We start from the raw sequence: 53,414 nt of genomic DNA, 5'->3' as shown, positions 1-53,414 counted from the left end.
GGAGATAGAAACTGGCGTCAACACTTATTTGAAAGAATTATTCAGCTTTCAGCGTGATGCGCGCGAAAGCCTTCTTCCCTGCCTGGAACACACGGGTTTCACCCAGCGCCAGCATGAAGGTGCGGTCGACGACCTGCCCATCCACCTTGACGCTGCCGGCACCCAAGAGATCGCGAGCCGCAGCCGCATTCTTCACCAACCCCGCCTTATTAAGGACAGAGGCAACAGGCATATCCTCGGGGGACGACAACTCGATCTCCGGCAGGTCTTCCGGCAGCTCGCCCTCCTTCAGACGATTGCCGGCTGACTTGTGTGCGCTCGCCGCCGCCTCCTCGCCATGGAAGCGGGCGACGATCTCTTCGGCCAGCTTGATCTTGATGTCGCGCGGGTTGGCGCCCGCCTCGACATCCTTGCGGAAGCTATCGATCTCATCCAGGGAACGGAAGCTGAGCAGTTCGAAGTAACGCCACATCAGCGTGTCAGGAATGGAGACCAGCTTGCTGTACATGACACCCGGCGCTTCCTGGATACCAATATAGTTGCCCAGCGACTTGGACATCTTCTTCACGCCATCCAGCCCTTCCAGCAACGGCATGGTCAGGATCACCTGGGCCTCCTGACCATAGGCACGCTGCAGCTCGCGCCCCATCAGCAGGTTGAACTTTTGGTCGGTGCCACCCAACTCGACGTCCGCCTTCAGCGCGACGGAGTCATAGCCCTGGACCAGCGGATAGAGGAACTCATGGATAGCGATGGGCTGATTGCTGGCATAGCGCTTGCTAAAGTCATCGCGCTCCAGCATCCGCGCAACGGTGTATTGAGAGGCAAGACGAATGAAGTCAGCCGGGGTCAACTGGTCCATCCAGGTGGAATTGAAGGCCACTTCGGTCTTGGCCGGGTCGAGGATCTTGAAGACCTGGGACTTGTACGTCTCCGCATTCTCCAGAACCTGCTCGCGCGTCAGGGGAGGACGGGTAACACTTTTCCCACTGGGGTCACCGATCATCCCAGTGAAGTCACCGATGAGGAAGATCACCTGATGCCCCAGGTCCTGGAACTGGCGCAGCTTATTAATAAGCACGGTATGGCCAAGATGCAGATCGGGAGCGGTCGGATCGAAGCCGGCCTTGATCCGCAAGGGCTGGCCACGCTTCAGCTTGGCCACCAGTTCCGCCTCTACCAGGATCTCGTCTGCACCGCGCTGGATCAGCGCCAGCTGCTCTTCAACCGACTTCATTTACAGGTTCTGCCCAATTGCCAAAATCGAAAGGGAACCAACCATACAAGATCGCAGACTAAAAACAAATTTTGCCGACCGTCAGGGGGACGGAGCCAGGCCAGACGCGACTTTTGGCTTGATTCAAGGAGATTTTGGTTATATTTTAGGCAGTTATTTATTCACAATCCAAAAACACCAATCACGCCATGACGCAATCCGATCAGAAAGCGCCGCCGTATTACCCGAAAAGCCACTTGTTGGCCGCCAGCGGTGTTGCAGCGCTCCTCAGTTTGGCACTACTGGTGTTCCCCTCGAGCGAAGTCGAGGCCAAGAGGACCACGCTCAATCTGGAGCTTGAAAGCAACACCGATCGCCTCCTTCAGGAGAAAGACGACCTCCTGCCGCAATCGGTCACCAATTCCAGCGACGAAGGCACGCCTTTCGCTCAGGTAGAAGGCGCCTCCGACGACAACACCGCCGAGCAAGACTCGGACAAACCGGGCACATCTGTAGCCGATGCCGACACCAAGCCCGTCGATCCCGAGTGGAAGACCATCACCGTCGCCAGTGGCGATACGCTGTCGACCGTATTCACCAAGGCAGGCCTTTCCACCTCGGCCATGCACGACATGCTGACCAGCAGCAAGGATGCCAAGCGCTTCACCCATCTGAAGGTCGGCCAGGAGGTCAAGCTCAAGCTCGACCCCAAAGGAGAGCTGCAGGCGCTGCGAGTCAAGCAGAGCGAACTCGAGACCATCGGCCTGGACAAGACCGACAAGGGCTACTCCTTCAAACGCGAGAAGGCCCAGATCGACCTGCATACCGCCTATGCCCATGGCCGCATCACCAGCTCGCTGTTCGTTGCCGGTCGTAACGCCGGCCTGCCCTATAACCTGGTCACGTCGCTGTCGAACATCTTCGGCTACGACATCGACTTCGCCCTCGATCTGCGTGAAGGCGACGAGTTCGACGTGATCTACGAACAGCACAAGGTCAACGGCAAGCAAGTGGCGACCGGCAATATCCTCGCCGCCCGCTTCGTCAACCGTGGCAAGACCTACACCGCCGTGCGCTATACCAACAAGCAGGGCAATACCAGCTACTACCGCGCCGACGGCTCCAGCATGCGCAAGGCATTCATCCGTACGCCGGTGGATTTCGCCCGCATCAGCTCGCGCTTCTCCCTGGGCCGCCGCCACCCGATCCTGAACAAGATCCGCGCGCACAAGGGCGTCGACTACGCTGCCCCCATCGGCACACCGATCAAGGCCACCGGAGACGGCAAGATCCTCGAAGCCGGACGCAAGGGGGGCTACGGCAACGCCGTGGTGATCCAGCACGGCCAGCGCTATCGGACCATCTACGGACACATGAGCCGCTTCGCCAAGGGTATCCGCGCCGGTACCAGCGTGAAGCAGGGCCAGATCATCGGTTACGTAGGCATGACGGGCCTGGCCACCGGCCCGCACCTGCACTACGAGTTCCAGATCAATGGCCGTCACGTCGATCCGCTGAGCGCCAAGCTGCCCATGGCGGACCCGCTCGGTGGCGCAGATCGCAAGCGCTTCATGGCGCAGACCCAGCCGATGATCGCGCGCATGGATCAGGAGAAGAAAACCCTCCTGGCCCTGAACAAGCAGCGCTGATCGTGCCGCGCTACCTGGGGTTGATGTCCGGAACCAGCCTGGACGGCATGGACATCGTCCTGATCGAGCAAGGTGATCGCACCACCTTGCTCGCTTCCCATTACCTACCCATGCCGGCCGGGCTGCGCGAAGACATCCTCGCCCTGTGCGTCCCCGGTCCCGATGAAATCGCCCGCGCCGCCGAAGTCGAGCAACGCTGGGTCGCCCTTGCAGCACAGGGCGTGCGCGAACTGCTGCTCCAGCAGCAGATGAGCCCCGACGAAGTCCGTGCCATCGGCAGTCATGGTCAAACCATCCGGCATGAACCCGCTCGCCACTTCACGGTGCAGATCGGCAACCCCGCCCTGCTGGCGGAGCTGACCGGCATCGATGTCGTCGCCGACTTCCGCCGCCGCGACGTCGCAGCCGGCGGCCAGGGCGCCCCGCTGGTACCGGCCTTCCATCAGGCGCTGTTTGGCGATGATGACGCCTCCAGGGCGGTCCTGAACATCGGTGGCTTCAGCAACGTTTCGCTGCTCAGTCCCGGAAAGCCGGTACGCGGCTTCGACTGCGGCCCGGGCAACGTGCTGATGGACGCCTGGATTCATCACCAGCGCGGTGAACATTTCGACCGGGACGGTGCGTGGGCCGCCAGCGGCCAGATGAACCACGCACTGCTGGCAAGCCTGCTGGCGGATGAATTCTTCGCCGCGCGTGGCCCCAAGAGTACCGGGCGCGAGCGCTTCAACCTGCCCTGGCTGCAGGAGCACCTGGCTCGTCAACCTGCCTTACCGGCAGCGGATATCCAGGCAACCCTGCTGGAGCTGAGCGCGCGCAGCATCAGCGAATCGCTGCTGGACGCCCAGCCGGACTGCGAAGAGGTGCTGGTATGCGGCGGCGGCGCCTTCAATACGGCGCTGATGAAGCGCCTGGCCATGCTGATGCCCGAAGCTCGGGTCGCCAGTACCGACGAATACGGCATTCCCCCTGCCTGGATGGAGGGCATGGCATTCGCCTGGCTAGCCCATCGGTTTCTCGAGCGCCTGCCCGGCAACTGCCCTGATGTGACCGGTGCGCTCGGTCCCAGAACTCTGGGCGCGCTGTATCCCGCCTGAAACGAAAACGCCGCGCATATAAGCGCGGCGTTTTCGTAGCGGCCCCATCGACGTCAGATCGAGAACGACTGTCCGCAACCGCAAGTCGTGGCGGCGTTCGGGTTCTTGATGACGAACCTCGAACCTTCCAGGCCTTCCTGGTAGTCGACTTCCGAGCCCGCCAGGTACTGGAAGCTCATCGGGTCCACCACCAGGCCCACGCCATCGCGCTCGATCACGGTATCGTCATCGGCGATATCTTCGTCGAAGGTGAAGCCATACTGGAAGCCCGAGCAACCGCCGCCGGTGACGAATACACGCAGTTTCAGGCGAGGATTGCCCTCTTCGTCAATCAACGTCTTCACCTTGTTGGCTGCGCCTGGGGTAAAGAGCAGGGGCGTAGGGGTGAAGGTCTCGATGCTCATGTTTCCGAATCTCCCGGCTTGAGGCCGTGCGTTACAACATTACGCCCATTATCCTCTTGTCCCAGAAAAATGGTCAACTAATCCACAGTTTCCACGCTGGCAGGCAGTTCCAGCGGGCGCGGACTGGCCTCGGTCATCGGGCACAGGCGGCCCTCGATCTGGGCCCCCATGGCGGTTTCGATCAGCCCATAGTGAAGATTGCCCTTCACCCGGGCCTGGGCCCCCAGCTCCAGGCGTTCGATGGCATGGATGTCGCCATCCACCTGACCGTCGATGATCACATGGGGGGCCCGGATTTCGCCATCGACTCGACCGCCGGCGCTGACCCGCACCAGCCCTTCGTGCGCCTGCAACGCTCCGCGGACGGTGCCGTCGATCTGCACCGCGCCCTTGAGGTTCATGTCACCGACCAGTTCGGCGCCGCTGGCGATCAGGCTAGTCTGCCCGGTGAAACGCTGGACGTCAGCCCGGCCTTTGTTCTTGCTCCACATAATGCTCACTCACTGCTTCGGCCAATCGAAACGGCGCTGTAGCGGTTTGGACTGGCCATTCAGCTCCGCACGTACGTCGATCAGCTTCGGGATGAAGTTCTTCGGCAGCTCCAGCTCGGCGAAACGCCCCCCTTCTGGGATCGACTGGAAATGCCGGAGGGAAATCGACAGCCCTGTCTTGCCCAGTTCCGGCGAGAGCTGTTCGAGGTCGTAGGTAGCGTCCTTGCGCGCCAGCTTGCCGCTGATGCGGACTTTCAGCCGCCCATCCAGCTTGCGGTCGTCCCTGCCCAGGCGGCTGAGCATCACCTTATAGCGGAAGCGCTGCGGGTCGTCCGTGCCCTGCACCTCAAAGGCACGGATTTCCAGCGCATCCGCCTTGCTGGCCGGCGCGACTACCCCCTTGTAGAACGCGATGTCCTGTTGCTGCTTGAACACCTGGTCCTCAAGCAGCTTGATGGTCTGCCGGCTCTGTTCGGTGGCCTGCTGGCTGAGGCGTTCTCCGCTGCGCAACACCTCGATTTCGGTACGCAGGCGCTCCAGCTCGGCCTTCTGCTCGCCGATCAGGGTTTCCTGGCGTTGCGCATCGGCCTCGCTGCGAGCGGCGTCCGCCCCGGTCGACCAGCGACCGCCGAGAAACGCCAGCGGAACCGCCAGCAGCAGCGCACCCACCCCGAGGCGGACCAGCCAGGCCCGCCGTGGATCACGGAACTGGAGTTCCCAGCCGGACATCAGGGGAGCAGGGCCGCATGCGAGAGGCCCAGGCGCTCATCCAGCCCGAACAGGATGTTCATGTTCTGGAGCGCCTGACCCGAGGCGCCCTTGACCAGGTTGTCGATCACCGACAGCACCACCACCAGGTCGCCGCCCTGGGGGCGATGCACGGCGATTCGGCAGACATTGGCGCCACGCACGCTGCGGGTCTCCGGATGGCTGCCGGCCGGCATCACGTCGACGAAGGGTTCGTCGGCGTAGCGCTTCTCGAACAACGCCTGGAGGTCGACCGAGCGATCCGCGACATGGGCATAAAGGGTTGCATGGATACCGCGGATCATTGGCGTCAGGTGCGGTACGAACGTCAGCCCGACCTCGCCGCCGGAGGCCCGACGCAGGCCCTGGCTGATTTCCGGGAGATGCCGATGCCCTTTGACCGCGTAGGCCATCATGCTTTCGCCCGCCTCGCAGAACAGCGAGCCAACCTTGGCACCCCGACCGGCGCCGCTGACCCCGGACTTGCAATCGGCGATCAGCCGCGAGGCGTCGGCCAGGCCGGCCTCCAGCAGCGGGATCAGGCCCAGTTGGGTCGCGGTCGGGTAGCAACCCGGCACGGCGATCAGGCGGGCCTGGCGGATCTTCTCGCGGTTCACTTCCGGCAGGCCGTAGACAGCCTCGTCGAGCAGCGCCGGAGCGCCATGTGGCTGTCCGTACCAGCGCGCCCACTCCTCGGCGTCCGCCAGGCGGAAGTCAGCGGACAGATCGATGACCCGGGTCCCAGCGTCCAGCAGTTCGCCAGCCAGCGCGTGCGCCACGCCGTGCGGCGTGGCGAAGAACACCACGTCGCAGGCGCCGAGGCGCTGCGCGTCCGGCACGCTGAACTGCAGGTCGTCATAATGACCTCGCAGGTTCGGGTACATGTCGGCGACCTTCACCCCCGCCTCGGAACGCGAAGTGATCACTTCCACCCGGGCCTGAGGATGCTGCGCCAGCAGGCGCAGCAGTTCCACGCCCGTATAACCCGTACCGCCAACGATGCCGACCTTGATCATCTGTCCATCACTCCGCGCGCTGAGGCAAGCTAGCCAAAAGAGGTCAATGATAAGAGCCGAGCGCCGGCATGAACAGCGCTGGGCGTCCGGCTTTGCGACCGGTTCGGCCCTTCGGCCGGCAGTCTAGCCCCCGGGGTCGTCGGGCAGAAATTGCTGCGAGGCCCTATCCGAATGTTCCTACCTGTTATGCGGCCATATCTGCCGGCAAATCAGACAGCGGCAAGCCGCCAGGGTGACGCGTTCCAGCCATCCCTCTACTATCGGGGCACCGTGATCAAGAGGATGTCCTGATGTACCTGTGGCTCAAAGCCTTCCATATCATCGCCGTGGTCTGCTGGTTCGCCGGCCTGTTCTACCTGCCGCGCCTGTTCGTCTACCACGCCATGAGCGAGGACCAGACCAGCCGGGAACGCTTCTGCGTCATGGAGCGCAAGCTCTACCGGGGGATCATGATGCCCTCGATGCTCGCCACCCTGGTCCTTGGCCTCTGGATGCTCTATCTCACCCCCGGCTGGCTGAGCCAAGGCTGGCTGCACGCCAAGCTGACCCTGGTGGTCCTGCTGATCGGCTACCACCACGCCTGCGGCGCCATGCTCAAGCGCTTCGCCCGCGGCGAGCCGGGGCGCAGCCATGTGTTCTACCGCTGGTTCAACGAAGTGCCTGTACTGTTCCTGCTGCTGATCGTCCTACTGGTGGTGCTCAAACCTTTCTGACCCAGGAGTCCTGTCCATGTCCTTGCCCGCCCTGCTCGACCAACGCCTGCGACTGCCGATGGTAGCCGCGCCGATGTTCCTGGTATCCAACCCGCAGTTGGTGCTGGCCTGCTGCCGCAGCGGCATCGTCGGCAGCTTCCCGGCGCTCAACCAGCGCGAGAGCAGCGGCTTCGAGGGTTGGCTGGAGGAAATCGGGGCCGGCCTGCAGGCGCTGGACAATCCCGCGCCCTATGCGGTGAACCTGATCGTCCACAACACCAATCCGCGGTTGCAGGCCGACCTGCGGATCTGCGTCGAGCACCGCGTACCGATCGTCATCACCAGCCTCGGCGCAGTGCGCGAAGTGGTAGACGCTGTGCATAGCTACGGCGGCCTGGTGTTCCACGACGTCACCACCCGCCGCCACGCCGAAAAAGCCGCCGAGGCCGGGGTTGACGGCCTGATCGCGGTGGCGGCCGGCGCGGGCGGGCACGCCGGGACCTGGAGCCCTTTCGCGCTGGTCGCGGAAATCCGCCAGTTCTTCGACAAGACCCTGCTGTTGGCCGGCTGCATCAACCACGGCCACGAGATTCTCGCCGCACAGATGCTCGGCGCCGACCTGGCCTATCTCGGCACTCGCTTCATCGCCACCCGCGAGAGCAATGCCTCCGACGCCTACAAGCAGATGATCCTGGAGGCACGCGCCGCCGACATCGTGCACACCCCGGCGGTGTCCGGCGTACCGGCCAGCTTCATGCGGCAAAGCCTGGAGGCCGCCGGCTACGATCTGAAGCGCCTGACCGACAAGGCAGACATGAACTACGGCGAGAAACTCAAGCCGGTGAACGACGAGGCCAAGGCCTGGAAGACCGTGTGGTCCGCCGGCCAGGGCGCGGGCAACATAGACGACTTGCCCGGCGTCGACGAGTTGGTCGCCCGCCTCGACCGGGAATATCGCGCCGCCCTGCGGAACATGGATCGCCTGGCCAACCGCTGGCCGCGCTGAAACCGGCGGCTCACGGCGCCCCGGCTTGTGCGGGAGTTCTCATCTCGCGCTTGTGGGCGCCAAGGCCGCCGATTAGGCTGTCGGCTGCATTTCTCTCACCCCAGCTGACAAGGATGCCTGCATGACCGACCAACGCTTCAAGATCGTCTTCTCCGGCGAGCTGATGCCCGACGCATCGCTCGAAACCGTGAAGGACAATCTCGCCCGCCTGTTCAAGAGCGAACCGGGCAAGATCGACGCCCTCTTCGGCGGTCGCCCGGTGGTGCTGAAACGCGAACTTCCAGAGGCCGAGGCGGAGCGTTACCTGACCGCCCTGCGCCAGGCCGGCGCCAATGCCTACAAGGAAGTCGACCTGGCGGCCAGCCTGAGCCTGGTGGAAACGCCCGATCACAACCCCCAGGTCGCGGAGGAAATCCCAGCGCAAGACCTGCCTCCCATGACCTGCCCGAAATGCGGCCATGAACAGCCCAGCGGAGCGGAATGTTCGGCTTGCGGCATCATCATCGAGAAGTACCTGGCACGCCAGGCGCAGCTCGGCGAAAACGCCGCGCCTGCGGCCTCCGCGGCCGCGGGCGCGTCTCCCTACACACCACCCAGCGCCCAGGTCGGCGAAGCCCTCCCCGAGTTCGGCGAGCTGAACGTGTTCACCACCAACGGCCGGATCGGACGCCTGCGCTATCTCGGCTGGTCGATGGCGATGACGCTGTGCTTCCTGGTCATCATGGGCCTGGGCTTCCTGCTCGGCGAAACCGTCGGCGTGGCCGTCACCGCCCTGGCCTCGATCGCCTTCATCGTCATTGCCGTGATGATCGGCGTGCAGCGCCTGCATGACCTCGGCTGGTCGGGCTGGCTCTGGCTGCTCAACTTCGTCCCCTTCGTCGGCAGCGTGTTCGGCATCCTGATGCTGGTCCTGCCCGGCAGCACCGGCGCCAACCGCTACGGTCCGCCGCCGCCGGCGAACAGCACCGGGGTGAAAGTCCTGGCCAGTCTGATCATCCTGCTGCCGATAGTCGGTATCATCGCAGCCATCGCCCTGCCGTCCTACCAGGGTTACCTGGAGCGCGCGAACTATGACGGCGGCGCCAGCGCTCCAGCCGACCCGTACACCACGGACGAGCAGGCCGCCGCAGCGGCGGCCGAAGCCGATGAAGCGGCCACGGCGGCGGCAGAGGCCATGGAAGACGACGACCAACAGTAGCCACGCAACCCCTCGCGACGGGCGGGGTCCAATTCCCCGTCCGTTTCGGAGAAGTCTCGAATGCCCCGTTATGCCCTGATCACCGGCGCTTCCAGCGGTATCGGCCTGGCCCTAGCCGAAGCCCTGGCCCGGCGCGGTCGCGCCCTGATCCTGGTGGCGCGCCAGCGCGACGCGCTGGAGAGCATCGCCTATGAGCTGGCGCAGCGTTTCGGCGTGGAAGTGCTGTTCCGCACCTGCGATCTTTCCGAGCCGCTGCAACTGTCAGGGTTGTTGCACGAACTGGAACAGGGCGAACGACAGATCGACCTGCTGGTTAACAATGCCGGGATCGGTACCTCCGGCCCCTTCATCGACCAGGAATGGGCGCGGGAACAGGAGCTGATCGAACTCAACATCCTGGCCCTGGCCCGCCTTTGCCACTCCCTCGGCGCCCGCATGGCGGCGCAGGGCGGTGGCCAGATACTCAATATCGCCTCGGTGGCCGCCTTCCAGCCCGGCGCCTGGATGAGCAACTACTACGCCAGCAAGGCCTACGTCCTGCACTTCTCGGAAGGCTTGCGGGAAGAACTGAAAGGGCGCGGCGTCAAGGTCTCGGTGCTGTGCCCTGGGCCAACCCGTACGGCATTCTTCCGGGAAGCCGGGATGCGGCTCGGCAGGCTCGACCGGAGCAAGCTGATGATGACCCCGGAGGAAGTCGCGCTGCTGGCCCTGCGCGGGCTGGACAAGAACCACGCCCTGATCGTCCCCGGTTGGCGCAATCGCCTGCTGGCGCTGAGCCCACGCCTGGCGCCACGCTGGCTGGTGCGCCGACTCGCCGCGCGGATCAACGCCTCGGCGGTACCCTCCGTCCCACGGGGTTGATCGGCCTATCCTCGCAGGGCAACGAGTTTCGCCGTCGGCTCAGTCTGCCGGCACCGCCCGCCCCTTGGCCCAGGTCCGCAGCGCGGCGAGCTTTTCCGCCATCAGCACCGACAGCGGCGAGGTTCGCGACAGCTCCCTGAGCAACAGCTCCTGATCCACCGCCTGCTGTCGCGCCTGCCCGGCGTACAGTGCCGCCACCACCGCCTGCTCGATCTCCGCCCCGCTGAAACCCTCGCTGGCAGCCGCCAGCAGAAGGAGGTCGAACTGTGCCGGCTCCAGCTCGCGGCGTTGCAGGTGGATGCGGAAGATCTCGGCGCGAACCTCCGGCGTCGGCAGGTCGACGAAGAACAATTCGTCGAAGCGTCCCTTGCGGATCAGTTCGGGCGGCAGGCGGTCGATAGCGTTCGCGGTGGCGACCATGAAGACCGGCGCCTCGCGCTCGGCCATCCAGGTCAGCAGGGTACCCAGCACGCGCTGACTGACGCCGTTGTCCTGGTCGCCGCCAGAAATGCCCTTCTCCACTTCATCCATCCACAGCACGCAGGGCGCCATCTGTTCGGCCAGGCGCAGCGCCTCGCGCAGGTTGCGCTCGGTTTCGCCGAAGTACTTGTTGTAGAGACAGGCGAAGTCCAGACGCAGCAACGGCAAGCCCCAGAGGCCGGCCACCGCCTTGGCCGCCAGGCTCTTGCCGGCGCCCTGTACGCCGACCAGCATCATGCCCTTCGGCTGGTCGCCAGGCTTGCCGGCGAGGAACGCCGACTGACGCTCGCCGAGCCAGCGCTTGAGCGCGGCAAGCCCGCCGACCTCGGCGAAGCGCGCGGTGTCGTACTCGAAGCTCAGCACGCCCTCCAGGTCGAGTAGCTGGAACTTGGTGCGGTTCAGCTCGGGCAGGTCCTCCTGGGTGATCGCCCCATCGTTGCAGATCACGTTGCGCGCCAGCAGCCGCGCCTCGGCATGGCTGAGCCCGCGCAGGTTCTTCACCACCTGCTGCAGGGTGCGGTTGTCGGTGCGCACGCGGGCACCACGGTTGCGCTCGCTCCAGCGCGTCGCTTCCTCGCGGACGATGCCGAGCAGTTCGTCTTCGCTGGGCAGGGACAGCGAGAACCGCGCGGCGAAGCGCTGCACCTCGGCCGGCAGCTTCAGCGCATGGGACACCAGCACCACGGTCGGTCGATGATTGCCTTCGGCCATGGCGATTTCCTTGAGCAGGCGCACCAGGGTCGGGCTGTCGCCAAGGAAAGGATGCAGGTCGCAGAGCACGTAGAGATTCGCCTGCTGATCGTGCTTGATCAAGCGCAACGCCGCGACCGGGTCGCGGCTCTCCTCCCCGCCCAGCGGCTCGCCGCCGAAGCCCAGGCGCTGCACGCCCTCGGTCACCGACCAGGCATACAGGCCAAGGCCGCGCCTGACCGCCAGGCCGGTGAGGGTTTCCATCACCTTCGGCTCGTCCCAGGACTCGATCAGGATCAGCTTGACCCGGGAATCCAGGACCAGGCCGAGGTCGTGTATGTCGTTCTTCACTGCGGCTCCTTCACGCTTGGGCGGTCGCGACGGGCACCGCTACACTCGGGAAAGCACCCGAGGCCGGAGGAATCGCCCATGGACTGTCTGTTCTGCAAGATCGTGGCGGGGGAAGTTCCCGCGCGCAAGTTCTACGAAGACGAGGAAGTTGTCGCGTTTCACGATATCGGCCCGCAGGCGCCGGTGCACTTCCTGGTCATCCCGAAAAGGCACATTCCCACCCTCGAGCACCTGACCGAGGCAGACCGGCCGCTGGCAGGCCATATCCTCTTCACCGCCCAGCGCCTGGCCCGGGAGCAGGGCTGCGAGGAAGGCTTCCGTGTGGTGATGAACTGCAACGACCTTGGCGGGCAGACCGTGCACCACATCCACATGCACGTGCTGGGTCAACGCCAGATGCACTGGCCGCCGGGCTGAATCCCTGCTGGCGCTGCGACATCGCAGCCCGTCCGCAACATCCTGCTATCAGCGCACTTCCGGTAAACTGGTGCGATCTTTCGTTTCCGGAGGTGCGCCATGTCCGCCGACCGCCACTATTCGCCCATCGACCGTTTCCTGCTGCAGGCCGACTCCGCCCTGCGCACCCTGCTGCCGTTCAGCGGCCAGCCGGCGCGACCGTCGCCGGCCATCGTGGAACCCGATGGCGAACTGAGCGAGGAAGACACCCGCCATATCGCCGGCCTGATGCGCATCAACCACACCGGCGAGGTCTGCGCCCAGGCGCTGTACCAGGGCCAGTCGCTGACCGCCAAGCTGCCCGAGGTCCGCGAGGCGATGGAGGAAGCCGCCGAGGAGGAGATCGACCACCTGGCCTGGTGCGAGCAACGCATCCGCCAGTTGGGCAGCCGTCCCAGCGTGCTCAATCCGATCTTCTACGGCCTGTCCTTCGGCGTCGGTGCCGCCGCCGGACTGGTCAGCGACCGGGTCAGCCTGGGCTTCGTCGCCGCCACCGAGGACCAGGTGTGCAAGCATCTGGACGAACACCTGGCGCAGATTCCCCAGGAGGATCGGAAATCCCGTGCCATCCTCGAGCAGATGCGTATCGACGAGGAACAGCATTCGAGCAACGCCCTGGCCGCCGGCGGCCTGCGCTTCCCGGCACCGGTGAAGCTGGGCATGAGCCTGCTGGCGAAGGTGATGACCAAGAGCACCTACCGCATCTGAATCGCACGCATGAAAAAGCCCGCTCGAAGCGGGCTTTTTCTTTCTCGTGTGCGATCAGCGCGGCATGTTGCGCGCGTAGAAGATCTCCAGCATTTCGTGTTTGAGCCGTTCCGTGACCTGCTCGCGCTGTTCCGCCGAGAGCGTCCGGGTAGCGTCGCCGAACAGGTAGTTCTCCAGTTCGAAGTCCTTGAGCAGCATCTTGGTGTGGAACAGGTTCTCCTGGTACACGTTCACGTCGGTCATCTGGTAGGCCTCGCGCGTGTCGTCGGAGAGATAGTTCTGGATCGAGTTGATCTCGTGGTCGATGAAATGCTTGCGCCCCTCGATGTCGCGGGTGAAGCCGCGGACCCGATAGTCGACCGTGACGATGTCCGAGTCGAACTGGTGGATCAGGTAGTTCAGGGCCTTCAGCGGGGAGATCACTCCGCAGGTGGAAACATCGATGTCCACGCGGAAGGTCGCGATGCCGTCCACCGGATGGATTTCCGGGTAGGTATGCACGGTGATGTGGCTCTTGTCCAGGTGCGCCAGGATGGTGTCCGGCAGCGGGCCCGGGGACTCTTCGATCTGGCTGTCGGTCGGAGTGACCGGCTGCTCGGAGATCAGGATGGTCACGCTGGCGCCCTGGGGGTCGTAGTCCTGACGCGCGATGTTCAGGATATTGGCGCCGATGATGTCGACAACATCGGTAAGAATCTGCGTCAGACGCTCCGCGTCATACTCTTCGTCGATGTACTGCACGTAGGCCTGGAGGTCTTCGGGCGTCTCGGCGTAGCAGATGTCGTAGATGTTGAAGCTCAAGGTCTTCGTCAGGTTGTTGAACCCGTGGAGCTTGAGTTTGCTTTTCACCGTGGGGAACTCTCTCGGTTGCTTGCGGCTCTGCCGCAGGGTTGGGGCATGCCCGTCAGATGCGAACGACGCACCTGCGTAGGACGGTTAACACCTCTTCGCGATGGCGATTGTGGTTTGTTGAGTTGCACGGGCGCCGGCTGGCGCCATTGGTCACCCGACCGGGATGGCTCGGGAAACGTCTATCAGAGCGGAAGAATCTTCCGAACTGAACGGCCGCCCGACGGAATCGCGCGGCACGAAAAAAGGGGCGCATTATGCAGAGCCAATCAAGCCTCCGCCAGAGTTTGCGCCCCTTTTATGATGACCGGATGTCGTCTCAGCCGAGTTCGACGATCTCGTAGTCGTGGGTGATCTCCACCCCGCCGCGACCGAGCATGATCGACGCCGAGCAGTATTTCTCCGCCGACAGCTCCACCGCGCGCTTGACCTGGGCCTCCTTGAGACCGCGGCCCTTGACCACGAAATGCACGTGGATCTTCGTGAACACCTTGGGCTCCTCGTCGGCCCTTTCGGCCTCGAGGAAGGCTTCGCAGCTCTCCACCGGCTGGCGCGCCTTCTTCAGGATGCTGACCACATCGAAGTTGGTGCAGCCGCCGAGGCCGATCAGGACCATCTCCATAGGGCGCACCCCGAGGTTGCGTCCGCCATGGTCCGGCGGACCGTCCATGACCACCACGTGGCCGCTACCGGACTCGCCGAGGAACATCGCCTCGCCCGCCCACTGGATACGCGCTTTCATCGTTCAGACTCCCGCCGGCAAAGGGCGCCAGCTTAGCACAGGGCCCAAGGACAGTACGGGATCACAGTCCTGATAGCTGCGTCGCAAAATCACATCGACCTTCATGGTCCGTCTGTTAAGCTGGACGCGGTTTACTGGCACACTTCCTGATCTGCCCGGTTGGGGGGAGTTCTCCGCTGAGCTCCCGGGCCCTGGCAGGTCTCTCCATAAGAACTCAAAAAAACATCGCCTTGTACGTCAGGCATATTCTTTATTCTTTCGGGACTCGGGCATGGTAGCTATTACCCACACACCCAAACTCAAACACCTAGACAAGCTGCTCGCACACTGTCACCGCCGCCGCTACACCGCAAAGAGCACCATCATCTATGCCGGCGATCGCTGCGAAACGCTGTTCTTCATCATCAAGGGTTCGGTCACCATCCTCATCGAGGACGACGACGGCCGCGAAATGATCATCGGCTACCTCAACAGCGGTGATTTCTTCGGCGAGCTGGGATTGTTCGAAAAGGAAGGCAGCGAACAGGAACGCAGCGCCTGGGTTCGTGCCAAGGTGGAATGCGAAGTCGCCGAGATCAGCTATGCGAAGTTCCGCGAACTGTCGCAGCAGGACTCGGAGATCCTCTACACCCTCGGCAGCCAGATGGCCGACCGCCTGCGCAAGACCACCCGCAAGGTGGGCGACCTGGCCTTCCTCGACGTCACCGGACGCGTGGCCCGCACCTTGCTGGACCTGTGCCAGCAACCGGACGCCATGACCCACCCGGACGGCATGCAGATCAAGATCACCCGCCAGGAGATCGGCCGGATCGTCGGCTGCTCGCGGGAAATGGTCGGACGCGTGCTGAAGAGCCTGGAGGAGCAGGGCCTGGTGCATGTGAAAGGGAAGACCATGGTGGTCTTCGGCACCCGCTGAACAGCACCCATGAAAAAGGCCGGTCGCAACCGGCCTTTTTCATGGGGTTCGACAGCGCGGATCAGTCAGGATCGGCGCCCAGCACCACGCCGCCACGCTCCTGGAAGAACAGGCGCTTCAGCTCGAGGCCAGGATCGTCGGCCCGCATGAACGCCTCGCCAACCAGGAAGGCGTAGACCTCGCTGACTTCCATCAGCTCCACGTCGGCCCGGTTGAGAATACCGCTCTCGGTGACCACCAGGCGGTCGCGGGGAATTTCCGGCAACAGGTCGAGGGTGGTTTCCAGGCTCACCTCGAAGGTGTGCAGGTTGCGGTTGTTGATGCCCACCAACGGCGTGTCCAGGGTCTTCAGCGCACGTTCCAGCTCGGTGCCGTCATGCACTTCGACCAGTACGTCGAGACCGACCGACTTGGCAGTCGCCGCCAGTTCGGCCATCAGCACGTCGTCCAGCGCCGAGACGATCAGCAGGATGCAGTCGGCACCGATCGCCCGCGCCTCGACGATCTGGTACGGATCGATCATGAAGTCCTTGCGGATCACCGGCAGCGCACAGGCGGCCCGCGCTTCCTTCAGATAGGCATCGGCGCCCTGGAAGAAGTCCACGTCGGTGAGCACCGACAGGCACGCCGCGCCACCCGCCTCGTAGCTGCGGGCGATCTCCGCCGGGACGAAGTGTTCGCGCAGCACGCCCTTGCTCGGCGATGCCTTCTTGATCTCGGCGATCACTGCCGGCTCCTTGCGCTTGGCCCGCTCCAGCAGGGCACTGGCGAAGCCGCGCGGCGCATCGGCGCTACGCGCCAGCCGCTCGACCTCGGCCAGGTTGACGCGCGCACGGCGCTCGGCGACCTCCTCGGCCTTGCGGGCGAGGATCTTCTGCAGAACCGTCGGCACACTCACTGTGCGTTCTCCTCTCTGTAAACGGCGGTGAAGGCCACCAGTTCGTCCATCTTCTCCCGTGCCAGCCCGGTGTGCAGGGCATCGTGGGCCAGTTGAATGCCCTCGTGCAGGCTGGTCGCCAGATCGGCAGCGTACAGTGCCGGGCCGGCATTCATCACGATCAGCTCGGCGGCCTTCTGCCCAGCCTCGGTCTTGCGCCGCCCCAAAGCGTCGCGGATCAGTTCCAGCGAGGCCTGCGGACTGTCGACCTCCAGCCCCATCAGGGTCTGGCTCTTGATCCCGAAGTCCTCGGGACGCACTTCGTACTCGCGTACCTCGCCGTCCTTCAACTCGGCAATGTGGGTCGCCGCGGCCAGACTGAACTCGTCCAGCCCGTCGCGCGAATGCACCACCAGCACATGCTCGCTGCCGAGACGCTTGAGCACTTCAGCCAGCGGCTTGCACAGTTCCTGGGTGAACACCCCGACCACCTGGTGCCTGACTCCCGCCGGGTTGGTCAGTGGGCCAAGCATGTTGAACAGAGTCCGCAAGCCCAGCTCGCGGCGCGGACCGGCGGCGTACTTCATCGCCTTGTGGTGGACCTGGGCGAACATGAACCCGACGCCGACGGTGTCGATGCAACGCGCCACCTGTTCGGAGGTCAGCTCCAGGTAGATGCCGGCGGCTTCCAGCAAGTCGGCGCTGCCGCTCTTGCCGGAGACCGCGCGGTTACCGTGTTTGGCGACCTTGCCGCCAGCGGCGGCGACCACGAAGGACGCCGCCGAGGATACGTTGAAGATGTTCGCGCCATCGCCGCCGGTGCCGACCACGTCGACCACATGCTTCAGCGTAGGCAACTGCACACCGTCGGCCAGTTCGCGCATCACCGCCACCGCGCCGACGATCTCGTCGATGGTTTCGCTCTTCATCCGCATGCCCATCAGGAAGGCGCCGATCTGCGCGTCGGTGCATTGCCCGGTCATGATCTGGCGCATGACCGCCTGCATTTCCTCGGTGGTCAGGTCGAGCTGGTTGACGATGCGATTGAGGGCTCCCTTGATATCCATCTCAGTTGCCCTCCCCACGCACGCCGCCCTGCTGGCGGAGGAAGTTGGCCAGCAACTCGTGGCCCTGCTCGGTGAGGATGGACTCGGGATGGAACTGCACGCCCTCGACATTCAGGGTCTTGTGGCGTACGCCCATGATCTCGTCGAGCGATCCGTCGGCATGTTGGGTCCAGGCGGTGACCTCCAGGCACTCCGGCAGGCTCTCTCGCTTCACCACCAGCGAGTGGTAGCGCGTCACCGTCAGGGGATTGGCCAGGCCGGCGAACACGCCGAGGTCCTTGTGGTGGATCGGGCTGGTCTTGCCGTGCATCACCTGACGCGCCCGCACCACTTCGCCGCCGAAGGCCTGGCCGATGCTCTGGTGGCCAAGGCAGACACCGAGCAATGGCAGCTTGCCGGCGAAGCGCTCGATCACGGCCAGCGAGACGCCGGCCTCGTTGGGGGTGCAGGGACCGGGGGAAAGGACGATGCGCTCGGGCGCCAGGGCCTCGATCTGTTCCACGCTCAGTTCGTCGTTGCGCACCACCTTGACCTCGGCCTTGAGCTCGCCGAAGTACTGCACCAGGTTGTAGGTGAAGGAGTCGTAGTTATCGATCATCAGCAGCATGCTGGCTGTAACCTCTTGATTTCATTCTTATGCGAATCGCATCACCCGGCTTTCGCCACACCCGTTTCCCGGCGCGCTCGCGGAGGAAGGGAGAGTGGAACGTCGGCATTATGCCTGTGGAAAACGGGGGACGCAGGGAGACGTGACCGGCCAGGCCGGCGAAGAAGAAGTCAGGCGCGCCAGCGCCAACGGGCGAATGCCTTGATGAGGGAGGTGATGATGCTGCTGAGGTGGATCACGATAGCGGTCTCACGGAGCCATGTTGGGGAACATAGCCCAGTGGGGAGGATGGGTACAACAGCGGGATGTCGGGAAGAGCGCCGGCCGGAGCGGCCGGCGCAGGGGATGCTACTGTCAAGACAGGCTTCGGGGTGGCGCTGAAGCCTGCTTACATGACGGGCGGGTTCGAGGAAGTGGGGTATCGCCCCTTGATCTCTTCTACCTTGGCGATCCAGTCAGAGTAGTCCGGCTCGGTGCCGGCCTTGATCGCATCGAATTCAGCCTCGGTCTTGAGCGGGTCACTCTCCAGGCGGTAGGCATTTGCCCGCGCCGCGGCTGCGGCATCGTACTCAGCCTGCAAGCGTTCGGCGGCCTGCTGCTCGGGGGTTCTCAGTTGGCTCCAGTCAATGTTCATTTCGGTAGCTCCACAGGTCCGTCAACTTCCATCAAAATTGGTTCAATCTCGGCGCGATAAGCAGTCAGAATGTCTGCTGTCACTTGGTGGATGTAGCGTACGAGAAGAAAGTCGCTTCGAACCTCCACCTCTTGCAGGGGGGTTATGTTGATGTATGCCTCCGGAGGCAAGTACCCACCCACTGCAAGTGGAGAAAAATCGAACTCTACGCCGTCGATAGTCAACCGCAATCCGTTTACAGAAACCGAGCTTACCCGTTCTTGGCCAGGCAATCCGACTTGCAGGTCGGGTTTTAGCAAGAACTTCATTAGCGCCATCTCCCTACCGCGTTGACAGAACAGTCGATGAAGTTCCCAGAAGCCCAGCCACTCGATACGTAAGTAGGGCGCATGACTCGTACGTTGCACGCGCTAACAGTAGTAGCAGCGACCAATACCGGACCGAGTTGCTGGAACTGCAATGGATTGATATCCGACTGCTGACCTTGAATTAAAGTAGCGGTGACATTCGGGGGTTCGAAAAAGCTCATGGGGAACGTGTACTGGCGGGTCAAGATGTCTACCGCGCTGAATTCCAGACGGAGCTTCGCGTAGATAATCTGAGTGCCGTCGGCGAAACGCAGACTGGTGCCCACGTTGATAGCCGTGGTCCCGTTCTGCTGCATGACCGCACCGTTCGGAACATTCGACCCGTCAACAGATACCGTACCTACAAGCTGCTTATCCGAGAGTAGCCGCACCCATGCGCTCCAGTTGCCGGAGAGCTTCCGGCGGAAGTACATGAGGTCAGAGGTTCGCGGAATGAGCATCTGCACGGCGGTGCTCACATCGTACGGATGGTGGTAGAGCATGGATCCGATAGGGTTGATACCGTCGACCCCCGGCGGCAAGTTCGCCCAAGGCGACGCTCCGATACCGTAGAACCCACATTCGTTCGGGACATTATTGGCGTCGCTGACAGCCCGCAGATTGGACATCGACTTCGGCATGCCACCAATAAAGCTCAGGGCATTCTCAGCAGTCGCTGCGGCGTTGAGTCCCCGCCCCACCGCCGTCATTCCCATGTCCGCCTGCGCTTGCGTGCCGGTATTGGACAGGGCCCACGGCTTTATGCCCGCAAGGGTCGCCCCCCAGTCCATCGCGATCTGGTTGAAACGATCTGATAGGTCCTTGTCGTAGCCCAGGATCGGCGCCACTGCATAGGGCTGGCCGCTGGCCGTGCTGCCCTGGTAGTTGGGTTTGATCGAGATGACCGTCGAACTGGCGACGTTTGTGACCTCGTACCAACGCCCATCGGGTCCGCGAAATGCATCGCCGACCCGGGCGTTGGCGGAAAATGCGGTCCCAGTGCCGGTGACTGTCGGCGAATTCAGCGTGACAGCAACCGTGCCTGTGGAATACCAAGCCATATAGTCCTCCAGATATATTTACGCCACTACAATAAGCGGCCAATTGAACTGATGGTTAGTTTCAAACTCTACAACTGATGAAACAAATATCAAGCTCATTGAGTTCTCAAGAAAACCTATGCGCGGCGCTTCTAACGTTATGAATGCTTTGACATTGAAATGGCTGACTTGGAAGTAGGCCTCAACTCCATATGTGAACGGCAGATACCACGTTTGTAGTGCCATCCCGCCTGGCCAGCTCGGGTTGTACGAATACTTATTCCAAACCTGTGCGCCACCGACATAGCGAACGATGTCCCGGTTACTGTCGAACATCACACGCGACTGGGAGTCGAAAACCTGCATTCCCCACCCACCGGTTTTCGGCAACATGACCGCGCCAGCTTTCCACTTTCCGCCGTAGATTGGAGGGTCCACGTCCCGATAGATCGTCTGCCAGAATGCAAATCCAGTCCAGTTCCCCGGGGCGCCGATATGCCTGAACAAATAGATTTGATGCGGACCATTTGGGCGCACGAAGACATACGGCTCATACGGGGACTGTATTGGAAAGGCATATTGAATAACAGTTTCTCTGCCGGTCGTATGTCCATAAGTTCCCGACGCAGCGAAATGAATGCACGGATTACTATCGTCGATTATTGTTTGCCCAGCATCCCCGCGAATTAATACTCCGTAGCTCATGAGAACATCACCGCATGCAGTACATAAGTTGTTCCGGATGAACCGTTCCAGTGGAACGTCACCACGCTTCCGGAAATTGTGTATCGGGGCACTTCACCGAATTCGTTTCCGCTCGCGATGATGAACACAACACCGCGCGCAGGATCAAAACCCGGCACCGTCACCGTCATCCCGTTGGTGATGGCGCCGAGCGACTGCCGGTAGACCGTGCGCGCCGATTGGCCGGTGAGCTCCATCAGGATGGAGCCGGCCGCATTTCTCAGGCGGATTCCGTAGCTCATACGTCTAGATTCCCGATCTGTACCCGCAGCACAAGATTCGCGTCGTAGACCTTGGTGGCCTCCGCTGTCTGCCTCATGAAGCCGCCAGACGTGGCGCTGTTCATTGTGAACGCGCCGCCCTTATCCAACTTCCACAGCGGCTCGCCGTTGGCACCGAGGGCGGTCGACTGGATCACGTTGCCGATCTTCGCATTGGTGATTGACCCATCCTGGATCATCGCGTTGTTGATAAACATCTGGCCGCCGACAATCGAAACCGGCGCCACTGTCTGCCCGCTGGAACTGTTGAACCAGAGGAACCGATCAGCCTGGAACGCCATGGTCGTCACGCTCGTACCGCTGTCGAAGCCCAGTTGCCAGCCAGCGGCGTACTTCTGCCCGTTGGCATGCGCCTGGAGCTTCACGCTGTAGAGCGCCTTGACGTTGCCATCCAGCGAGGTAACCGCTTGAGATGTGGTCTGGATGTTCGCCTCGTTGGTATCGGTGCGTGCGCTGACGGTATCCACCCGCTGTCCCAGGGCGCTGTCCGCGTTGGCGCGGACGGTCTGTTCGGTGCTGATGGCCGAGGCATTGCTCGCAACCTGTCCGGATAGCTGATCCAGGCGTTGGACGGTTACGGCATTGTTCGACGCAACGACCGACTCGACGGTGGCGATCCTGCCCTCCGCCGTCCCGGTCCACGCCTCAAGCAAGCTCGTCCGCTTCGCCTGCACTTCGTCCTCGTTCGCCCGCACGGTGACTTCGGTGGCAGCTCGAGCAATGGTGTCCCAGCCCTTCAGCGCATCCGCCTTCTCTCCGGTCGCCGGTTCCCCGCGGGCGGCAGCTTGCAGCACATCCAGATTCGATGCCGCTGCTTCGATCCTGCCGTCGAGTTCGCTGATTTCAGCGGTATGGCTCGCCACCTGCTGCGCCAGCCCGTTGGCGGTCTCCAGCGACTGGCCGATATCGGACCAGTAGGCCGCGTTCGGCGGCGCCGTCTTCGCCGGCACAGCCTTCAGTGCCTGGTACAACCGCTGCCCCTGTCGCACCATGTCGTTCTTCGCGTAGACCTTGGCCGGGTCGTACAGCAGAACGTCGGCGAGGTCGCCGACCTGCTTCTGCAAGCCCCCGATATCCACCTGCATCCGCTCGATATCGGAGAAGAACTGCTGGCCCAGCGCCGACTCGACGTACTCCTGGGTGATCAACTGGTTGTATTCGCTGGCGTCGCTGGAGCTGGTGCCGGTGACCCAGTTCGACCAGGCGCCGACGTTGCCGCTACGGTCGATCAAGCGACCGCGGAACGCCAGCCGTTCGCCGGCCGGTATCGGCGATACCAGGTGGGTATTGCCTGGGTAGGCGAACAGGCCCAGCGCCCGTGCGGTCTCCTCGCTGCCGCCGGGCGTGGCGGACTGCTGGATCTCGGTGTAAGCGGTGTCCGCCGCGCCGCTGGCCGGAAACCCCCACTCCAGGCCGATGCGCCAGGGGCCGGCCACGCAGCGTAGGTAGGCCAGCGCCGGCGGCGGTGTGGTCTTGCCCTCGAGAGCGGTTTCCACACTGCTGGCGTAGACCGAACCGACCTCCATCACGTTCAAGGCGCGTACCCGCACCAGGTAGCGACCGGCATAGATGCCCGGCACGTCGAAACCGAGCGCCGAGGTTCGCGGCACCCGCACCCAGTTGCCCGAGTCCTTGCGCCATTCGGCCTCGTAGGCCACCGCGTTCGGCGCGGCATCCCAGGAGGCCGACAGGCTGGTCACCGCCAACCCCTGGTCGACCTTGGTGAAAGCCTTGATCCGCACGTTCTGCGGCGGCGCCTGCACGCCCGGCGGAATGCTGGTGACCGGCGGCAGCTCGATGCGCGCACCGTTGTCGATGGCGTCGAACTTGCTCGCGTTGTGTTGCAGCGCGGTGATCTCGAAAAGATTGTCCTCCGGCCGGGTGATGCTCATGATGCGGAAGCGCTGGGTGGTCAGGCTGTTGCTCTGCAGCGCCCACTGCCCCTGGGGCCGAGGCGTCTCCGAATAGGCGGCGGTCACGCTCAGCACGCGGCCTACCACCGACTGGACGCTGCGCGCCTCGGCCTTGCCGTTCGGCAGGTTGACCAGCAGGCGATCGCCGGGTCGGGCCTCGACGTCGCGGTCGAGGGTCAGCGCGCGGCCATCCACCGCGCTCAGGCGTCCGCCGATCTGCTTGCCGGACTTGACCGGGTCGGCTACGGCGATGATCTTCCCCGGCGCCAGCCCACGGCCATCCATGCCGGTGCGGAAGGTCACCGCGTCCTGCTCCAGCTCCTCGGTCAGCAGCGCCCACTGGCCACGCCGCTGCGCCTCGCCCTCGGAGGTGCAGCCGATCGCGGTGATCTCCAACTGGCTGATGCCGTAGCGGCGCTGCGCGCGGTCATTGTTCACCGCTACCGGTTGGCTCTGGTAACCGTTGCCCGGATTGTCGTAGTTGACCAGGGCCAGGGTGTGGCGATCGCGCTGGCGGCTGCTGCTGTAGTTGAAGTGGCTGCCGTCGTCGCCACGCACGGTGTTCGACGGCGAGAAGGTATAGGCCTCGTCCTCCGGCATATCGGACACCGCCACCATTTCCGCGCCGGACCAGTAGGACATGCCGCGGAAGATCGCTGCCAGATCGCGCAGCACTGTCCAGGCTTCGGCGCGACTCTGCAGGTACAGATTGCAGCTGAAGCGCGGCTCCTGGCCGCCCTTGCCGTCGGGCACCGACTGGTCGCAGTACTGGGCGATGCGGTACAGCGACCACTTGTCGACCATGCTCGCGTCGATCCGCCGACCGAGGCCGAAGCGCTTGTGCAACACGATGTCGTACCAGTGCCAGGCCGGGTTGCTGGTCCAGGCCGACTTGAACGAGCCGTCCCAGGTGCCGCTGTAGCTACGGGTCTGCGGATCGTAGTTGCTCGGCACCCGCACCCGCCGGCCGCGCGCTTCCACCGATATCTGCGGAATGCTCTGGAACTGGCTGGCATCGAACTCGACGAACAGCAGCGCGGTGTTCGGATAGCGCAGCTTGGCGTCGATCACCTCGGTGATCGCCTCGACCCGCATGGTGTCGGCGACGCGGTTGTTGTTCTGGTTCGGCGTCAGGCGGCGCACGCGCACCTGCCAGCCGCTCCGCGCCTCCGGCAGGTCGACACGGTGGGAGCGCTCGTAGCGGCTGGTGGACTTGTCGTCCAGCGAAGCCTTCAGCGCTTCCTGCCAGGCACCGCCGTCGACGGCGATGTCGATCGCGTAGTCGATGCGGTAGCCGACCACGTCACCGTTTTCCTGCTGGCGCTGGATGGCCGGCCAGGACAGGCGCAGGCGCACCGCCGAGAGCTGGGTGTTGCTCACCGCGCGGACCCAGGGCGCGTCACTCTTGAGCTCGACGCCGACCGCCAGTTCGTTTTCCACGGCGGGCACACCGGCAATGTGCTCCTGGTCCACCGAGCCCGGACGGAACTCCCAGGTCACTCCGGGGAAGTTCACCGAGCCGTCCGCCGCCAGCAGCGGCGTATCGTCCAGGTAGATCGAACGGCCGTCGACGCCACCGTCGAACTCGCCTTCGCCCAGTGCCAGGAGAATCTTCGCCCGCGCGATCGAGCGCACCGAGTCCGGCATCTCCACCGGCTGGCGCGGCTTCTTGCTGCCACCCTTGTGGCCCGTGATGGTCTTGTTCATGACGTTCCTTCAGGCAAAAAAACGCCCGCGCATGGCGGGCCTGTTACGGCGTTGCCGGCTACAGCCGGTCCTCGGCATAGATGCCGGCGCTGATCACCGCGCCGCCGATGCGGCGCTTGCCGTAGAGCACGCCGACCGGATGGCCCTGGGCGATGGTGTTGACCGGGCCGCCGAAGGCATAGCTGGGGGCGTTCTCGGGGGCCTCGCGGCCCTTCAGGCCCTTGGGTTGGGGACTGAGCATCTGCATGACGCCGCCGAGCATCATGCTGGCGCCGGCAGAGATCAGAAACGTGCTTGTCCCGAGCGTAAGACTCGTTGCGAAGACACCTACGGCAATGAGTGCAGCTCCTAGTACCGTCTGAAACAATCCGGACTGCTTGCTCCCGATCACCAACGGCACGATGCGGATATCCTCGCGTCCGCGCATGTCCAGTTGCTCGCCGGACAGGTTGGTACGCCCACGGAACACGGCGAAGGTCAGCCCTTTCGATTCCGCCTCGCGCATGAACGTCTCGAATCCCTCCATGGTGTGCTTCAGGGCACTCATCGCCTCGCGTACCGTGCCGCTTTCCAACAACCGGCCGTGCATGCGGCCGAAGCGCTTGCCCAGAACCCCGTACAGACGGATGGTGGTGAGGCCCTGACTCAGGGTGTCACTCATGGACCTGTTCCTCTCGTGAAGAGCCGATTCCGACGGCTCGCTTGAATATGTCGTTCACTGCGGCATCCGCGTGTGCCGCAAGACCAGGCGCGTGCGTTCGATCCAGGGTCCGCCGAACACGTCGCGGGTCGACAGCCGTCCGTACAGGTGGTGCAGCAGGAACGGTCCGTCGCCGCCGAGCGCCTGGGCCGGCTCGCTGTCCAGACGCCAGTCATTGCCCAGGTAGATGCCCGCGTGGTTCGGGTGCAGCGCCCTCCCGACCTGCATCACCAGCATGTCGCCGCGGCGGATTCCGGCCAGCGGCACCGGCCGGAATCCAGCCGCCGCATAGTGCTGCTCGTAGAGGCTCTCGCCGGTTTCCCACCAACCGTCGCGGCGCGGATAGTCCGGAAGCTCCAGACCTGCCTCGCGGCGGTACCAGTCGCGACAGAGGCTCCAGCAGTCGAGCACGCCGTGGGCGAACTCGCGGCCGAGCAGCGGCGCCCGATAGCCCTCCGGCGCTAGATGCGCGACATCGCCTTCCGGCCAGGACAGGATCACCCAAGGCAGACCATGCAGTTCGCAACTGACCCGATCGGCCATGCTCGGCGTGGCCGGAACGTCCGGGTGGCTGTGGACGATGGCCAGGACCTCGCCCTGGTCCTCGGCGGCGCACCAGTCCTGGTGATCGATCACGAAGTGCTCGCTGGGCGATCCGGCTGCGTTGCGACAGGCCACGTAGCGGCGTTGACGCGCACCGCGAACGATCAGCCCGCAGCATTCGCGCGGATGCTCGCGGGCGGCGTGTGCGGCGATGGCCCGCTGCAAGCTGCGGCTCAGTTCCATGCTCACATCCTGACCAGGCCGGCGCCGGCGAAGCCGCCGTGGGACAGCGGGTTGTCCGCGCCGAAGCGCAGCTTGCAATCGCTGACCCGGCCGCCGCAGCGGTCCAGCGCCGGATCGTCCACCGGATTGCCGTCGGCATCGAACATCGCCGTGCCGGTGTAGTTGCAGTCCTGCCCGCGGTACTCGTTGGTGATGCACCAGTGGCACAGCGAGGTGATCTGGCGCGCCGGGATCTGCTGGCCCTGGAAGTCCGGCGGAGCGGACAGCTCCCAGGTCACCTGGACGCTGTTCTCGGCGGTCTTCTGCTCGAGGAACCAGATGTTCAGGCGCTCCTGGGAGGGGTCGGCCTGCGGGTTGCCTTCGGCGAAGTTGGCCGCATCCAGGTAGTGCGCATAGGTCTCGCGCACGGTCAGGCGCGCGCCTACCAGGCCATCGAAGAACAGGCAGAGCGCGCTGATGCTGCCGTCGATGTTGCCCACGCTAAGGGTCGGCGAACTGGCCCGGCCGTCGCCGCGCTGCTCGAAGCCGCGCGCCTCCAGCGGCCAAGCTTGGTAGGCGTTGCCCTGCCAGTGGATCGGCCCCTGCTGCAGGTGGCCGTGGAAGCGCAGCATCTCGCCGCCGAACCCGGTGCAATCCAGGTCGAACAGGCGCACCAGCGCCCCAGGCTCGAGGGCCTGGTCATCGGCTGTGATGGTCATGCTTACCTCACGGATTGAAGACTTGCTGGAAGGTAGTGTTCAGGGTGAACACGCCGTTGCCGCGCGGCCGCAATTGCCAGCCCTGGGCGCGCACCCGTACCGGTTCGCCAGTGGGCAAGGTCCAGAGGAACGAGCGGTAGCCGCCGTGGCGCTTGAGGAAATCGCGGATCGGGCCGATCAGCGCGAGATCGCCGGTACGCGAAACCTGCCAGGTCTCGCTGAGGTTGTTCAGCCCGTCACCGAGCGCCTGGCTGTAGCCGCCGCCGTACTGCGCCTGGCGTACCAGTTGGTTCGCCTGGCCGGCGGAATCGATCGAGATGTCCCAGGTAAAGCGTTCCAGATCAGCCATTCACCATCCTCCATACCAGGCCGCCGGGGCGCAGCTCCTGCGCCACCACGTTGCGCGCGGCATCGTTGATCATTCCCGCCAGCTGCTGTCCCGTACCGTCGTCGCCGCTGGCCGTCGCCGCGCCCTCGCGGCCGCCCAGGCTGACGCTGGTGGAGAAATTGAAGACGTTGCCCCCCTCGCCGCCGCCGAGCGCGCGCACGCCGAGCACGCCATCGGAACCGCGACTCAGCGGCATGATGGCTTCCGGCCCACGCTCGCCGATCAGCGCCGGACGACCGCCGGCCATGCTGAACAGCGCCGGCGCGCTCTGGATGCCATCGTTGAAGGCACCGCCCCTGGCGAACCCAGGCATGCCTCCGGCGCGTTGCTTGCTGACCCAATTGGCCATGTCCGAGCCGGTGTAGTCGGAAATCCGCGAGCCCGCCGTTGCGCCGCTACCGAAGAACCCGCTGACCGCACCGACGATGCCGCCGATGATCTGCAGCGTCGCCTGCCGCGCGGCGATCCGCGCCATATCCTGGATCACCGAGTCGGCGAAATCCTTGAACGACAGCTTGCCCGTGGTGGCAAAGGTGAACAGGGCGTTCTCCATATTGGTGAAGGCGTTGGTAAACAGCATGTCCATCATTCCCGAGACGTCCTGCGCCTGGTCGCGCAGGCTCGCCCAGGAGGCGTCCATCTGTTCGACCCAACTGCCCACCGGCTTGCCAGCGCTCGCCGAAGCCCCTCCAGCCGATACCTTGGAACCGTCCCCGGTCTGCCCGGAAGCAGTGGCCACCATCGCGCCGACATCCATCGCCGCTGCCGGCATTGGCGCGGCACCCTGGGCCGCGGGAGCGCCCGCTGCCGCTTGTCCCGCAGCTGCGCGGGCCTTTTCCAGTAGCGAGGTATAGGGCTTCTGGCTGGCCAGTTGCGCCTCGGTGATGCCGGCCTTGCCATTCATCCAGCCGAACAATCCGTCCAGGGCGAGCATTGAAAGCTGCCGCGCGGCGATCCGGGCGACATCGTCAATCACCGTCTTGGCGAAGTTGCTCAAGGACAGCTTTCCGGTAGTGGCGAAATTGAACAGCGACTTCTCGAGCTTCTCCGACGCATTCCTGAACAGCTCGTCGGTCATCCCGGAGATATCCTGCAGCGGCGCGCGGTAGGCGCCCCAGACACTGTTCATCTGCAACAGCCACTGCTTGAAGACCTGCGACTGGAGAGACGGCTGTTCCTTCTCGTCGTCGCCGGCCTTCGCCTGTCCCTTGCCCGCCTTGTCGTCGACCTTGGGCTTCTCGGTACCGACGCTGGCGACCCAGCCAAACAGCCCGTCCAGCAGCATCAGCGTCATCTGCCGCGAGGCGAGGCGCGCGGCATCGGCGTAGGCGGCCTTGCCCACGTTGGCAAGCGACAGCTTGCCGGTCTCGCTGAGATTGAGCAGCGCCTTGTCGAGCTTGTCGGAAGAGTTCTTCAGTAGTGCTTCGTTGAGTTTGGACAGATCCTGGAGTGGTTCGCGATAGCTCTTCCAGGCTTCGCCCAGCTCCTTCTGCCGGGTCTTCCACTCGGCCAGTACCTTGTCCTGGGCGCTCTGCACAGGCTTCTTGGCCTGACCCGCCTGGCGACTGGTCCTGCCCAGCATGTCCAGCGCCTGGTCCAGCACGCTGCTGGCAATCAGCGCCGAACTGTCCAGGCTTTTGCCGATAGCCTTGCCAGCCTTTTCCGCGCGCGCCTCCATGGCGCGCATTTTCTGATCGTTGATCCTGCCAACCTTGTCCATCCCGGCCCTGTACCCTTCGCTGCGAAGGACCAGGTCGAGCGTCAGGCTGCCGTCGGTATTCGTGGCCATGATTCATGTCTTCCAGAAAAAGACCCCGCCGCAGCGGGGTGGCCTGTCATGCCCATTGATCCATCGCCTGGTGCAGCGAAAGGGGCTGGAGAGCCATATGCGGACGGAACGCGTCGGGATCGGCGTCCGCTCCCAGAGCATGCCCGAGCAACGCAGCGATCCGAGCCAGCGCAAGCTCCAGCCGGTGTCCTGGATGGAGCGAGCCGCGCTTGTTCAGGTAGGCGACCCAGGCGCGGTACTCGGCGTAGCTGAGCCGCTCCTTGGCCTCGGCAATGGTCGACCCGCCGACGCCGTTCAGCACCAGCTCGTGCCAAACCTCGTCGGCGGGGGTCAGTTTTTTTCCGCGTCCTCGACCCGGTTGACCTCACCGACCGCCTGCAGCAGCAGGAAGCCCAGCGCCGGGTCGAGGTCGTAGGCCTGTTCGTAGGTCAGGCTTTCCTCTCCCGTCTCGCCCAGGCGAATGCATTCGGCGAGGTAGCGCGCGTTGCGGCTCTGCTGGTCGCCTTCGGCGGAGAACAGGCGCTCCACCGCGCCAAAACTGTTGCGTCGGACGAACACCTGGAAGGTGTCGCTGACCGCCTTCTTCCTGCCGGCGGGAACGCGGGTCCAGCTAATCTCCTTGCGCACCAGCGCCGACTCGATGAAACCGCCCGCCGCACGAAGTTCGTTGAGATTCATCTACGCGCTCCTCAAGCCGACTTCGGCGTCCACTTGCCGGCGCCGGAACGCTGGATGGTGGCCTGGGTAGCGACCAGCGTGTTGCTGGCGAAATCGAAGGGGAAGTCGCTGACGTAGCCTTCGAAGGTGAACCAGGTGCGCGCCGGCGGCAGCACGAAATCGTCGCCTTCGGTGCTGACGGTCGGCTTTACGTCGATTCCGTCGGACCAGCCGATGGCCCACTTGACGCTCGTCTCGCCATCTTTCTCGGACAGCTGGAACAACCGAACGTGACTGGCCAGGCGTGGATCGGCGTTGATGCCGAGGGTCGCCTGGCCAGGGGTGCGCAGGCCTTTCTTGTACTTGCGCGAAGTGTCGCTCAGGCACGGGTCTTCGATCTGGTCGGCCGGATTGCCGCCCGGGTTGAACGAGGTCACGCCTTCGATCTCCAGGACGGTAGCGGCACCGGTACCGGATACCGGCGGAACCAGGGCGTAGATCTGGGTACCTTGAGTCAGGATGGACATGGAAAACTCTCCTTTATGCATATGAAAAGACCCGCACCAGGCGGGTCGTCTGGCCCCGCCTCCAGGACGGTCAGCCGTGGCGCGGTACGCGGTCGGCGAGGAGCCTCCACGTCCCGAGCCGTTGTCGGATGCAAACGAAAAAGCCCGGCACACGGGCCGGGCTCTGAGGTTGCAGGTGACATCCCTGGGGGGACACACCTGTACAAGCATGACTACGTTGTACCGGCCGATTCCCGGCTCGACAACGCTGCGGAATCAATACACGGCAATATGCGCCGGACACACGTCCATCGACGTCCATATGCGCCCAGTGTCTCAGCGGCAGGCACGCAACGCCGCCTGCAATTCGAGTTCGTAGCCCTGCCGCTGGCGGCGCTCGGCGAGCAATGCGCGAACCTTGGCCTGCAGCGAATCGCCGGCCTTCAGCGTGGCGCCGGCCCAGCTCGGCGGGCGCACGTCAGGTACACGGCAGGGCACTGCCAGGGGAACCTCGACGCGCACGGGGCGAGGTGTCGTCGGCGAGGCTGCGCAGCCCGCGAAAAGCAGACAAAGCCCCAGCAGGAGACGAGTCATAGTCCCAGCTCCCGGTCGATCGCCGCACCTGCCGCCTGGCAGTCCGTGCCAAAGTCGGGTTCCTGGAGCAGACGCACGGCCGCGGCATACTGCTCCGCGGCTTGCGCCCTGGCCTCGCCGAGTGCCTGCTCGGCATCCTTCGCGCGCCTCTCGGCGCTCGCCCGCACCGCCGCCAGCGCTCGTTGCTGCTCATCGAGCAAAGCCTCGAGCTGGCCGCTGGCGACGCGGCTGGCAGTGAGTTGGCCCAGGGCCTCCTCCAGTTGCGGACGATAATGGCGGGCAACCAGGCCGCCGCCGAGCAAGGCGCCGGCCAGCAGGACCAGTAACACGGCCGGCAGGAGCAGAGCGAGCCGGCTCATGACAGCACCGCCCTGGCCCGCTGCCACAACGCCAGGCGCTCCGCCTGGCCATTCAGGCCGCCGTTGATGCGGCGGGTGATGGCAGCGAACTCGCCGCGGTCGGCCAGCTCGTTGAGCCCGTGACCGGCCCACCACCAGGCGGCGCTGCGGGCCGCCGGCACGGGCTGCTCCAGGCGCCAGGGCTCGGCTTCCAGCGGCTCGCCGAGGGTCTCGCCGACCAACCGGTAGTTGGCACGCCCGGTGATTTGTAGCAAGCCACGCCCGCGAAAGCGCCAGCCATCGCCGGACGCTTCGTCGCCATTGCCGTTGCGCGTGGCGTAGGTGTTGTCGGCAATCGCCTGCGGATTGCGCGCCAGCCGCAAGGCCAACGCGTTGGGCTGCCCGTCGGGGCCGAGATAGCGGCTCGGCCAGGTCGCCGCCAAGCCTTGGGCGCTGTAATTGAGGTTCTCCACCAGCCGGGTCAACTGGCTGCTTTCGTGGCCGACCTGGGCGAGAAACGCGGTACGCCGCGCCGGTGTGTCGATCTCCCTCTCGTCCATGGCCCGTTGCAACGCCGCAACGAAAACGCCCGCGACGAGGCGGGCGTTGGGAAAAATGCGCAGCAATTGCTGCTCGGTCAGTTTCATCGATCCTCCTGCACTCCGATGGGTTTCAGGCGTCACCCCTTGCCGCCTCGGCCGCCGTTGCATTGCACGACAGTGGTCCATCCGCTGGAGCTGTAGGTGTGCTCCACCGAGTCGATCAGGAACTCGCCGTCGATTCCCGCCTTGAAGCCTTGGAGCAGCAGGCTGCGCTCGGCGAACAGGTCGCCACGCCCTGGCAGCTCCAGGCGCACACTGGCACTGGAGCGGCTGAAGCTCGCCAGGCGAGCCTTCGCCGCCTGCTCGGCCTCTCCATGGCTGGCATAGAGATGCCGGTCGACATGCTCGCCCGTAGCCGTAGCCGGTGCCTTCGGGTTCTTCAGCTCGACGCTCTTGACCTCGCCGCTGCCGGGCAATTGGTAGCGGGTCTTCACCGTTCTCATCAGGCTGCGGTCGTCGTAGGTAACGTCGAAGCTGCCGACGTCAGCACGTCCCAACACCAAAGGTTCGATCCGACGCCCCGTTGCGCTCTGCCCGCTCTGTCGCGGCAGCACCATGAGCATGCCCTCGGCCAGCTTGGCGGTGCAGTCGTATTGGCGCGCCAGACGGGTGACGAAGTGGTAGTCGGACTCGTTGACCTGGTCGACCCGGGCGATCGCCACCTGCAACGGACACTCCACGCGCCAGCCGTTGCGTGCGCCAACATCGCGGCAGACCTGAGCCAGGGTAGTGCCCTCCCAACCTCCGCTGCGTATCGTCTTGCCACTGCCGCGCATGTCGCCGGCCTTGGCAGTGACGGTCAGGCAGTCCGGCGGACCAGCCCACTGCAAGGTGTCCACGGTAAAGCGTCCCATGCGCATCAGTGGCTCGCCGGCATAGCCGAGATGAACCTCCAGCACCGCACCGCGCCTGGGTAAGGCCACCTGTCCATCGCGATCGTCGATCCTCAAGGTCAGGCTGTCGGACTCCATGCCCGGCTTGTCCAGCAGGGTCAGCTTGAGCAGGCGGTCATTCAGCCGCTGGGTGACGTCGGTGCCGTCGGCAACGATACGGAAACTCGGTTGCACCTGGTTTCTCCAGAAAAGAAAAACCCCGCCAAGGCGGGGTTGCGGGTGAGCGGTCGATCAATCCCACAGGCGCACCTGTTCGACATTGACCACCGGCATGTCAGGGAAACTGATCAGCAAGCCGGCGCGGAATGGCTGCTGCTCATCGGCCAGCCCGGGATTGGCGTCGAGGGTCGCCTCGACGCAGCCCAACAGATGGCCATAGACGTGGTAGCAGAGGCTGTCCAGCATGTCGCCGTCAGCGGTTCGGCAGGTCGTCGCCATAGCGCTTGAACTCCAGGTCGAAGGTTTGTTTGCGGGGAGCGCCGTTGCCCAGCAGGGCGCTCTGGTTCTCGCTGATCCGCACCAGACACCAGAGGCCCATCTGCACCTCGCCGTAGCCGCTGCTCAGGATCAGCGGCTCACGCCGCTCCGCCAACCGGCGCAGCGCTTCGAGCTGCTCCAGACCGACGACCTTTTCCTGGTTACCTACCTGTCGACGCAGCGGGAATACCGCCCCCTTGAGCAGGATGCTCTCCTCGCCCATGCCGACGCTCTGCAGCGCCGGCCGCCGACCCAGGCGCACCTGCCCGCTCCAGTTGTAGGCACTGTTGCGCTGCAGGGCGTCGAAGGCGGCAGTATTCAGGTTGAAGTAGAACGGTTGGGCATTGGCGGTCAGCGGCTGCAGTACCAGCAGGTGCGGCAAGGGCGCTGCGGCCTCGCTCGGGGGCGTCGCCGAGGGTGCCAGCAGCCACGACGGCAGCACCCCCGCCAGCGTCGGACTGATGTCGCCAGCGACCTTGCCGACCGCCTGCGCGGCACTGTTCACCTGCACCTTCAGCGCATCCAGGCGTTCGTCGATACCAAGCAACGCCCGGCTCGCCCGGTCATAGGTGGAGACCACGCGGTTCACCTTGCCCTGCGCCTGGCCGATGCCGCGCATGGCACGCTGCAGCCGGGCAGCCATTTCCGGCGATACGCCGGGCAGGTTCTCCAGCTCCGCGGCTGCGCCGCGGATCTCGCTGATCGCACCGTTCACCGGAGCGACCACCTTGTCCAGACTCTTGCGTCCGGACTCGCCGGCGCGACCCAGGTACCTCAGGCCGGCCTGCAATTGTTCCAGATATGCCATGGGGACTCCTTAGACCATCGCCGGGTCGTAGAGGCTGCGCCGCTGCCGCTCGTCGGCGAAGTCGACAAGCATGCGTTGCAGGTAGGGCAGCAACTCGTCGGCCAGGCGCTGCGGCTCGTGTACGTTGCCTTGCACCGTCAGGTTGATCTGCGGCGCGAAGGTCCAGTTGGGCGCAGCCGCGACGGGCTCGGCCTGTGGTGCGGGCACCGCCGGCTTGTTGTCCGAGGCCGCCGGCGGATCGCCAGCCAGACTGCGTCCCAGACGCCCCCCCAGTTCGCTACCGCCCCAGGCGCCGATAGCGCCGCCAACCAATCCACCGATCAGCGTACCGACCACCGGCACCACCGAGCCGATGCTTGCTCCCAGAGCGGCGCCAGCCAGGGAACCAGCCAGGGAGCCACCGGCCTCGCCATAGGCGATGGTCTTTTCGCTCTCCGACAGGTCGCTGGAGTAGACCTCAGCAACATCGATCAACGACGAGGCCACTTGCAGCGGCGCGTTGCGTATGGGCAAACGCGACAGGCGCGGCAGCTTTCCTGCCATCGCCCCCAAGCCTCCTCCAGCCGAGAAGCCAAGGGATGGAAGGGAGCGGGCCTTCACCCCACCGCCCTTGCCTCTCTTCCTGCGTGGTGTTTGACCGCGCTTTCGTTGTGCCGGCCTCCTCGCGGACTCCAGCGTAGAGTCGCCTCCCGGCACCGGCCAGTTGGTAACGAACACGCGTTGTATTTCACTACCACCCGATACCCGGCCTGCACCCCGTTCGATCAGGTCGCCGACGGCAGCGCTCCCTCGCCGACCGAGCCGACCGCCACGCAGCACGTCGATAGCGCCGCGCCCTCCCTTGTAGGCGAGATACCCGGATAACACCGCACCTGCGGCGGCGGTAAGACCGGCCGTCGTCCGCGGATAGGCTTCGAGCAGCTCCGCAGTCGACTCGCCGAGTACCGCGCTCCCCTTGGCCAGGTTGTCCAGATATGGATTCAGGGCGCTGCCCAAAGCGGTCTGCGCCCTCTCCCAACTGTCGCTGGAAGCCTTCCACAGCTCCTGGGACATCCCCTCGCGACGCCGCGCATCGCGCTCCGAAGAGCCAGCGGAAGACTGCTGGGATTCGAGCAAGCCCTGGAACTCGCCGCGCGACGCTCGATAGGCTTCAAGCGCCGGCGACGCCACGCCGGCGCTGAGCTTGCCGCCCTTATCCCGATAGCGCGCAGCCAGCTCCAGGTTGGCCTCCAGCAGACTCGCTCCGTCCTTGCGCAGCGCTTCCAGGTCCCGGTCGTAGTCCTGGCCATAAGCGCGTTTCAAGCTGCCGCTGCCGACGAACTCCAGCCAGGCCTTCATCCGCACGTCCGCTTTGTCTGGCGTGGTGTTCTTTGCCTGAATCTCCAGCAAGGCCCCCAGTGCACCGACATCGCCGGCCGTGGCCTCTCCCGCATTGCCCAGCGCTGACAACAAGGCAGGCAGGCGACGCGCCAGGGCCTCACTGCCAACTCTGCCTTTACCCAGGACGACCAGGCGGTCGAGGGAGGCGGACAATTGCTCTGGCGAGTCCGAACCCTGGGCCAGTTGCAACGCTCGAACCAGCCCCGCAGCCTCGGCTGAAGCAATCCCTTGGCCAAAGCCGAAGCGGCCCGCCAGTCCCAGATTCATTTGCGCGGCGGCGAACCCCATGCCGGTGGCGTTCAAGTGCTCCAGCATGTCCAGCGTCGCCGTGCGTCCCAGGCCGCTCTGGCTGGCACTGTCCTGGATCAGGGATGCCAAGGCTGGCTCCCGGCCGACGTCCAGGCCGTTGCGGATCGCCAGGTCGCGCAAGCGCGCTTGATAACCGGCAGCCGTCTTGCTGGCTTCCACGACCAGTCCGGAAAATGCGCTAGCCAATGGCATTGCCTGGCTGGCCTGCTCCAGCCGTTGCAGGCCGCGGACCTGCATATCCAGGCCACGCTGCATCTCGCCCAGTCGAGCGTAGGCATCGCCCGCGGCCCTGGCCTCGATGCCGAGTCGCTTCAGTTGCTCCTGGCGTTCGCCAAGCTGCCGGGCATGCTCAGCAACGCCGCGGTCCCCGACCTTGCGCATATCGGCGAGTTCTCGCTCCAGGCGTATGGCGTCTCCCAGCACATCTCTCAGGCTGGACGCCTGGCGGGAACGTTCCTGGAGACTGTCGAGCCGTGCCTTGACGGTCTCGAATGCCTTGCCCAAGGAGGGGTCGGCGATGCCGCCGATGGAGACCACCAGGTCCATGTCTTTACTCATGACGGTTCGTCTCGTCTGTTATCGATGTCCGCCTCCGCGGACCTACTGAAGTAGCGCGGGCGCCGCTCGCCTGGCGGACGGCGCCGTCGCTCACTCCTCGCCCTCGGCGAGCCACCAGAGCAGGTCGCCCAGGGTCATGCGCTCCAGTTCGCTGGCCTGGAAGCCCAGCTTAATGGCCAGGCGCCTCGCCAGTTGACGCATACGCGAAGGTGTCGTCCGTGTCGTCTTGCACCAGGCGAAAGTAGGCGCCTTGCAGCCGCTGGTAGTCGCTCAGCTTCAGCCCCTCCAGGTCCTGGCGGCTGACCTGCGCCAGCGAGGCGAACAGTTGCAGTTCGCGCTCCTCGGCATCGTCGCCGGCCACCTTGCCGGCCAGGCGGATATCACGCACGGTGGGTGCACGCAGGGTCAGCGTGTCAACGCTGACCCCGTTGCACTGTGCCGGACGCGAGAGACGAACGAGGGCGGCGTCAGCATCCAGCGTCAGCCAGCCCGGCAGTCGATTCTCTTGGGTCATGTCCGGAGCTCCTCTTACAGGCCGAGGTCGTTGCGCATGCCGGCCAACTGGTCGACACCGTTGATCGCGCGGACACCGTTGACCGGATCGATCTCGTAGACCTCGCGGCCATCGACTTCCAGCTTGTAGTAGCTGACCGCAACGGCGTACTTGAACTCGGCTTTCTCGCCGGCTTTCCAGTCGCCCGGGTCGACCTCCTTGAGCAGGCCGCGCAGGGTAGCCACCACTGGCACGCTGGCGCCCTTCTGGCCCTTGAAGGAGCCGCGGAACACGCCATTGAAAGCGCTCTGGTCGGCCAGGCCGAAGAAATTCAGTGCTTCTCGGCGGGCACCGTTGGTGGAGAACTTGGCCTCCATCGCCTCCAGGCCCATGTCGATGGATACCGGCGCATCCATGCCGCCGGCACGGTATTGCTCGGTCTTCACAGCCAGCTTGGGCAGGGTCAGGGATGGCACGTCACCGGCGAAGCTCACGCCGTCGATGAACAGGTTGGTATTGGTCAGGGTTTGCGGAATCATCACGGGCGCTCCTTAGGCGACATCCAGAACTTCGGTGAGCCACTGATCGGTCACCTCGACACGGAAATTGGGGTTCTCGGCAGGCGGCACATCGGTGAAGCGGATGTTCCAGTACACCTTGCCCTGGGCCAGCTGGCTGGCGCTGTTCAGGTCCGGGTCGGCATAGACCTCGAAGTTGATCACCGCGCCCTGGTTCTTCAGATCGCGCATGAAGGCGCGCAGGCCCTCGGTGACATCCTTCACGTAGGTCTTGGTGATGCCGCGGTCCACCGCCCACTTGTGCCCGGCGAGGATCGCATCCATCACCAGGTCCATGGTCCGAACGCGGGTGACGAAAGCCCACTTGCTGTCGCTGGACAAGGTGCGGTTGCCCCACAGGCGATAGCCATCGTCGCGAATGATCGTGGCGATATTGGCGTTGTTGAGCAGGTTGGCGCGACAGGTCTCATCGCCGTCGAGGAACTCCACCGGACGGCTGGTGCCGGTGATGCCCTTGATCTCCTTGTTCGACGGCGAGGACCAGAAGCCGTACTCGGCGTCGGTCCAGGCGAACAGGCCGGCGGCGTAGGCCGAAGCCGGGGCCTTGCGTGCGGCATTGGTGGCGCTGTCCCAAACCTGCACGCCCGGGTCGACCATGAACAGGCGCTTGCTGCCGAAGTTCTTGGCGTAGGCGACGGCCGCCTCGTCGGTGCTATTGGGACCATCGAGAATGGCGATGGCCCGCAGTTTCTCGGCCAGCCCGTCCATGGCGGTGGCCACCGCTTGCTGGGCCGAATGACCCGGCGCAACTAGTAGACGTGGCTGGGCATTGAAGCGGCTCTTGCCATCTAGCAGAGCCTGAAGTCCCGTGCGCTCGCCGGCGGCGCTGACACCACCTATGACGGCGCTGGCCTGGGCCTCGGGAGTCTCCGCGGCTTCCACGCCCACCGCCACGATCACGGCCTGGGCACGGTTATAGATGGCCTCGCAGGCCAGGTAGATAGACGAGCCGATGCCGAACGCCGCGGCGGCGTCCTTCTTGCTGGTGAGCAGCACCGGAACGTTGGGCTTGGCGCTTGCCTGCGCCCCCGGCGTGAACACATCGCAGAGGCCGATGACGGAGCTGGCCGGCAGCGCGATGGTGCGCGCACCGATATCGACGTTGGTTACCGTAACGCCGTGGAAGAAACTCATAGGTAGATCTCCATTAATGAAAAACCCCGCACAAGGCGGGGTTCAGGGGGTGATGAGCGATTGGAGCCAGGCAGGCGGCTCGGGCCTTGCGTTCAGGTCGGGAAACTCCGCGGCAATAGGCCAGTCGCGAAGAACGGCGCGATAGAGAGTTAGCTCACGAAGCTGCTCTTGGCTCAGAGTCGTAGTTTTTCCCAGGTCCTGCTCGTCACGATGCCGAGCGAGAGGCCCGTCGGTGAGCTGTAACTGCCGGTCGCGCCAGATGCGTTCCCGTTGGACCAGAATGTCCTTGGCCGGAGCCGGTGGATCGACGCAGATAGGGCGACCGGTGTGGTCCGTGACAATTCGTTTCCCTTCGCTCTGCGCACGAAGAAGAGCCTGGTACTCGGCGTCTTCGAGAGGATGCATTTCATCCTCCAGAGGCATGCGGGACCCATGAATTTCCTTCGAATAAAAGCCGCCCGTGGCGGCATGGAAAAAAATCATTTTCACCTCAATAGCCGATGGCCATCACTCTGATGCCATAGTTTTGAGCCAGTCCGTAGTACTCGGAGGAAACGATCACACATCCCGTGTTGCTGACGCTGACATCGGCGACCGTAACGGTCGACGCGGACGTCGCTGGTCGCCCCACCTCCTTGACAGTCGGTACGACATGCAGACAGGCGCTAGGGAACGCGATCGGGAACGTCAAGGTACGATCGATTATTCCACCGGGATGATCTCCTACGTTCACCTGCATCCACTGGACGATCAGACCGGTATCGTTGTCCTTCCACCAACCATTGAGCGCCCGGCTCGCCGTGGCCGGCACTCCGGCACCAATGTTGTTGCGTGCTCCGGCCGCTGTATTGGCGCCAAGGCCACCACGAGCGAGAGGCAAGATGCCGGAGGTGATCTGGCTGGTATCGTGGTTATGCCCTGAGGGCGGGAAAGTTGCCGGCTTACCCGGCAAAGCCGCCCAGGTAAATCCCGCCTTTGGCAGGTAGCTGGCCGGATCGAAGTTTCCATCGTCCCAGTTCTGCCGCCACGGACGCCAAGAGCCCGCATAGCAGCAGCGCGAATATGTGCTTCCGTTGAGTGTTACGTAGGTCTGATAGATATGGTCTGCATGTGCGCGGTAGACAATCAGCAAACCGGCCAGCCCCACGGGATAGTTAGCTCCACCCGCCGCCCATTCCGATGTCGATTGCAACCACCATCCGGAATTGACGAAGCTGTTTATATTGACGCCATTTCCAATGGATCCGTCAGTCGTCTTCGTGAAGGAACCTCCAATGTCGCAACGCTGCCAGGGCAACCACTCCCGGATGCTAGGGTTGGCCGCGTAGGACACCCGTACATACATCTCGGATGTAGCGTTGTAGCTCGTTGCAATCTGCGAAGCATTGCCGTTCTGATCCGGATAGAACATCGACTGGATGTAGAAGTATCGTCCGGCAACAGGTCCGTTCGCATGATTGGTCAGCATCAACGGCACGGTCGCGGTGTTCGGATCGCTACTGTTCGAGACAGCAGTAGCCAACCCGCGCGCGAATACCGGCAAACGCTGCTCGGCCAGCACCCCGCTGACCAACTTCGAAGCATCCAGCCCGGGAATGTCCGTCGCCGCCAGCGCCATTCCAGCAGTCACCCTTCCCTTCGTATCCACGGTCACCTTCGGATAGCTGCCCGCCGCCACACCGGTAGCGGAAAGACTCAGCGGCGCAGAAACATTGGCACTGCCGTCGAAGGTCACCGACCAGGAGGCATCGCCACTGGCTGCCAGGCTACGCGGTGCGGCCAGCCTGCTGGATGACACGGCGTTGCCATCGACTCGCAGCGCATCGGTAATGCCATAGCCGGCCAGGGTGGTGGCCTTGTTCGCTTTCTGCGCCAGTTTTCCATCGGTATCGGCCTTGGTATAGGCATCTCCGATCGCATAGCCGGCCAGGGTGGTCGGATTGCTGCCCTGGGTGACCACCCCGTTGGCGTTCACCGTGACCGAACGATAGCTGCCCGCCGTCACGCCGGAAGGCGCCAGACCAATGCTGCGGTCGGCAGAAAGATCGCCCCCACCGACCAAGCCATTGCCAGCCAGGATCTTGCGGCCCTTGAAATCGGCAGCGACCTTTTCCTTCACCCAGTCCTGAGTGGCGTAGATGATGCCGTTGTCGATCAGCAGCTGGACATTCTCCAGGCCGGAGAGCGCGATGTTCACCCGAATGGTCTGGGTCCGCGCACTGCCACTTTCCATTGCAGCCTTGTAGCTGGGCGGGCAGTTGGATACCGCGACGAACTTGCCGTCGGCATCCTGCAGGCCGATCTCGCGGATCCAGAAGCCACCTACCTCAACTGGCAGCACCACCTCGGCAACCAAGGTATTGGCGTTCTTGTCGGAAACGAACAGCCGATTCAGCTGAGCCCGATGGCGTTGGTTGATCAGGCTCTTCTGCGCCGCAGAAGGCAATGGATCCGGCGTGTCGCCCGGCGCACCGCCGGCATCGCCGATCAGCATATGAGTCGGCTGCCATTTCTTGCCTGCTGCACTGGCCGCAGCCAGCGCAGCGGCACCTATGTCGGTGAGCAGGCCACCGTATTTCGGAGTATTGGTCGTCATGTCACTGTTTCCAGGGGAAGATTTCCAGGGTGTCGCCGTCGGTCACGGCCAGTCCGTGACGGGACCGGATTACCGGGGTAATGCGCAGGTCCAGCCGGGTCAGGTGTCTGCTCACCGGGCGGACGTCATCGAGCAAGCGCTCCAGCTCCAGTACGGTGCCTTCGTCGATGCCACGGTCGCTGACGTCCACGGTGATCTCGAAGGTCCCCGGCACGCCAAGCGGGCTTCGCTGCCACCATTCGGTGACCTCGCTCAGCGCACCGATCGGCTCGACCACTTGGCGCAACGCGGTCAGCGTGCCTTTGCGCTGGTGCAGGACGAAGGACGTCGCTACCGCATTGCGCTTGGCCTCGTCGCTCCAGTCCGGGTCCCAGCGGTCCACCGAGCGCGTCCAGGCCAGGTAGGGCAGCAAGGCCGCCTCACAGCGTGCCGGATCGTTAAGCTCACGAAGCGGCACCGGCAGCTCGGCAGGCAATACATCACCCAGAGAGCGTTCCAGAGAACTCCTGTTTGGCGGCAGCAGGCGGCTACTCATCGACGCCTCCCAAGGTGATCGCGTACCCCGTGCAATAGGCCGCCTGGGTTTCATCCAGGACCACGTCGGCCGCAGGCTCCTGCAGTTCGACGCGCTGCACGCCTTCGACATGCAGGGTGGCGAACAGGGCCGAACGCCGGATGTCGCGGCCCAGGCGGCGCTGGGCGGAAATGTAGTCGCGCAGCGAAGCCTCGGCGGCGGCACGGATCAGCTCGGCCTCGGGGCCGGGAAACAGGTAGAGCTGCGCCTTGACCTGATAGGGAACGATTCCTGCCGAGCGCACCGTTACCCGATCCGCGACAGGACGCACGTCCTCCGCGTTCAGCGCCAGGCGCACTGCCTGCAACACCGTTTCCGGTGCCTGCCCGTTGCCTTCCACCCCGAGCACGCTGATCAGCACTTCGCAGGGCGCCGGACTGGTCGCAGAGGCATCCGCCACCCTTCCATCCGCGCCCAGCGCATGGGCTATATAGGCGTTCCGCGGTCCTGCGACGGATAGCTGCTCGAACGCGAGCTGGATGCGATTGCGCAGCGACTTGTCGCTCTCGTACTGCGCCTCCACCGGCGGTACCGCCTCGGGCTGAGCGGGCCTGATCAGCAAACGCTGCACATTGAAGCCGGCACCGATCTGGTCGAGATCGGCACCGCTGGCGTATGCCAGCATCACCGCCCGCGCCGCATCGTTGATCCGCGCCCGCAGCAGCAGTTCTCGATAGGCCGCCAGTTGCAGAAGTTTGAGAACCGGATCGGACTCCACCTCCGCTGTCCATTCGCCAGCCATGGCTTCGCGGAAGTCGCCCAACAGCTCTTGGTAAATCGTCTCGAAATCGAGGTTTTCGATAACCTCTGGCTCCGGCAACTGGGAAAGATCGATGATCACGCCGAGACCTCCATATTGATGTTCTCGCCCTCGAACACGCCGCTCAGGAGCAGATCCACGCGGCCATCGACGACCGCGACGACTCGCACGGCAGACAATGCGATGCGCGGTTCCCAGCGCCCCAGGGAACGGGCTACCTCGGCCTGCACGGCGCTTTTCCAGCCTTCGCTCACCGGCATGTCGACCATCCGCCGCAGCTTGCTGCCGTACTCGGGGCGCATGCGCCTGCTGCCCAACGGGGTGGTCAGGATGTCCTCGACGGACTGTTTAAGATGAGCCAGGCCGGACAGGGGCAGCCCGCTACGGCGATCCATCCCGATCATCGCCCTGCCCTCCCGCTCCGGCAGAGACAGGCCGCGCCTGGCTCCGAATGGCTGTGAGTGTTGCCCATGGCGAACTCCGCAAACGAAAAGGCCCGCTCGCGCGGGCCGGTTGAATGTTCGACGGACCGCCCTTCGGCAGCCCCGTCGTATGTTCAATGGGTGTGGTGGTTGCTGTTGCCGGCGGTGTCGATGATCGAGCCGCCGCCGAGGATGTCTCCGCTGACCGTCAGTGTCCCGGCGATCTCCACCGGTCCTTCCAGGCTGATCTTCGGCGCCTTGAGACTGACCGCCCCGTCGCTGACCCGCACCTCGCTGGCGCCGACCCTCACTTCCACGGTGCCGCTGGGCAGCTCGACGCGGTAGCGATGCGCAGCCCAGTCGTAACTCAACGAGGCGCCGTCGTCGAAACGCCAGGTCTCACTGCTGGCGCTGTTGTCCGGCGCCGTGCCCGCATCGCCGTACAGACCGGGAATAAAGGTGCCCATTGACACTCCGCCCGACGGGCTGAGCAGTATCCCCTGTTCGCCTATGCTCGGCGCACGCCAGTGGCGAACCTTGCCGGCTGCCAGGGAGTGCCAGCGCAGCCAGCCGCTGGTCCAGTCGCCGGAGCGCACCCGTACCCGCGCCGCTGCCAGGTCCACGGCGACCACCACGCAGGGCAGGATCATCGCGGCGAGCATGCGGTCATGCTCCGCACTGACATAGCTCATGCCAACGCCTCCGGAGCGAAGTAGTCCGGCTCATGGCCGGGCCCGGTCTGCGGGTCGAAGCCCAGCATCAGGCTGCCCGGCGGCTGGTCCTCCCAGGCCCACTCCGGGTCTCCGAGACGCAGCGACTGCGTCCACTCGACCAGCCAGACACGCAGGCTCTTCAGCTCCTCGCGACTGCCGTCGACGGCCGAGCGTACGAAGCGCGCCGGCTGCAGAGACAGGTTCCAGGTCTGCTCGCGCAATGTCCGAACGATTCCGCAAGCAATGGATACCGCCTGGCGATCGGCACCAGGCGGCACCATTATCCGCGCCTGCAGGCGGCACAGCAGGGCGCTCTCGCCGGTACCGGGATCGCGCTCGGGCAGCAGCTCGGCTATTTCCAGGGAAACCGCCGGGGTATTTTCCGGCACGCCTGGCCAGAAGCCGATCAACTGCGCCTCCGGCAGACGCTCACGCAGTACCTGCTCAATGGCCGCGTACAGAGCCTCGAGCGTAACAGCCTGTTCAGGCATGGTTGACTCCTTCGATCAGTTTCAATGCGGGCCACGGTCGTCCGACTGTTCCTCGGGCAGCTCGCAAACCCCCAGGCGCCGGGCGGCCCAGCGTTCGTAGAGACCGACGGCGATCTCCGCGCCGGCCGCGGCGGTCAGGCTGCCCAGCGCCGCGGCGAACAGCAGCGCGGCGCCGCAAGCCAACGCCAGCAGCATCACCGCCACGCCGCAGACAATCGACGCGCCGGAGCGCAGCGCCAGGCGCCGCAACAAGGCCCAGCCGCCGAGACCGGCCTTGTCGGCACGCCACATCTCGCCGCTGACGCCGCCCAGCGCGGCGAGCAGGATCAGTACCCAGAGCGGCATTTCCGTCAGTGTCTGCGGTTCGTTGCCCATGGGTCCCTCCTTGGCAGGCAGCGCCGGGCACGTCCGCACGAACGTTTTCCCGGGCAATAAAAAACCCGGCGCCAGGGCCGGGTTCCGGTGCTTCACGAGTGCCTCCCTGGGGACGCACCTTTACAAGAATGACTACTTTTTACCGCCCGATTCCCAGCCCGGCAATGCCTTCTCGACAATCCACTGCAATAGGAGGGAGACGCACCACGATATGAGGGTGATATACCGCCCTGGGAACCTTCGCCAGGCATCCGGGCAAGCGCATACCCACTTCCGATGTGGAAAGCCCGGCATCGACTGACGAAAAGGATGGCTACGCCAGCCCGAATCCGCCTCTACCGTGCAGGGTCCGCTGCTGTGCATGGGGCTCGCCGCCTCCATGGGCGACAGGCATAAAAAAACCGGCTCGAAGGCCGGTTGGAAAATTCCAGGGGGGACACGGTATCCGGTCCAGGAACTCAGGCCACCCGCCGCAGCAGGCCGTCCTGGATACCCTGGTGCGCCACATGCAGGCGTAGATAGAAGGTGTTGCGGCTGCAACCGCAGTGGCGGTACTTCTGCTCGGGGAAGCTGTCGCGATTGAGATAGTGCTCCACCACCACGTTCTTCAGTTCCTCGGGTAGGCGATTTACCAGGCGATCGACCTCCGCCACACGGTCGAGGATCACCCGGCTGCCACGGTGGCCGCGGACCACCTCGCCCTTGCTGGCGATCAGCATGGCGATCAGGTTGCCGCCGGCGTAGCCGCCTCCGTTGCTGCCTGGCGCGTGCATTTCCTCGGCCCAGAGCTTGAGCATTTCATCGATGGCTTTGATCACGGTCGTGTCTCCTTTCACTGCCCGCGAGGGCTCGGCATGAGGTCGGTTCAACGGCGCTCGTGGCGGTCCTGGCAGTCGATGCAGCGACTGCAGCCCGGTGCCGCCCGGCGGCGCGCCTGGGGAATGGGCTCGCCGCAGTCCTCGCAGTCTTCCGCGGACTCGCGGATGGCCAGCGCCGGGCGCGCCGCCAGGAGGCCGTCGAGGCGAGCCAGGACCAGTTCGTTGGCGTGATCGGCAAGGTCAGCCATGGAAAGCCTCCCTGGCGTGCCCGACGCCCGACGGCCGAATGGATGGAACATGACAGATGCGCGGCGCCGGTTCGGCGACCTGCGTTCCTCTGCGCGGAAATGGCGAGTGCGTATCTCGCGACATGGCAATGACTCCCTGTACAACGCCGCCGTACCTGAAGCAGGTCGGCGACAGAATGAATGAGCGGGACGGAGCGTCTGCATGGACGGCGCTCCGGCCCTCCAGGTGCCGGAGCGCTTTCCCATGGCCCCGGCACCCAAGCAGTCGGCACCTGCATCGTCGGTCGCCGACAACCGGGTGCGTCCCTGCACCCATGTGAAATCTCTGAAAGGCGGGTGGGAAGTTGAGGAACTCACCCCTTCCGCTTTCTGACGGAAGAGAAATTACAACCAAAGCTATTTATCGTCAACACCTAGGCTCTTTACAGAAAATCCATCGGTCTGTAGATTGTCGAGCATGGACAAGAGCACCCAGATCCCGCCCGACAGCTTCGCCGCTCGCCTCAAGCAGGCCATGGCGATGCGCAACCTGAAGCAGGAAACCCTCGCCGAAGCGGCAGGGGTTTCGCAGAACACCATTCACAAGCTGACCTCGGGCAAGGCCCAGAGCACCCGCAAGCTGATCGAGATCGCGGCGGCCCTGGGCGTCTCGCCGGTCTGGCTGCAGACCGGCGAAGGCGCTCCAGCCGCGCGCAGTGCCGTGTCCGTGGCCGATGGCAGCCCATTGGTGCTGGAACCGCTGCATCCGTGGGACAGCGACACACCGCTGGACGAAGACGAAGTGGAACTGCCGCTGTACAAGGAAGTGGAGATGTCCGCCGGCGCCGGACGCACTGCGGTACGCGAGATAGAGGGGCGCAAGCTGCGTTTTTCCTATGCCACGCTGCGTGCCTCGGGCGTCGATCCGTCGGCGGCGATCTGCGCCCAACTCACCGGCAACAGCATGGAACCGCTGATCATGGATGGCTCCACCATCGGCGTGGACACCGCCACCACCCATATCACCGATGGCGAGATCTACGCCCTCGAACATGACGGCATGCTGCGGGTGAAGTTCGTCTATCGCCTGCCCGGCGGCGGCATTCGCCTGCGCAGCTTCAACCGCGAGGAATATCCGGACGAGGAGTACTCGCCGGAGGACATGCGCAGCCGCCAGATCAGCATGATCGGTTGGGTCTTCTGGTGGTCCACCGTACGCCACCGGCGCGGCCCGTCCCTGGTGCGGTGAGCGCCTGGCGCTCGCCCGCTCTACAACTTCAGCTATTGAACAAGAAAACAACCTGAGCTATATTTCCTTCAACGACGTGTAGCCGCAGGAGGGAATACCATGCAGCCATCCATCGCCCCTAGCACTCCGATTCCACGCCAGGAAACCGTGGAATTGGTCTACCGCATCTTCGGCGACGTCCTGGTGCCGCTGGAGCAAGTCCGCGAACGCTGGTTTCGCAACCTGAACAAGGAAAACTTCAGCAAGGCCCTGGCATGCGGGCGGATCGCCCTGCCGGTGACGACCCTCGACGATAGCCACAAGGCCATGCAGTTCGTGGCCCTCGATCACCTCGCCGCCTACGTCGACCAGCGCGCGAACCAAGCCGGAAGCGCCCGTCGAGCACAGCCGGGCGCTGACAGCATCGCATCCTGAGCGGCCCGCCGTTGCCAGCATCGTAGGGAGCGACACCATGCTCCGCCTGGCGGATATCGCGTGGTGATGTCCCCCTACGAAAGCGCCTTCTGCGTGGGCAAGTAATGCCGAAGGCGTCATCCGCCAACCGGACATATCGATCACTTCACCTTGAGGCGGGTTCGGCGTCCTGCCCCCTGGCGGATATCGCGCCGCGATATTCGCCCTACGAAAGCGGTGCCGCGTAGGGCGAAGCCAATGCGTGGGTCCAGCCGGGCATAAAAAAGGCGGATGACGCAAACGCCATCCGCCTTCTTTTCTTCCGCCTCGCGCCGTCTTATTCGACGCTCTGCTCGGCCAGCGCCACGGCGCGGAACATCGCCCGGCGCTTGTTGATGGTTTCTTCCCACTCCAGCGCGGGCACCGAGTCGGCAACGATACCGCCGCCGGCCTGCACGTGGAGTTCACCGTTCTTGATCACCGCGGTGCGGATGGCAATGGCGGTGTCCATGTTGCCGTTCCATGCCAGGTAGCCGACCGCGCCGCCGTAGACTCCACGCTTGACCGGCTCCAGCTCGTCGATGATCTCCATGGCGCGGATCTTCGGCGCGCCGGATAGAGTGCCCGCCGGCAGAATCGCCCGCAGCGCGCCCATCGCGCTGAGCCCCTCGCGCAATTGCCCGGTGACGTTGGACACGATGTGCATGACGTTGGAGTAACGTTCGATCACCATTTTTTCGGTGACCTTCACCGCGCCGATATCGGACACCCGCCCCACGTCGTTGCGCCCCAGGTCGATCAGCATCAGGTGCTCGGCGATCTCCTTGGCGTCCGACAGCAGATCCTGCTCCAGCGCCAGGTCGGCCTCTTCGTTGATCCCGCGCGGACGGGTACCGGCGATCGGGCGCACCGTCACCAGGCCATCCTCGACCCGTACCAGCACCTCCGGCGAGCTGCCCACGACATGGAAGTCGCCGAAGTTGAAGAAGTACATGTAGGGCGTCGGATTGAAACAGCGCAGCGCGCGGTACAGGTCGATGGGCGCCGCCTTGAATTCGATGGACATGCGCTGCGACGGCACCACCTGCATGCAGTCGCCGGCCAGGATGTAGTCCTTGATCCTTCCTACCGCGTTTTCATAGTCCTCGCGGGTGAAGCTGGCACGAAACGCCGGCTCACGACCCTGGGCCGCCTCGAGGTCGAGGCCGCGACGCGGGGTGATCGGCTGGCGTAGACGCTCCAGCAGCTCCTCCAGACGTGCCTGGCCGCGCTCATAGGCATTTTCCTCGGAGGGATCGGCGAGGACGATGGCGTGGATCTTCCCGGCCAGGTTGTCGAATACCACTACGGCATCGGACACCATCAACAGGATATCCGGGTTGCCCAGCGGGTCCGGGTTCGGACAGGTGGCCAGGCGTTTTTCCACGTAGCGCACGCAGTCGTAACCGAAGTAGCCGACCAGGCCGCCATCGAAACGTGGCAAGCCGGGCACGGTGGGCACCTGGTAGCGCGCCTTGAACTCCTCGACGAAAGCCAACGGGTCGGCGCAATCGAAGCGCTCGGTTTCCACGCCATCGATGCTGATCCGCACTTGATGGTCGTAGACCCGCAGCACCGTGCGGCACGGCAGGCCGATGATCGAATAGCGCCCCCATTTCTCGCCGCCCTGCACCGACTCCAGCAGGTAGGAGTTCGGCGCGTCGGCCAGCTTCAGGTAGATCGACAGCGGCGTGTCGAAGTCGGCAAGGGTCTCGAAGGACGGCGGGATGCGGTTGTAGCCATCGGCGGCCAGCCGCAGGAATTCTTCGCGATTCATGATCAGCCTCATCGGAGGAGAGAACGGTCAACAGGGTGCAAACGCGCGCCGGCTATCCGGCGGAGGATGATGTCAGGCGCGCCAGCGCCAACGCGCCAGGGCCTTGATGACCTTCATCCAGAGTTTGCTGACCGCCACGGCTTGATCTCGCTGGTCGGAGGGGGAAAGGGAGTCGTCCGGCAACACTATCTCAGCGGCCTGGTCGGCGCAAGGCAGCAGGTCGCGCAGGTTGTCGATGACCAGGGTGGGCGCTTCCTCGGCGATCGGCCGGCCGTGGTTGTAGCCATAGGTCAGCGCCGCGCAGCGCACACCGGCAGCCTTGGCGGCGAGTACGTCGTTGCGCGAGTCACCGACGAACAACGCATCTTCGGGCTCGATGCCGGCCATCTTCATCACGAACAGCAGCGCCGCCGGGTCGGGCTTCTGCTGCGGCAGGGTGTCGCCGCCGATGATCCAGCGGAAATAGCGACCCAGCTTCATCTCATCCAGCAGCGGAGCGACGAAGCGCTCCGGCTTGTTGGTGATCAGCGCCATTTCCACGCCGTTGCGCTTGAGCCACTTGAGGGTGTCGACGACGCCGGGGTAGACCTCGGTGAGCGCATGACTGTCGGCATAGGCCTCCATGAACAACGCCAGCGCGGCTTCGGTTTCCTCCTCACCGATGCCGTCGTGCTCGATGCTCCCCGCCAGGGCGCGACGCACCAGGACGCGTGCGCCGTTACCGATCCACTGGCGGACCTTCTCGATGCCCGCCGGCGGCCGCCCGAGGCTGGCGAGCATGCTGTCGACCGCGGCGGTGAGGTCGGGAACGGAATCGACCAGCGTGCCATCCAGGTCGAACATCACCAGACGCGGCAGGCGCGTGGCGAAGAACGGCTCCGCAGCGCTCATTACTGGTGCGCCTGGGCCAGTTCGGCATGCATGGCGCGGATGACCTCGGCGTAGTCCGGGGCGTTGAAGATGGCCGAGCCGGCGACGAAGGTATCGGCGCCCGCCGCGGCGATCTCACGGATGTTCTTGACGTTGACGCCGCCATCGATCTCCAGGCGGATCTCGCGTCCGGAGGCATCGATCAGGGCGCGTGCCTCGCGCAACTTGTCGAGGGTACCGGGGATGAATTTCTGCCCGCCGAAGCCGGGGTTGACGCTCATCAGCAGGACCATGTCGACCTTGTCCATCACGTACTTCAGCACCTCCAGCGGAGTGGCCGGGTTGAACACCAGGCCTGCCTTGCACCCGCCGTCGCGGATCAGTTGCAGGGAACGGTCGATGTGCTGGGAAGCTTCCGGATGGAAGGTGATGTAGGTGGCGCCAGCTTCAATGAAGTCGCCGATGATGCGATCCACCGGGGACACCATCAGGTGCACGTCGATCGGCGCGCTCACGCCGTACTTGCGCAGCGCCGAGCAGACCATCGGGCCGATGGTCAGGTTCGGCACGTAGTGGTTGTCCATCACGTCGAAGTGAACGATGTCGGCACCGGCGGCGAGCACCTTGTCCACGTCCTCGCCCAGGCGGGCGAAATCGGCGGAAAGGATCGACGGAGCGATGGCGAAGGGTTGCATGGCGCACCTCAAAGGGGATCACGGAAGGCGCGCATTGTAGCCGTTATCGGTTTTTGGCGGTGAAAATGACGACTTTTCGCCGCAGCAGCCGACGCCCGGACCAAGCCGGGCGCGCCCTGCGCCTCAGGCGCCGGGTTGTGCGGTACGCATCTTCTCGCTGCGCCCGCGCAGCCATTCCAGGGTCAGCAACAGCAGTACGGAGAAACCGATCAGCAAGGTCGCCGCGGCGGCAATGGTGGGGCTCAGGTTCTCGCGAATGCCGCTGAACATCTGCCGCGGCAGGGTGGCCTGCTCGGGGCCGGCGAGGAAGAGGGTCACTACCACTTCGTCGAACGAGGTGGCGAAGGCGAACAGCGCGCCGGAGATCACCCCGGGAGCGATCAGCGGCAGGGTCACCCGGAAGAAGGTGGTCAGCGGCGGCGCGCCGAGGCTGGCGGCGGCGCGCACCAGGTTGTAGTTAAACCCCTGCAGGGTCGCGGAGACGGTGATGATCACGAACGGCACGCCGAGCACCGCATGCACCACGATCAGCGACAGGTAGCTGTTGCCGAGCCCCAGCGGAGCAAAGAACAGGTAGCTGGCCACGCCGATGATCACCACCGGCACCACCATCGGCGAAATCATCAGGCTCATCACCAGTGCCTTGCCGCGGAACTCGCCGCGGGTCAGGCCGATCGCCGCCAGAGTGCCGAAGACCATCGCCAGCAGGGTCGCCGCCGGAGCGACGATCATGCTGTTGGTCAACGAGCGCATCCACTCGGCGGACTGGAAGAAGTCGGCGTACCAGCGCAGGGAGAACCCTTGCAGCGGGTAGACCAGGAAGGTGCCGGAGTTGAACGACAGCGGCACGATGACCAGCACCGGCAGTACCAGGAACAGCAGTACCAGGCCGCAGAGGATGCGCAGGGAGTAGAACCACAGGCGCTCGACCGGGGACATGTAGGGACTCAGCATGACTCGCTCTCCAATGTGTTTCGTGCGGATCCCCCTCTCCCCGCCCTCCGGGCAACCTTTTTTCCGAAGGCAGAGGGGAATCGGTTGGCCTTCTCGGAAGGCCCTCTATCCGAGGCGCAGGCGGCTGGCGCCCACCAGCCAGCTGTAGACGACGTAGAGCACCAGGGTAGCGAGCAGCAGCAGGCCGCCGAGGGCGGTGGCCATGCCCCAGTTGATGGTGCTGTTGGTATAGAAGGCGACGAAGTAGCTGACCATCTGGTCGTTCGGGCTGCCCAGCAGCGCCGGGGTGATGTAGTAGCCGATGGACAGGATGAACACCAGCAGGCAACCGGCGCCGACGCCCGCGACGGTCTGTGGGAAATACACCCGCCAGAAGCTGGCGAACGGGTGGCAGCCGAGGGAAATCGCGGCGCGCATGTAGCTCGGCGAAATGCCTTTCATCACGCTGTAGATCGGCAGGATCATGAACGGCAGCATGATGTGCACCATCGCGATGTATACGCCGGTGCGGTTGAACACCAGTTGCAGCGGCTGGTCGATCAGGCCAAGCTTGAGCAGCGCGCCGTTGATCAGGCCACCCGATTGCAGCAGGACAATCCAGGCAGCGACACGTACCAGGATCGAGGTCCAGAACGGCAGCAGGACCAGGATCATCAGCAGGTTGCTCTTGCGCGTCGGCAGGTTGGCCAGCAGGTAGGCCAGCGGGTAGGCCAGCAGCAGGCAGATGACGGTGATCACCGCACCCATCCAGAAGGTGCGGGCGAAGATGTCCAGGTAGATGGCCTGGTCCGGGGTGGCGCGCGCCACTTCGCCGAGATCGTCGATCCGGTGGTCGAGGGCCGCGAGTAGGTAATAGGGCGTATAGCTGCTGGCGTTGCGGCGGATCACCTGCCAGTAGGCGGGGTCGCCCCAGCGCTCGTCGAGCTGCTCCATGGCGTCCTTGTAGGAAGCGGGTTCCTCCTTGAACGGCAGCTTGCGCGCGGTCTTCGCCATCAGGCTGCGATAACCGGCCAGTTCCATGTTCAGGCGCTTGGAGAGATCGCCGATGGTCTGGTTGCGACGAGCCTCGGCGAGATCCTGGCTGAGCGCCTTGTAGACGGCGTCGGCCGGCAGCGACTTGCCGTCCCAGGCGGAGATGGCTTCTACCGTCAGCGGCAAAGAGCGAACCACTTCCGGGTTGGACACGCTCTTGTAGAGCAGGGCGGCGATCGGCACCAGGAAGGTCAGGACCAGGAAGGCCAGCAGGGGCAGGATCAGCGCCTGGGACTTCAGGCGGTTCATCCGCTCGGCGCGCGCCAGGCGTTGCTTGAGGGTGCTGCCGGCGGCCTGGGACATGGGCACAGCTGTGGCCATAGCGAACTCCGGAAAAAAAGCGGGCCGTCGGGGGCGACCCTGGAAAGTATGGAACGGTAGGAGGAGCCGCCGCGCGGCGGCCCCTCCGGCCCTCTCTGGAGGGTCAGGCGAGGATTACCTGGCCGCCCAGGCGTTGAAGCGCTGTTCCAGTTGTTCGCCGTAGTCGGCCCAGAAGGTCACGTCCATTGCCACCTGGTTCTGGATGTTTTCCGGAGTGGTCGGCATGTCCTTCAGCAGGGCCTTGTCCAGCAGCGGCACCGCCTGCTTGTTGGCCGGACCGTAGGCGATGTTTTCCGAGTAAGTCTTCTGCTGCTGGGGCTGCACCGAGAAGGCGATGAACTTCAGGGTCTCTTCCCGTTTCTTCGCCCCCTTCGGGATGGCCCAGGCGTCGAAATCGTAGATGCCGCCGTTCCATACCACCTTCAGGTTGCTTTCCTTCTGCACCGCGGCGATCCGACCGTTGTAGGCAGAACTCATCACCACATCGCCGGAAGCCAGGTACTGCGGCGGCTGGGCGCCCGCCTCCCACCACTGGATGCTCGACTTGATCTCGTCGAGCTTCTTGAAGGCACGATCCTGGCCTTCCTTGGTGGCGAGCACGCCGTAGACGTCCTTCGGCGCCACGCCATCGGCCATC

62 protein-coding genes are annotated in these 53,414 nt (G+C 64.4%); 11 read left to right on the top strand and 51 right to left on the bottom strand.

The window, feature by feature from the left end; all coding sequences use genetic code 11:
* Positions 1-37 precede the first annotated feature (37 nt).
* Complete coding sequence (gene tyrS, locus HMPREF2716_RS05210; RefSeq protein WP_003113167.1) at positions 38-1,237, bottom strand: tyrosine--tRNA ligase; 1,200 nt, start codon at positions 1,235-1,237, stop codon at positions 38-40.
* Between the two features lie 188 nt (positions 1,238-1,425).
* Here tyrS and HMPREF2716_RS05205 point away from each other — a divergent pair, with 188 nt between their 5' ends.
* Together HMPREF2716_RS05205 and HMPREF2716_RS05200 are read left to right on the top strand one after the other, a co-directional pair.
* Positions 1,426-2,865, top strand: coding sequence for a peptidoglycan DD-metalloendopeptidase family protein (locus HMPREF2716_RS05205; protein ID WP_003117985.1), 1,440 nt, complete (start codon positions 1,426-1,428; stop codon positions 2,863-2,865).
* A gap of 2 nt (positions 2,866-2,867) precedes the next feature.
* Entirely contained in the window at positions 2,868-3,959 is a 1,092-nt protein-coding gene (locus HMPREF2716_RS05200) for an anhydro-N-acetylmuramic acid kinase (RefSeq protein ID WP_023130557.1), read from the top strand.
* 53 nt (positions 3,960-4,012) lie between these two features.
* On the opposite strand, the gene erpA is transcribed toward HMPREF2716_RS05200, so the two are convergent.
* From erpA to argC, 4 genes are all read right to left on the bottom strand, one after another.
* The gene (gene erpA / locus HMPREF2716_RS05195) at positions 4,013-4,363 is read right to left on the bottom strand and encodes an iron-sulfur cluster insertion protein ErpA (protein ID WP_003085254.1); all 351 of its coding nucleotides are present in this window, start codon (positions 4,361-4,363) and stop codon (positions 4,013-4,015) included.
* 77 nt (positions 4,364-4,440) lie between these two features.
* Positions 4,441-4,863 (bottom strand): bactofilin family protein, encoded by a 423-nt coding sequence (locus HMPREF2716_RS05190; RefSeq protein WP_003120826.1) that lies wholly within the window; start codon positions 4,861-4,863, stop codon positions 4,441-4,443.
* Positions 4,864-5,583: a DUF6776 family protein gene (locus HMPREF2716_RS05185; RefSeq protein ID WP_003085249.1), complete on the bottom strand. Its 720-nt coding sequence runs from the start codon at positions 5,581-5,583 to the stop codon at positions 4,864-4,866.
* Entirely contained in the window at positions 5,583-6,617 is a 1,035-nt protein-coding gene (argC, locus tag HMPREF2716_RS05180; RefSeq protein WP_003085247.1) for an N-acetyl-gamma-glutamyl-phosphate reductase, read from the bottom strand. The genes HMPREF2716_RS05185 and argC overlap by 1 nt, the downstream gene beginning before the upstream one ends.
* A 290-nt stretch (positions 6,618-6,907) precedes the next feature.
* Between argC and hemJ the strand changes: the two genes are divergently transcribed.
* The 4 genes from hemJ to HMPREF2716_RS05160 all read left to right on the top strand — a co-directional run bounded on the left by hemJ (position 6,908) and on the right by HMPREF2716_RS05160 (position 10,374).
* A complete protein-coding gene (hemJ, locus tag HMPREF2716_RS05175; protein WP_003085245.1) occupies positions 6,908-7,330 on the top strand; it encodes a protoporphyrinogen oxidase HemJ in 423 nt (140 codons plus the stop codon).
* Between the two features lie 16 nt (positions 7,331-7,346).
* The gene (locus tag HMPREF2716_RS05170; RefSeq protein WP_003117983.1) at positions 7,347-8,315 is read left to right on the top strand and encodes an NAD(P)H-dependent flavin oxidoreductase; all 969 of its coding nucleotides are present in this window, start codon (positions 7,347-7,349) and stop codon (positions 8,313-8,315) included.
* A gap of 121 nt (positions 8,316-8,436) precedes the next feature.
* Positions 8,437-9,513, top strand: a complete 1,077-nt coding sequence (locus HMPREF2716_RS05165) for a DUF805 domain-containing protein (RefSeq protein WP_003161911.1) — start codon at positions 8,437-8,439, stop codon at positions 9,511-9,513.
* A 60-nt stretch (positions 9,514-9,573) separates the two neighbouring features.
* A complete protein-coding gene (locus HMPREF2716_RS05160) occupies positions 9,574-10,374 on the top strand; it encodes an SDR family NAD(P)-dependent oxidoreductase (RefSeq protein WP_003161912.1) in 801 nt (266 codons plus the stop codon).
* A 39-nt stretch (positions 10,375-10,413) separates the two neighbouring features.
* On the opposite strand, the gene HMPREF2716_RS05155 is transcribed toward HMPREF2716_RS05160, so the two are convergent.
* Positions 10,414-11,895, bottom strand: a complete 1,482-nt coding sequence (locus HMPREF2716_RS05155; protein WP_003121853.1) for an AAA family ATPase — start codon at positions 11,893-11,895, stop codon at positions 10,414-10,416.
* A gap of 78 nt (positions 11,896-11,973) precedes the next feature.
* On the opposite strand from HMPREF2716_RS05155, the gene HMPREF2716_RS05150 reads away from it, so the two are divergent.
* Positions 11,974-12,312, top strand: a complete 339-nt coding sequence (locus HMPREF2716_RS05150; protein ID WP_003085225.1) for a histidine triad nucleotide-binding protein — start codon at positions 11,974-11,976, stop codon at positions 12,310-12,312.
* Positions 12,313-12,411: 99 nt separating this feature from the next.
* Positions 12,412-13,059: a 2-polyprenyl-3-methyl-6-methoxy-1,4-benzoquinone monooxygenase gene (gene coq7 / locus HMPREF2716_RS05145; protein ID WP_003085224.1), complete on the top strand. Its 648-nt coding sequence runs from the start codon at positions 12,412-12,414 to the stop codon at positions 13,057-13,059.
* 54 nt (positions 13,060-13,113) lie between these two features.
* Here the strand turns inward: coq7 and speD are convergent, their stop codons facing one another.
* Positions 13,114-13,908: an adenosylmethionine decarboxylase gene (gene speD / locus HMPREF2716_RS05140; RefSeq protein WP_003101641.1), complete on the bottom strand. Its 795-nt coding sequence runs from the start codon at positions 13,906-13,908 to the stop codon at positions 13,114-13,116.
* 319 nt (positions 13,909-14,227) lie between these two features.
* On the bottom strand, positions 14,228-14,650 hold the full coding sequence (locus HMPREF2716_RS05135) for an OsmC family protein (protein ID WP_003085219.1): 423 nt from the start codon (positions 14,648-14,650) through the stop codon (positions 14,228-14,230).
* A 271-nt stretch (positions 14,651-14,921) separates the two neighbouring features.
* Here HMPREF2716_RS05135 and crp point away from each other — a divergent pair, with 271 nt between their 5' ends.
* Positions 14,922-15,566 carry a cAMP-activated global transcriptional regulator CRP gene (crp, locus tag HMPREF2716_RS05130; RefSeq protein ID WP_003085214.1) on the top strand — a complete coding sequence of 215 codons (645 nt, stop codon included), beginning with the start codon at positions 14,922-14,924 and terminating at the stop codon, positions 15,564-15,566.
* Between the two features lie 61 nt (positions 15,567-15,627).
* On the opposite strand, the gene trpC is transcribed toward crp, so the two are convergent.
* The 37 genes from trpC to HMPREF2716_RS04940 form a co-directional block, all read right to left on the bottom strand.
* On the bottom strand, positions 15,628-16,464 hold the full coding sequence (gene trpC, locus HMPREF2716_RS05125) for an indole-3-glycerol phosphate synthase TrpC (RefSeq protein WP_014602442.1): 837 nt from the start codon (positions 16,462-16,464) through the stop codon (positions 15,628-15,630).
* The gene (gene trpD, locus HMPREF2716_RS05120; protein ID WP_003085203.1) at positions 16,461-17,510 is read right to left on the bottom strand and encodes an anthranilate phosphoribosyltransferase; all 1,050 of its coding nucleotides are present in this window, start codon (positions 17,508-17,510) and stop codon (positions 16,461-16,463) included. Before trpD ends, trpC begins: the two co-directional genes overlap by 4 nt.
* Position 17,511: 1 nt before the next feature.
* Positions 17,512-18,117 carry an aminodeoxychorismate/anthranilate synthase component II gene (locus HMPREF2716_RS05115; RefSeq protein WP_003113175.1) on the bottom strand — a complete coding sequence of 202 codons (606 nt, stop codon included), beginning with the start codon at positions 18,115-18,117 and terminating at the stop codon, positions 17,512-17,514.
* 388 nt (positions 18,118-18,505) lie between these two features.
* Complete coding sequence (locus tag HMPREF2716_RS05110; protein ID WP_023518335.1) at positions 18,506-18,751, bottom strand: hypothetical protein; 246 nt, start codon at positions 18,749-18,751, stop codon at positions 18,506-18,508.
* Positions 18,748-19,059 (bottom strand): hypothetical protein, encoded by a 312-nt coding sequence (locus tag HMPREF2716_RS05105; protein ID WP_025324545.1) that lies wholly within the window; start codon positions 19,057-19,059, stop codon positions 18,748-18,750. The genes HMPREF2716_RS05110 and HMPREF2716_RS05105 overlap by 4 nt, the downstream gene beginning before the upstream one ends.
* Positions 19,059-20,159, bottom strand: a complete 1,101-nt coding sequence (locus tag HMPREF2716_RS05100; protein WP_016252938.1) for a pyocin knob domain-containing protein — start codon at positions 20,157-20,159, stop codon at positions 19,059-19,061. The genes HMPREF2716_RS05105 and HMPREF2716_RS05100 overlap by 1 nt, the downstream gene beginning before the upstream one ends.
* Before the next feature lie 18 nt (positions 20,160-20,177).
* On the bottom strand, positions 20,178-20,843 hold the full coding sequence (locus tag HMPREF2716_RS05095) for a hypothetical protein (RefSeq protein ID WP_016252937.1): 666 nt from the start codon (positions 20,841-20,843) through the stop codon (positions 20,178-20,180).
* Positions 20,840-21,124 (bottom strand): hypothetical protein, encoded by a 285-nt coding sequence (locus tag HMPREF2716_RS05090; RefSeq protein ID WP_016252936.1) that lies wholly within the window; start codon positions 21,122-21,124, stop codon positions 20,840-20,842. Before HMPREF2716_RS05090 ends, HMPREF2716_RS05095 begins: the two co-directional genes overlap by 4 nt.
* Positions 21,121-24,783, bottom strand: coding sequence for a TipJ family phage tail tip protein (locus tag HMPREF2716_RS05085; RefSeq protein WP_023518334.1), 3,663 nt, complete (start codon positions 24,781-24,783; stop codon positions 21,121-21,123). Before HMPREF2716_RS05085 ends, HMPREF2716_RS05090 begins: the two co-directional genes overlap by 4 nt.
* Before the next feature lie 58 nt (positions 24,784-24,841).
* Positions 24,842-25,444: a tail assembly protein gene (locus HMPREF2716_RS05080; RefSeq protein WP_016252934.1), complete on the bottom strand. Its 603-nt coding sequence runs from the start codon at positions 25,442-25,444 to the stop codon at positions 24,842-24,844.
* 54 nt (positions 25,445-25,498) lie between these two features.
* Positions 25,499-26,269, bottom strand: a complete 771-nt coding sequence (locus HMPREF2716_RS05075; RefSeq protein WP_023518333.1) for a C40 family peptidase — start codon at positions 26,267-26,269, stop codon at positions 25,499-25,501.
* A 2-nt stretch (positions 26,270-26,271) separates the two neighbouring features.
* Positions 26,272-26,967 carry a phage minor tail protein L gene (locus HMPREF2716_RS05070; RefSeq protein WP_003118922.1) on the bottom strand — a complete coding sequence of 232 codons (696 nt, stop codon included), beginning with the start codon at positions 26,965-26,967 and terminating at the stop codon, positions 26,272-26,274.
* Positions 26,968-26,974: 7 nt separating this feature from the next.
* Positions 26,975-27,316: a phage tail protein gene (locus HMPREF2716_RS05065; protein ID WP_023518332.1), complete on the bottom strand. Its 342-nt coding sequence runs from the start codon at positions 27,314-27,316 to the stop codon at positions 26,975-26,977.
* On the bottom strand, positions 27,309-29,144 hold the full coding sequence (locus HMPREF2716_RS05060; RefSeq protein ID WP_023518331.1) for a phage tail tape measure protein: 1,836 nt from the start codon (positions 29,142-29,144) through the stop codon (positions 27,309-27,311). Before HMPREF2716_RS05060 ends, HMPREF2716_RS05065 begins: the two co-directional genes overlap by 8 nt.
* Positions 29,145-29,190: 46 nt before the next feature.
* The gene (locus tag HMPREF2716_RS05055; RefSeq protein ID WP_003113188.1) at positions 29,191-29,445 is read right to left on the bottom strand and encodes a hypothetical protein; all 255 of its coding nucleotides are present in this window, start codon (positions 29,443-29,445) and stop codon (positions 29,191-29,193) included.
* Positions 29,446-29,474: 29 nt separating this feature from the next.
* Positions 29,475-29,822, bottom strand: a complete 348-nt coding sequence (locus tag HMPREF2716_RS05050) for a phage tail assembly chaperone family protein, TAC (protein WP_004352265.1) — start codon at positions 29,820-29,822, stop codon at positions 29,475-29,477.
* An 11-nt stretch (positions 29,823-29,833) separates the two neighbouring features.
* Positions 29,834-30,328 carry a phage tail tube protein gene (locus HMPREF2716_RS05045; protein WP_003113190.1) on the bottom strand — a complete coding sequence of 165 codons (495 nt, stop codon included), beginning with the start codon at positions 30,326-30,328 and terminating at the stop codon, positions 29,834-29,836.
* A gap of 315 nt (positions 30,329-30,643) precedes the next feature.
* Complete coding sequence (locus HMPREF2716_RS05035; RefSeq protein WP_003118919.1) at positions 30,644-30,901, bottom strand: hypothetical protein; 258 nt, start codon at positions 30,899-30,901, stop codon at positions 30,644-30,646.
* A complete protein-coding gene (locus HMPREF2716_RS05030) occupies positions 30,898-31,260 on the bottom strand; it encodes a hypothetical protein (RefSeq protein WP_014602438.1) in 363 nt (120 codons plus the stop codon). Before HMPREF2716_RS05030 ends, HMPREF2716_RS05035 begins: the two co-directional genes overlap by 4 nt.
* On the bottom strand, positions 31,257-31,886 hold the full coding sequence (locus HMPREF2716_RS05025; protein WP_023518330.1) for a glycoside hydrolase family 19 protein: 630 nt from the start codon (positions 31,884-31,886) through the stop codon (positions 31,257-31,259). The genes HMPREF2716_RS05030 and HMPREF2716_RS05025 overlap by 4 nt, the downstream gene beginning before the upstream one ends.
* A 32-nt stretch (positions 31,887-31,918) precedes the next feature.
* A complete protein-coding gene (locus HMPREF2716_RS05020) occupies positions 31,919-32,908 on the bottom strand; it encodes a phage late control D family protein (RefSeq protein ID WP_070621832.1) in 990 nt (329 codons plus the stop codon).
* A 57-nt stretch (positions 32,909-32,965) separates the two neighbouring features.
* Positions 32,966-33,172: a tail protein X gene (locus HMPREF2716_RS05015; RefSeq protein ID WP_003101635.1), complete on the bottom strand. Its 207-nt coding sequence runs from the start codon at positions 33,170-33,172 to the stop codon at positions 32,966-32,968.
* Positions 33,147-34,019, bottom strand: coding sequence for a phage tail protein (locus HMPREF2716_RS05010; protein WP_003085182.1), 873 nt, complete (start codon positions 34,017-34,019; stop codon positions 33,147-33,149). The genes HMPREF2716_RS05015 and HMPREF2716_RS05010 overlap by 26 nt, the downstream gene beginning before the upstream one ends.
* 9 nt (positions 34,020-34,028) lie before the next feature.
* Positions 34,029-36,266: a phage tail length tape measure protein gene (locus tag HMPREF2716_RS05005; protein WP_034043859.1), complete on the bottom strand. Its 2,238-nt coding sequence runs from the start codon at positions 36,264-36,266 to the stop codon at positions 34,029-34,031.
* 169 nt (positions 36,267-36,435) lie between these two features.
* Positions 36,436-36,780, bottom strand: a complete 345-nt coding sequence (locus HMPREF2716_RS05000; protein ID WP_003085178.1) for a phage tail assembly protein — start codon at positions 36,778-36,780, stop codon at positions 36,436-36,438.
* A gap of 14 nt (positions 36,781-36,794) precedes the next feature.
* On the bottom strand, positions 36,795-37,298 hold the full coding sequence (locus tag HMPREF2716_RS04995) for a phage major tail tube protein (protein WP_003085175.1): 504 nt from the start codon (positions 37,296-37,298) through the stop codon (positions 36,795-36,797).
* 12 nt (positions 37,299-37,310) lie between these two features.
* A complete protein-coding gene (locus HMPREF2716_RS04990; protein ID WP_003109051.1) occupies positions 37,311-38,471 on the bottom strand; it encodes a phage tail sheath subtilisin-like domain-containing protein in 1,161 nt (386 codons plus the stop codon).
* A gap of 42 nt (positions 38,472-38,513) precedes the next feature.
* Positions 38,514-38,954 (bottom strand): hypothetical protein, encoded by a 441-nt coding sequence (locus HMPREF2716_RS04985; RefSeq protein WP_016852415.1) that lies wholly within the window; start codon positions 38,952-38,954, stop codon positions 38,514-38,516.
* Positions 38,955-38,961: 7 nt separating this feature from the next.
* Positions 38,962-41,067, bottom strand: coding sequence for a phage tail-collar fiber domain-containing protein (locus HMPREF2716_RS04980; RefSeq protein ID WP_003161927.1), 2,106 nt, complete (start codon positions 41,065-41,067; stop codon positions 38,962-38,964).
* A 1-nt stretch (position 41,068) separates the two neighbouring features.
* Positions 41,069-41,602 (bottom strand): phage tail protein I, encoded by a 534-nt coding sequence (locus HMPREF2716_RS04975; protein WP_003118911.1) that lies wholly within the window; start codon positions 41,600-41,602, stop codon positions 41,069-41,071.
* Positions 41,595-42,482: a baseplate assembly protein gene (locus HMPREF2716_RS04970; protein ID WP_003161928.1), complete on the bottom strand. Its 888-nt coding sequence runs from the start codon at positions 42,480-42,482 to the stop codon at positions 41,595-41,597. The genes HMPREF2716_RS04975 and HMPREF2716_RS04970 overlap by 8 nt, the downstream gene beginning before the upstream one ends.
* Positions 42,479-42,805: a GPW/gp25 family protein gene (locus HMPREF2716_RS04965; RefSeq protein ID WP_003085143.1), complete on the bottom strand. Its 327-nt coding sequence runs from the start codon at positions 42,803-42,805 to the stop codon at positions 42,479-42,481. The genes HMPREF2716_RS04970 and HMPREF2716_RS04965 overlap by 4 nt, the downstream gene beginning before the upstream one ends.
* 152 nt (positions 42,806-42,957) lie before the next feature.
* Entirely contained in the window at positions 42,958-43,515 is a 558-nt protein-coding gene (locus tag HMPREF2716_RS04960) for a phage baseplate assembly protein V (protein ID WP_003121844.1), read from the bottom strand.
* Positions 43,512-44,027 (bottom strand): hypothetical protein, encoded by a 516-nt coding sequence (locus tag HMPREF2716_RS04955; RefSeq protein ID WP_003113200.1) that lies wholly within the window; start codon positions 44,025-44,027, stop codon positions 43,512-43,514. The genes HMPREF2716_RS04960 and HMPREF2716_RS04955 overlap by 4 nt, the downstream gene beginning before the upstream one ends.
* 21 nt (positions 44,028-44,048) lie before the next feature.
* Positions 44,049-44,402: a phage holin family protein gene (locus tag HMPREF2716_RS04950; RefSeq protein WP_003101619.1), complete on the bottom strand. Its 354-nt coding sequence runs from the start codon at positions 44,400-44,402 to the stop codon at positions 44,049-44,051.
* Positions 44,403-44,860: 458 nt separating this feature from the next.
* Entirely contained in the window at positions 44,861-45,220 is a 360-nt protein-coding gene (locus tag HMPREF2716_RS04945; RefSeq protein ID WP_003118907.1) for a PA0613 family protein, read from the bottom strand.
* Between the two features lie 47 nt (positions 45,221-45,267).
* On the bottom strand, positions 45,268-45,468 hold the full coding sequence (locus HMPREF2716_RS04940) for a TraR/DksA C4-type zinc finger protein (protein ID WP_003085132.1): 201 nt from the start codon (positions 45,466-45,468) through the stop codon (positions 45,268-45,270).
* A 457-nt stretch (positions 45,469-45,925) separates the two neighbouring features.
* Here HMPREF2716_RS04940 and prtR point away from each other — a divergent pair, with 457 nt between their 5' ends.
* Both prtR and prtN read left to right on the top strand, forming a co-directional pair.
* The gene (gene prtR / locus HMPREF2716_RS04935; RefSeq protein WP_003113202.1) at positions 45,926-46,696 is read left to right on the top strand and encodes a transcriptional regulator PrtR; all 771 of its coding nucleotides are present in this window, start codon (positions 45,926-45,928) and stop codon (positions 46,694-46,696) included.
* Positions 46,697-46,795: 99 nt separating this feature from the next.
* Positions 46,796-47,110, top strand: coding sequence for a pyocin genes transcriptional regulator PrtN (gene prtN, locus HMPREF2716_RS04930; protein WP_003113203.1), 315 nt, complete (start codon positions 46,796-46,798; stop codon positions 47,108-47,110).
* A 316-nt stretch (positions 47,111-47,426) separates the two neighbouring features.
* On the opposite strand, the gene trpE is transcribed toward prtN, so the two are convergent.
* From trpE to HMPREF2716_RS04900, 6 genes are all read right to left on the bottom strand, one after another.
* Positions 47,427-48,905 (bottom strand): anthranilate synthase component I, encoded by a 1,479-nt coding sequence (gene trpE, locus HMPREF2716_RS04925; RefSeq protein ID WP_070621831.1) that lies wholly within the window; start codon positions 48,903-48,905, stop codon positions 47,427-47,429.
* A gap of 72 nt (positions 48,906-48,977) precedes the next feature.
* A complete protein-coding gene (locus HMPREF2716_RS04920; RefSeq protein ID WP_003099532.1) occupies positions 48,978-49,796 on the bottom strand; it encodes a phosphoglycolate phosphatase in 819 nt (272 codons plus the stop codon).
* Complete coding sequence (gene rpe / locus HMPREF2716_RS04915; RefSeq protein WP_003085122.1) at positions 49,796-50,470, bottom strand: ribulose-phosphate 3-epimerase; 675 nt, start codon at positions 50,468-50,470, stop codon at positions 49,796-49,798. The genes HMPREF2716_RS04920 and rpe overlap by 1 nt, the downstream gene beginning before the upstream one ends.
* A gap of 123 nt (positions 50,471-50,593) precedes the next feature.
* Positions 50,594-51,424, bottom strand: a complete 831-nt coding sequence (locus tag HMPREF2716_RS04910) for an ABC transporter permease (protein WP_003085119.1) — start codon at positions 51,422-51,424, stop codon at positions 50,594-50,596.
* 105 nt (positions 51,425-51,529) lie between these two features.
* Entirely contained in the window at positions 51,530-52,777 is a 1,248-nt protein-coding gene (locus HMPREF2716_RS04905) for an ABC transporter permease (RefSeq protein WP_003109044.1), read from the bottom strand.
* Between the two features lie 114 nt (positions 52,778-52,891).
* The coding region (locus tag HMPREF2716_RS04900; RefSeq protein ID WP_139181176.1) for an extracellular solute-binding protein at positions 52,892-53,414 on the bottom strand (523 nt) is incomplete at its 5' end.

It is taken from the genome of Pseudomonas sp. HMSC076A11 (genome assembly GCF_001810205.1).
GTDB classification, from domain to species: Bacteria; Pseudomonadota; Gammaproteobacteria; order Pseudomonadales; family Pseudomonadaceae; genus Pseudomonas; species Pseudomonas aeruginosa.
This window is presented reverse-complemented; position numbering and strand designations above follow the sequence as displayed.

Bases quoted from the DNA above. Each gene is read 5' to 3' on its own strand.
- tyrS (WP_003113167.1), bottom strand. From the start codon at position 1,237: ATGAAGTCGGTTGAAGAGCAGCTGGCGCTGATCCAGCGCGGTGCAGAC.
- HMPREF2716_RS05205 (WP_003117985.1), top strand. From the start codon at position 1,426: ATGACGCAATCCGATCAGAAAGCGCCGCCGTATTACCCGAAAAGCCAC.
- erpA (WP_003085254.1), bottom strand. From the start codon at position 4,363: ATGAGCATCGAGACCTTCACCCCTACGCCCCTGCTCTTTACCCCAGGC.
- HMPREF2716_RS05185 (WP_003085249.1), bottom strand. From the start codon at position 5,583: ATGTCCGGCTGGGAACTCCAGTTCCGTGATCCACGGCGGGCCTGGCTG.
- argC (WP_003085247.1), bottom strand. From the start codon at position 6,617: ATGATCAAGGTCGGCATCGTTGGCGGTACGGGTTATACGGGCGTGGAA.
- hemJ (WP_003085245.1), top strand. From the start codon at position 6,908: ATGTACCTGTGGCTCAAAGCCTTCCATATCATCGCCGTGGTCTGCTGG.
- HMPREF2716_RS05170 (WP_003117983.1), top strand. From the start codon at position 7,347: ATGTCCTTGCCCGCCCTGCTCGACCAACGCCTGCGACTGCCGATGGTA.
- HMPREF2716_RS05165 (WP_003161911.1), top strand. From the start codon at position 8,437: ATGACCGACCAACGCTTCAAGATCGTCTTCTCCGGCGAGCTGATGCCC.
- HMPREF2716_RS05160 (WP_003161912.1), top strand. From the start codon at position 9,574: ATGCCCCGTTATGCCCTGATCACCGGCGCTTCCAGCGGTATCGGCCTG.
- HMPREF2716_RS05150 (WP_003085225.1), top strand. From the start codon at position 11,974: ATGGACTGTCTGTTCTGCAAGATCGTGGCGGGGGAAGTTCCCGCGCGC.
- coq7 (WP_003085224.1), top strand. From the start codon at position 12,412: ATGTCCGCCGACCGCCACTATTCGCCCATCGACCGTTTCCTGCTGCAG.
- HMPREF2716_RS05135 (WP_003085219.1), bottom strand. From the start codon at position 14,650: ATGAAAGCGCGTATCCAGTGGGCGGGCGAGGCGATGTTCCTCGGCGAG.
- crp (WP_003085214.1), top strand. From the start codon at position 14,922: ATGGTAGCTATTACCCACACACCCAAACTCAAACACCTAGACAAGCTG.
- trpD (WP_003085203.1), bottom strand. From the start codon at position 17,510: ATGGATATCAAGGGAGCCCTCAATCGCATCGTCAACCAGCTCGACCTG.
- HMPREF2716_RS05115 (WP_003113175.1), bottom strand. From the start codon at position 18,117: ATGCTGCTGATGATCGATAACTACGACTCCTTCACCTACAACCTGGTG.
- HMPREF2716_RS05110 (WP_023518335.1), bottom strand. From the start codon at position 18,751: ATGAACATTGACTGGAGCCAACTGAGAACCCCCGAGCAGCAGGCCGCC.
- HMPREF2716_RS05105 (WP_025324545.1), bottom strand. From the start codon at position 19,059: ATGAAGTTCTTGCTAAAACCCGACCTGCAAGTCGGATTGCCTGGCCAA.
- HMPREF2716_RS05100 (WP_016252938.1), bottom strand. From the start codon at position 20,159: ATGGCTTGGTATTCCACAGGCACGGTTGCTGTCACGCTGAATTCGCCG.
- HMPREF2716_RS05095 (WP_016252937.1), bottom strand. From the start codon at position 20,843: ATGAGCTACGGAGTATTAATTCGCGGGGATGCTGGGCAAACAATAATC.
- HMPREF2716_RS05090 (WP_016252936.1), bottom strand. From the start codon at position 21,124: ATGAGCTACGGAATCCGCCTGAGAAATGCGGCCGGCTCCATCCTGATG.
- HMPREF2716_RS05085 (WP_023518334.1), bottom strand. From the start codon at position 24,783: ATGAACAAGACCATCACGGGCCACAAGGGTGGCAGCAAGAAGCCGCGC.
- HMPREF2716_RS05080 (WP_016252934.1), bottom strand. From the start codon at position 25,444: ATGAGTGACACCCTGAGTCAGGGCCTCACCACCATCCGTCTGTACGGG.
- HMPREF2716_RS05075 (WP_023518333.1), bottom strand. From the start codon at position 26,269: ATGGAACTGAGCCGCAGCTTGCAGCGGGCCATCGCCGCACACGCCGCC.
- HMPREF2716_RS05070 (WP_003118922.1), bottom strand. From the start codon at position 26,967: ATGACCATCACAGCCGATGACCAGGCCCTCGAGCCTGGGGCGCTGGTG.
- HMPREF2716_RS05065 (WP_023518332.1), bottom strand. From the start codon at position 27,316: ATGGCTGATCTGGAACGCTTTACCTGGGACATCTCGATCGATTCCGCC.
- HMPREF2716_RS05060 (WP_023518331.1), bottom strand. From the start codon at position 29,144: ATGGCCACGAATACCGACGGCAGCCTGACGCTCGACCTGGTCCTTCGC.
- HMPREF2716_RS05050 (WP_004352265.1), bottom strand. From the start codon at position 29,822: ATGAATCTCAACGAACTTCGTGCGGCGGGCGGTTTCATCGAGTCGGCG.
- HMPREF2716_RS05045 (WP_003113190.1), bottom strand. From the start codon at position 30,328: ATGTCCATCCTGACTCAAGGTACCCAGATCTACGCCCTGGTTCCGCCG.
- HMPREF2716_RS05035 (WP_003118919.1), bottom strand. From the start codon at position 30,901: ATGACTCGTCTCCTGCTGGGGCTTTGTCTGCTTTTCGCGGGCTGCGCA.
- HMPREF2716_RS05030 (WP_014602438.1), bottom strand. From the start codon at position 31,260: ATGAGCCGGCTCGCTCTGCTCCTGCCGGCCGTGTTACTGGTCCTGCTG.
- HMPREF2716_RS05025 (WP_023518330.1), bottom strand. From the start codon at position 31,886: ATGAAACTGACCGAGCAGCAATTGCTGCGCATTTTTCCCAACGCCCGC.
- HMPREF2716_RS05015 (WP_003101635.1), bottom strand. From the start codon at position 33,172: ATGGCGACGACCTGCCGAACCGCTGACGGCGACATGCTGGACAGCCTC.
- HMPREF2716_RS05010 (WP_003085182.1), bottom strand. From the start codon at position 34,019: ATGGCATATCTGGAACAATTGCAGGCCGGCCTGAGGTACCTGGGTCGC.
- HMPREF2716_RS05005 (WP_034043859.1), bottom strand. From the start codon at position 36,266: ATGAGTAAAGACATGGACCTGGTGGTCTCCATCGGCGGCATCGCCGAC.
- HMPREF2716_RS05000 (WP_003085178.1), bottom strand. From the start codon at position 36,780: ATGACCCAAGAGAATCGACTGCCGGGCTGGCTGACGCTGGATGCTGAC.
- HMPREF2716_RS04995 (WP_003085175.1), bottom strand. From the start codon at position 37,298: ATGATTCCGCAAACCCTGACCAATACCAACCTGTTCATCGACGGCGTG.
- HMPREF2716_RS04990 (WP_003109051.1), bottom strand. From the start codon at position 38,471: ATGAGTTTCTTCCACGGCGTTACGGTAACCAACGTCGATATCGGTGCG.
- HMPREF2716_RS04985 (WP_016852415.1), bottom strand. From the start codon at position 38,954: ATGATTTTTTTCCATGCCGCCACGGGCGGCTTTTATTCGAAGGAAATT.
- HMPREF2716_RS04980 (WP_003161927.1), bottom strand. From the start codon at position 41,067: ATGACGACCAATACTCCGAAATACGGTGGCCTGCTCACCGACATAGGT.
- HMPREF2716_RS04975 (WP_003118911.1), bottom strand. From the start codon at position 41,602: ATGAGTAGCCGCCTGCTGCCGCCAAACAGGAGTTCTCTGGAACGCTCT.
- HMPREF2716_RS04965 (WP_003085143.1), bottom strand. From the start codon at position 42,805: ATGATCGGGATGGATCGCCGTAGCGGGCTGCCCCTGTCCGGCCTGGCT.
- HMPREF2716_RS04960 (WP_003121844.1), bottom strand. From the start codon at position 43,515: ATGAGCTATGTCAGTGCGGAGCATGACCGCATGCTCGCCGCGATGATC.
- HMPREF2716_RS04955 (WP_003113200.1), bottom strand. From the start codon at position 44,027: ATGCCTGAACAGGCTGTTACGCTCGAGGCTCTGTACGCGGCCATTGAG.
- HMPREF2716_RS04950 (WP_003101619.1), bottom strand. From the start codon at position 44,402: ATGGGCAACGAACCGCAGACACTGACGGAAATGCCGCTCTGGGTACTG.
- HMPREF2716_RS04940 (WP_003085132.1), bottom strand. From the start codon at position 45,468: ATGGCTGACCTTGCCGATCACGCCAACGAACTGGTCCTGGCTCGCCTC.
- prtR (WP_003113202.1), top strand. From the start codon at position 45,926: ATGGACAAGAGCACCCAGATCCCGCCCGACAGCTTCGCCGCTCGCCTC.
- prtN (WP_003113203.1), top strand. From the start codon at position 46,796: ATGCAGCCATCCATCGCCCCTAGCACTCCGATTCCACGCCAGGAAACC.
- trpE (WP_070621831.1), bottom strand. From the start codon at position 48,905: ATGAATCGCGAAGAATTCCTGCGGCTGGCCGCCGATGGCTACAACCGC.
- HMPREF2716_RS04920 (WP_003099532.1), bottom strand. From the start codon at position 49,796: ATGAGCGCTGCGGAGCCGTTCTTCGCCACGCGCCTGCCGCGTCTGGTG.
- rpe (WP_003085122.1), bottom strand. From the start codon at position 50,470: ATGCAACCCTTCGCCATCGCTCCGTCGATCCTTTCCGCCGATTTCGCC.
- HMPREF2716_RS04910 (WP_003085119.1), bottom strand. From the start codon at position 51,424: ATGCTGAGTCCCTACATGTCCCCGGTCGAGCGCCTGTGGTTCTACTCC.
- HMPREF2716_RS04905 (WP_003109044.1), bottom strand. From the start codon at position 52,777: ATGGCCACAGCTGTGCCCATGTCCCAGGCCGCCGGCAGCACCCTCAAG.